Below are 57,671 nucleotides of genomic sequence, written 5' to 3' on the forward strand. Positions count from 1 at the left end.
CGATCTGCTCAAGGCCGACTGGGCCCTGCTGACCCAGCCGAACCGCCTGCACCGGCTGATCAACGTCTACAATTCCGAGCTGGCGCTCGCGCCGACCGAGACGACCCAGCTTGCGATGCCGAAGGAGCTGCCGATGCCGAAGGCGCGGCTGCCGCAACCCGAGACGACCATCGAGGACATCATCGCCGGCAAGAACAGCGAAGTCGCCGCCGCGCTGAAGGGCGTTGCGGCAGCCAAGGCCAAGCCCGCTGCAAAAATTCCCGTGCCGCTGCGGCGCGGTCCCATCGAAGTCATTTCCACAGGATCGGTGAAACGCTGATGTCCTTCCTGTCCCGCATCATGATCGTCAAGAGCCGCGCGCACTTCTCGTCCGGCAGCCGCGGCCGCGGTTCCGAGAAGGCGTCCTTCGAGGGGACCCGCAAGCGCAAGTCCGCCCAGGCGAAAAATCGCGTCGGCCTGCTGATCGCCGGTTTCGCCGTCTTCTATTGCGTCATCGGCGGCCGCCTGATGCAGTATGGCGTGGCGCAGCCCCTGACGACGTCGAGCATCCTGCCGGCGGACCGGCTGCTCGCCTCGCGTCCCGACCTCGTCGACCGCAACGGCGCGGTTCTGGCGACCGACATCCGCACCGTCTCGCTGTTTGCCGAACCCAACAAGATCATCGACGCCGACGAGGTGATCGAGAAGCTCTCGACGGTTCTGAACGACCTCGACGTCAAGGGGACCTATTCGAAGCTCACTTCGAACTCGCGTTTCCAGTGGCTTCGCCGCCAGCTGACCCCGAAACAGCAGAGCCAGATCCTGGCGCTCGGCATTCCGGGCATCGGGTTCCGTCCCGAGAAGCGCCGCTTCTATCCGGGCGGCCCGACGGCTGCGCATGTGGTCGGTTACGTCAATATCGACAATCGCGGCGTCGCCGGCATGGAACGCTACGTCGACAATCAGGGCCTTGCGGATCTGGCCGCCGTCGGCATGACCTCCAGCCAGCCGCTGGAACCGGTCAAGCTGTCCATCGACCTGCGTGTCCAGTCCATCGTTCGCGACGTGGTGACCGAGGCGATCAGCAAATACAGCTCGATCGGCGCCGGCGCCGTCGTCCTCGACGTGCATACCGGCGAGGTGCTCGCCATGGCGTCCGCGCCCGATTTCGATCCCAACAATCCGGCCGAAGGCGGCGAGGAGGGATGGTTCAACCGCGTGTCGAACGGCACGTTCGAAATGGGCTCCACCTTCAAGTCGTTCACCATCGCCATGGGTCTGGATTCGGGCAAGGTAAACCTTCAGAGCACGTTCGACGCGCGTTTCCCGATCCGGATCGGCGGTTTCACCATCAAGGATTTCCACGGCAAGGGCCGCATACTGAGCGTTCCGGAAATCTTTCAGTTTTCGTCGAATATCGGCACCGCCAAGATTGCCGATACGGTGGGCATCGAAGCCCACAAGGATTTCCTGACGAAACTCGGCCTGCTGACGAAAATGCACACCGAGCTTCCGGAAGTGGCCTATCCGAGCCAGCCGCGCGAGTGGAAGAAGATCAACTCGGTCACCATCTCCTTCGGCCACGGCGTGTCGACGACGCCGCTGCAGACGGCGGTTGCCGGCGCGGCGCTGGTCAACGGCGGCAAGCTTGTCGAACCGACCTTCCTGCCGCGCACGCGTGCGGAAGCCGACAAGGTGGCCACCCAGGTGATGAAGCCGACCTCCAGCAAGGACATGCGCTTCCTTTTCGAATGGAACGGCGTCAACGGATCGGGCAGGAACGCGCGCGTCGCAGGCTTCAACGTCGGCGGCAAGACGGGAACGGCGGACAAGGTCGTCAACGGGCGCTACGCCCATGACAAGAACTTCAACGCCTTCCTCGCCGCCTTCCCGATGGACAATCCCCAGTATGTGGTCCTGACGTTCTGCGACGAGCCCAAGACCGACAAGGGCAATGGCGCGGCTCTTGCCGCGACATCCGCTGCTCCGATGGTCAAGGAGATCATCACCCGGGCTGCTCCCATTCTCGGTGTAAAGCCGAAATTCGGCAATGACGGTTCTGCCCTGCTCGTGTCTTATTGAGCGATAACAACGTGAGCGGACGAATCGAGGGGACGACGCTCAGAATGGACAATCAGCTGATGAAATTGCGCGAACTCGCCGGAGGGGATTTCCCGGAAATAGCCGATCTGATGGCCGGGCCGGCAGGTGATCTCGATGTGACCGGTCTTACTTCAGACAGCCGCAAGGTGAGGCCCGGCATGCTGTTTGCAGCGCTCGCGGGCACCAAGGCGGACGGTTCCGGCTATATCGGCGATGCAGCCGCGCGCGGCGCGGTCGCGGCGATTGCGGGGCAGGCGGCCGAGGCGGGCATTCCCGTTCTTGCGGTTTCCAATCCGCGCCGGCTGCTGGCGCTCGCCGCCGCCCGTTTCTACCGCGCGCAGCCGCAAACGATGGTGGCGGTGACCGGCACGGCCGGCAAGACTTCCGTCGCCTCCTTCACCCGCCAGATCTGGGCGCATGCCGGCCATGCCGCAGCCCAGATCGGCACGACCGGCGTCGTCTCGCCCACCCGCAACGACTACGGAACGCTGACCACGCCGGATCCCATCGAACTGCAGCAGCTGCTGGCAGAACTGGCTGCCGAAGGCGTCACCCACGCCGCCATGGAGGCTTCCAGCCACGGCCTCGACCAGAGCCGGCTCGACGGCGTGCGCCTTTCCGCCGCCGGTTTCACCAATCTCGGCCGCGACCACATGGATTACCATCCGACGATCGAAAGCTACATGGCCGCCAAGATGCGGCTTTTCGATACGCTGATGCCCAAAGGCTCGCCGGCGGTGATCTTCGCCGATGACGCCTGGTCGGAGGAAGCGATGCGGGTGGCGACGGCTGCCGATCTCGACGTCCGCACGGTCGGGCGAAGGGGAGACTATCTTTGCCTGAAGCGGGTCGAGCATTTCCGCCACAAGCAGAAGGCCGAGATCCATATCGGCGACCAGATCTTCGAAGTCGATATTCCGCTTGCCGGTGATTTTCAGGTGGCTAACGCGCTGGTCGCGGCAGGGCTTGCCATGTCGACCGGTGTTCCGGCCGCCATCACCATGGCCGCGCTCGAAAAACTGGTCGGCGCCTCGGGTCGTCTCGAACTGATCGGCCAGACAAAGGACGGCGCGCTCGCCTATGTGGATTATGCCCACAAGCCGGACGCGCTGGAAAACGTGCTGATCTCCGTGCGTCCATTTACGACCGGCCGCGTCATCGTGGTGTTCGGCTGCGGCGGCGACCGCGACAAGGGCAAGCGGCCGATCATGGGCGATGTCGCGACGAGGCTTGCCGACATCGTCATCGTCACCGACGACAACCCGCGCTCCGAGGTCGCGGAAGTGATCCGCTCCGAGATCATGGCCGCGGCCCCGGGCGCGATCGAGATCGGCGACCGGGCAAAGGCGATCCGCGAGGCGGTAGGGATGCTCCAGTCGGGCGATACGTTGATCGTCGCGGGCAAGGGCCATGAGGAAGGCCAGACGATCGGCACCACGGTCCTGCCGTTTTCCGATCACGTCGAAGTCCGCAAAGCGCTGGAGGAACTGAAATCGTGAGCTGGTTATGGACCTCCGAGGATCTGACGTCCGCCATGGGCGGCCGGCCGATCGGCTCGCTTCCGGCGGGCATTACCGGCATCTCGATCGACAGCCGCTCCATCGGTCAGAACGAGGCTTTTTTCGCCATCAGGGGCGACCGCGTCGATGGTCATGATTTTGCGAGCCTGGCGGTCGCCAACGGCGCGACGCTGATCGTCGTCAACGAGGCGAAGCTGCCGGCGCTCGGCAAGCTGAGCGTGCCGATGATCGTCGTCGAGGACGTGCTGGCGGCGCTCGGAAGGCTGGCGCTTGCCGCGCGGGCGAGGAGCCGCGCGCGGATCGTCGCCGTCACCGGCTCGGTCGGCAAGACGACCACCAAGGAGATGCTGCGCCATGCGCTCGCGCCTTCCGGCCGGGTGCATGCCGCCGTCGCCTCCTTCAACAATCACTGGGGCGTGCCGCTGACGCTGGCGCGCATGCCGGCCGATACCGATTTCGGCGTTTTCGAGATCGGCATGAACCATCCCGACGAGATCCGTCCGCTGGTGAAGATGGTGCGCCCGCATGTGGCGATGATCACCACGATCGCCGCCGCCCATCTCGGCCATTTCAAGGACCTGGAAGAGATCGCGAGCGCCAAGGCGGAGATCTTCGAAGGCCTGGAGCCGGGCGGCTCTGCAATCCTCAACCGCGATATCAAGCAGTTCGACTTCCTCGAGCAAAAGGCGAAGGATGCCGGTGTTTCGCATATCCACACCTTCGGCCAGCACGCCAAGGCGGATTTCCGGCTGGCGGATTTCGAAGGCAATGCGGAAAACTCGGTCGTCTGGGCGGTGCTGAACGGCGAGACGTCGGAAGTCCATATCGGCGCACCCGGCCGGCATATCGCCGAAAACGCCATGGCGGTCCTCGGCGCCTGCCTGCTGGTCGGCGCGGACATGGCCGGCGCCATGGCGGCGCTCGCGGCGCTGAAGCCGGTCAAGGGCAGGGGCGAACGCCACCGCCTCGGCATCGGCGAGGGCCACCTGACGCTGATCGACGAAAGCTACAACGCCAATCCGGCCTCGATGCGCGCGGCGATCGCGCTGCTTGCCTCGGCGACGCCGGAACTGACCGGCCGGCGGATCGCGGTCCTCGGCGACATGCTGGAGATGGGGGAGTTTTCCGCCCAGGTGCATGAGGAACTGGCTGGCCCGCTGCTTGCCGCCGGCATCGAACATGTCTGGCTCGCAGGAAAAGAAATGGCGGCACTCAAGGAATCGCTGCCGGCAAACGTCCAAGTGACGTATTTCGACAAAACGGCGGATCTCGCCGATTACGCGGTGCGCTCGGTGATGCCGGGCGACGTGGTGATGGTGAAATCCTCGCTCGGGCTCGGTTTCGGCAAGATCGTCGCCGCGCTTATTGACAACTACCCGGCATTCTCCGACACGGAGCGCCACTAATGAGACGGGCTTCTGGAAAGGGCGCTGAATGCTGATCTGGCTTGTGGAACTGGCGGACAAAGTCCTGTTTTTCAACCTGTTCCGGTACATCACCTTCCGGACCGGCGCTGCTATGTTCACGTCCGCGCTGATCGTCTTCCTGTTCGGGCCGATGATCATCGCCTCGCTTCGACTGCGCCAGGGCAAGGGCCAGCCGATCCGCGCCGACGGGCCGCAGACCCATTTCAAGAAGGCCGGCACGCCGACCATGGGCGGCCTGATGATCCTCGCTGGCATCGTCGGTGGCTCGCTGCTCTGGGCGGATCTTTCGAATGTCTACGTGGTAGCCACTTTGCTCGTGACGCTCGGTTTCGGCGCGATCGGCTTTTATGACGACTATCTGAAAGTCACCAAGCAGACCGACAAGGGCTTTTCCGGCAAGGCGCGTCTCGGCATCGAGTTCGTGATCGCGGGGATCGCCGTCTTCTTCATGATGCGCGTGGCGCTCGCCACCGGCCAGTCGGGCAATCCGACGCTCGGCACCTCGATCGCCTTTCCCTTCTTCAAGGACCTGTTCGTCAATCTCGGCGTCTTCTTCGTCCTGTTCGGCGGTTTCGTCATCGTTGCCGCCGGCAATGCGGTAAACCTGACCGACGGGCTCGACGGGCTGGCGATCGTGCCGGTGATGATCGCCGCGGCCTCCTTCGGCGTTATCGCCTATCTCGCCGGCAATTCGGTGTTTGCGGGTTACCTGCAGATCAATTTCGTGCCCGGCACCGGCGAGCTTGCCGTGATCGTCGGCGCGGTGATCGGCGCCGGCCTCGGCTTCCTCTGGTTCAATGCGCCGCCGGCCGCGATCTTCATGGGCGATACCGGGTCGCTGGCGCTCGGTGGCCTGATCGGTTCGGTGGCGGTCGCCACCAAGCACGAGATCGTCATGGCGATCATCGGCGGCCTGTTCGTGATGGAGACGCTGTCCGTGATCATCCAGGTCGGCTTCTTCAAGATGACCGGCAAGCGTGTCTTCCTGATGGCGCCGATCCATCACCATTTCGAAAAGCTTGGCTGGACGGAAAGCCAGGTGGTGATCCGCTTCTGGATCATCGCCGTCGGCCTTGCGATGCTCGGCCTTTCGACGCTCAAGTTGCGGTGACGCCCTGATGATTGCGGTCACCACGTTCAAGGACAAACCCGTCGCGCTCTTCGGTCTCGGCGGCTCGGGGCTCGCGACCGCCAAGGCGCTGGTTGCGGGCGGCGCGCGGGTGGTTGCCTGGGACGACAATCCCGACAGCGTCGCCAAGGCCGCGGCGGAAGGGATCGCGACTGCCGATCTGCGGGGCATAGACTGGTCGGCACAGGTCGCCTTCGTCTTGTCGCCCGGCGTGCCGCTCACCCATCCGAAACCGCATTGGAGCGTCGATCTCGCGCGCGCCGCCGGCGTCGAGATCATCGGCGACGTGGAGCTTTTCGTGCGCGAGCGGCGGGCGCTTGCGCCCGATTGCCCGTTCATCGCCATTACCGGCACCAACGGCAAGTCGACGACCACCGCGCTGATCGCCCATATCCTGAAATCCAGCGGCCGCGACACGCAGCTCGGCGGCAATATCGGCACGGCGATTTTAACGCTCGATCCGCCCAAGGATCAGCGCTTCTTCGTCGTCGAATGTTCGTCATACCAGATCGATCTGGCCCCGACGCTCAATCCGACCGCAGGCATTCTGTTGAACCTCACGCCCGACCATCTCGACCGCCACGGCACGATGCAGCACTATGCTGACGTGAAGGAACGGCTCGTCGCCGGCAGCAAGACGGCGGTGATCGGCGTCGACGATTCGTTCTGCGCGCTGATTGCTGACCGCGTCGAGCGGGCCGGGGTCAAGGTGCGCCGGATCTCCAAGCGGGTTGTCGTTGCCGACGGACTTTATGCCGAGGGCAGCCGGATCATCGAGGCGCATGGCGGCGCGACGTCGCTGCTCGTCGATCTCGACGGCATCCAGACGCTCAAGGGCAGCCACAACGCCCAGAATGCGGCCGCGGCAATCGCCGCCTGCCTGGCGGTCGGTGTTTCGAAAGACGAAATCCGTGCAGGATTGAAATCTTTCCCGGGCCTGAAGCACCGGATGCAGCCGGTCGGCCGCAAGGTTCAGGTTGTGTTCGTCAACGATTCGAAGGCGACCAATGCGGATGCGGCAGCTCCGGCGCTTTCCAGCTACGACCGGATCTACTGGATTGCCGGCGGCCTGCCGAAAGAAGGCGGGATAGTCAGCCTCGCTCCACTCTTCCCGCGTATCGTCAAGGCCTATCTGATCGGAGAAGCAGCTCCGGCCTTTGCTGCGACGCTTGGCGAGGCGGTGCCCTACGAGATTTCGGGCACGCTCGAAAAGGCGGTTGCACATGCCGCGGCGGATGCCGGAGCCGATACCACACCGTCCGCGGTGATGTTGTCGCCGGCCTGCGCCAGCTTCGATCAGTTCAAGAATTTCGAGGTTCGCGGCGATGCCTTTGTCGGCCATGTCGCGGGCCTCGACGGCGTCACGATGTTGATAGACTTGGGTTGATCGAGTTTGGATTGATCGAGACGGAAAAGGGGAACGACAGATGGTAAGCCGCGCAGACCGTGGACCGCTTGCAGACTGGTTCTGGACGATCGACCGTTTCTTCCTCGTCGCCTTCGTGCTGTTGATGGGGGTCGGCTTCATGCTCTCCTTCGCCGCCTCGCCGGCGGTGGCCGAGCGCATCGGTCTCGACAGCTTCCATTTCGTCGAACGTCACGCGCTGTTCCTGCTTCCCTCGCTGATCGTGATGGTCGGCCTGTCCTTCCTGACGCCGCGGCAGGTGCGCCGGACGGCGATCGTCCTCTTGATCATCGCGCTGGCGCTGATGGTGCTGGCGCTGTTCTTCGGCGTCGAGGTCAAGGGATCGCGCCGCTGGATCGGCGTTGGGGTATTCTCCATCCAGCCCTCGGAATTCATGAAGCCGGCCTTCGTGGTCGTGTGTGCATGGCTGTTCGCCGAGCACGCGCGGCAGCCGGAAATCCCTGGCAACCTCTTCGCCATCATCCTGTTCGGCATCGTCGCCGCGCTGCTCGTCGCGCAGCCCGACCTTGGCCAGACCATTCTTACCAGCGTCGTCTGGGGCGGCATGTTCTTCATGGCCGGCATGCCGTGGCTGTGGATCGTCATGCTCGGCGGCGTTGGCGCCGGCGGCATCGTCACCGCCTATTACATGCTGCCGCACGTGACCGCCCGTTTCGACAAGTTCCTGACCGGCGAGGGCGACCGTTTCCAGATCGAGACGGCGCATGAGGCCATCCTGCAGGGCGGCTGGTTCGGGCAGGGGCCGGGCGAGGGCATCGTCAAGCGCATCCTGCCGGACAGTCACACCGACTTCGTGTTCTCGGTTGCAGCCGAGGAATTCGGCATTATCTTTTGTATGGCACTGGTGGCGATCTTCGCCTTCATCGTGCTGCGCGGCCTGAACCACGCCTTCAAGGAGCGCAACGACTTCAACCGGTTCGCGGTCGCTGGCCTCGTCCTGCAGATCGGTATGCAGTCGCTCATCAATATCGGCGTCAATCTCGAACTCATGCCAGCCAAGGGCATGACGCTCCCCTTGATCTCCTATGGCGGCTCCTCGATGATCGCGATCTGCATCACTGCAGGCTTCATCCTGGCGCTTACCCGCCATCGTCCGGAGAAGCGAGCGCAGGAGCGGAGCCTGTTCCGGGTCGCCCAGGGCGTACCCGCGGAGTAAAGTCGAATGAGCAAGGGCACTATCCTGCTTGCCGCCGGGGGAACCGGCGGCCATGTGTTTCCGGCGGAAGCGTTGGGACACGAACTGAGGGAACGCGGTTATTCCGTGCACCTCGTCACCGACAGTCGGGCCGAGCGCTATTCCGGCACCTTTCCGGCCGACGAGATCCATGTTGTTCCGTCCGGGACGTTCGGATCGAAGAACCCGATCGCGCTCGCCCGCACCGGCTGGAAGCTGTGGACGGGCCTGCGGGCGGCGCGCCGCTTGATTTCCCGGCTGAAGCCGCTCGCCGTCGTCGGTTTCGGGGGGTATCCGACCGTGCCGCCGCTGATGGCCTCGACCGCCATGGGCGTGCCGACGTTGATCCATGAGCAGAACGCCGTGATGGGCCGCGCCAACAAGGCGCTGGCCGCCAAGGTGCAGGCGATCGCCGGCGGTTTCCTGCCCGAAAGCGGCGGTCCCTATGCCGACAAGACGGTGACGACCGGCAATCCGGTGCGCCCTGCGGTGCTTGCGGCCTCCAATGTCCCGTACAGGCCGTCGCGCGGCGGCGATCCGTTCCGGCTGGTCGTGTTCGGCGGCAGTCAGGGCGCGCAGTTCTTCTCGTCTGTCGTGCCGACGGCGCTCAGCCTGCTCGACCAGGCCGAGCGCGATCGTGTCGTCGTCACCCAGCAGGCGCGTCCGGAAGACAAGGATCGGGTCAGCTCCTGTTTTGCGAAGCTGAAGGCGCCGGCCGACATTTCCTCGTTCTTCTCGGACATGGCCGAGCGGCTGGCGACGGCTAATCTCGTCATCTGCCGCTCCGGCGCCTCGACGGTGTCGGAAATCGCGGTGATCGGCCGGCCGGCCATTCTCGTGCCTTACCCGCATGCTCTGGATCATGATCAGGCAGCCAATGCGCAGGCGCTGGTGGCGACCGGCGGCGCCAAGGTGGTGCAGCAGTCGGATCTGTCTCCGGAAAAGCTTGCCGCGATCATTTCGGGTGCGATGAAGGATCCGGACAAGCTCGAGAGAATGGCGGCAGCCGCCAAGTCCGCCGGACGGCCCAACGCCACCGGCCTGCTTGCGGATCTGGTCGTCGCGATCGCCGAGCGGAAATCGATTTCGGAATTCAAGACACTGGCAGACAGGAGAGTGCATTCATGAAGATGCCGAAGGCCATCGGGCTCGTCCATTTCATCGGCATTGGCGGTATCGGCATGAGCGGTATCGCGGAAGTGCTGCATAATCTCGGCCACAAGGTGCAGGGATCAGACCAGGCCGACGGCGCCAATGTCCAGCGCCTGCGCGACAAGGGCATTCCGGTCTTCGTCGGCCATCAGGCCGAAAACATCGGCGATGCCGAAGTGGTGGTCGTCTCCACCGCGATCAAGAAGAACAACCCGGAACTGGTGGCGGCGCGCGAAAAATCGCTGCCGGTCGTCCGCCGCGCCGAAATGCTGGCCGAACTGATGCGCTTCCGCAATGCGATCGCCATCGGCGGCACGCATGGCAAGACCACGACGACTTCGATGGTCGCGACGTTGCTCGAGGCCGGCAATCTCGATCCGACCGTCATCAACGGCGGTATCATCAACGCCTATGGAACGAACGCCCGCATGGGCGAGGGCGAGTGGATGGTGGTCGAAGCCGACGAATCGGACGGCACTTTCCTCAAGCTGCCCGCCGACGTCGCCGTGGTCACCAATATCGATCCCGAACATCTCGACCATTACGGTAATTTCGATGCGGTCCGTGCCGCCTTCCGGCAGTTCGTCGAGAACGTGCCGTTCTACGGGTTCGGCGTGCTCTGCCTCGACCATCCGGAAGTGCAGGCGCTGGTCGGCCGCATCGAGGACCGCAAGATCGTGACCTACGGCGAAAACCCGCAGGCCGACGCCCGATTCTCGAATGTGCGGATGGAAGGCACCAAGTCGATCTTCGACGTGGAGATCCGCCGCCGTCGCACCGGAAGGGTCTTCCAGTTCAAGGACCTGGCGCTACCGATGCCGGGTCGCCACAATATTTCCAACGCCACGGCCGCGATCGCGGTCGCCAACCGGCTCGGCATTTCGGAAGAAGATATCCGCAAGGGGCTTGCCAATTTCAGCGGCGTCAAGCGTCGCTTCACGCTGACCGGCACCTGGAACGGCGTGTCGATCTTCGACGATTACGGCCACCATCCGGTGGAGATCAAGGCCGTGCTGAGGGCGGCGCGCGAATCGTGCCAGGGCCGCATCATCGCCGTCCACCAGCCGCATCGCTACACCCGCCTGGCGAGCCTGTTCGAGGATTTCGCCAACTGCTTCAACGATGCCGACAGCATTCTCCTCGCTCCGGTCTATGCCGCAGGCGAGGAACCGATCGAAGGCGCGAATTCGGAGGCCCTGGTTTCGCGTATCCGTTCGGGAGGCCATCGCGACGCGCGATACATGGCATCGCCGAGCGAACTCGCTTCGATTGTATCGGGCATTGCGAAACCGGGTGATTTCGTGGTTCTTCTGGGGGCAGGCAATATCACGCAGTGGGCGGCAGCATTGCCGAAGGAACTGGAAAGCATATCGGGACGATAGGAAATGAAACAGGTGAACGGGGAAAAGCTTCTGGCGTCGTTGGGGGATGACGTCAACAAATTGCGCGGCAGGCTGACGCCGGACGCGCCGATGGATCGTGTCACCTGGTTCCAGGCCGGCGGTCTCGCCGAACTGATGTTCCAGCCCCATGACGTCGACGACCTCGTGACCTTCCTGCAGATCCTGCCGGAAGAGGTGCCGCTGACCGTGGTCGGCGTCGGCTCCAACCTGCTGGTCCGCGACGGCGGCATTCCAGGCGTCGTTCTGCGCCTCTCGGCCAAAGGGTTCGGCGGGGTCGACCTCGTCGGCGAGAACCGCATCAAGGCCGGCGCCATCTGCCCCGACAAGCATATTGCCGCGATGGCGATGGACAACGGCATCGGCGGTTTTGCCTTCTACTACGGCATTCCCGGCTCGATCGGCGGGGCTCTGCGCATGAACGCGGGCGCCAATGGCGGCGAGACGGCGGCACGCGTCGTCGAAGTGCATGCCATCGACCGCAAGGGCATCAGCCATGTCTTCTCAGGCGCCGAGATGGGCTACAGCTACCGCCATTCATCGGTTCCGGCTGAGATGATCTTCACCCACGCGGTCTTCGAAGGTTATGCCGAGGAGCGGGCGAAGATCCGCGCCGAGATGGATGCGGTGCGCCAGCATCGCGAGACGGTGCAGCCGATCAAGGAAAAGACCGGCGGCTCGACCTTCAAGAACCCGGAAGGCCATTCCGCCTGGAAGCTGATCGACGAGGCCGGCTGCCGCGGACTGGTCAGCGGCGGCGCGCAGATGTCGTCGCTGCATTGCAATTTCATGATCAATATCGGCTATGCCAGCGGCTATGACCTCGAATATCTCGGCGAGACCATCCGCCAGCGGGTCTTCGAACATTCCGGCATAAAGCTCGAATGGGAAATCAAGCGGTTGGGCATCTTCATGCCCGGCCGTGAGGTAAGACCGTTCCAGGGCGTGACGACCGACTGACGGATCTGGCCGATGGCGAGGGAACAGCCTGCCATCGGCGAACCTTCAAAATCTAAAAAATGCTTTTAAAATAAAAGCTTGTGTCAATTCCCTCATGCGTTTGTTCGGCATGTTTATAGGTGTGCGACGTTTCGACGGAATGCGGCTGTTTCAGCGTTTTCTCATTCATTGAGCATTCATGAGCATCTGTTGCATAATGACCCTGTCTTGAATGAGAGTCGCGCCTGAGACCGGCGGGGTGCCGGGGCGCGATCAGGGGGATTACATGTTCAAAAAACTAGCGGCCGAATTTTTCGGCACTTTCTGGCTTGTCTTCGGCGGATGCGGCAGCGCGGTTCTGGCCGCTGCATTCCCGGATCTCGGCATCGGTTTCGTCGGCGTTGCGCTTGCCTTCGGCCTGACGGTGCTGACCATGGCTTACGCGGTCGGCGGCATTTCCGGTGGCCACTTCAATCCGGCGGTTTCGGTGGGGCTGACGGTGGCTGGCAGGTTCCCGGCATCGAGCCTCCTGGGTTATGTCATTGCCCAGGTGGTGGGGGCCATTGTCGCGGCTCTGGTTCTTTATCTCATCGCTTCCGGCAAGGCCGGTTTCCAGCTCGGCGGTTTTGCGTCCAACGGTTATGGCGAACATTCGCCGGGCGGTTATGCGCTGACCTCCGCGCTGCTGATCGAGCTGGTTCTCACCGGTTTCTTCATCTTCATCATCCTCGGCGCGACCGGACCGAAGGCGCCGGCAGGGTTTGCTCCGATCGCCATCGGCCTTGCGCTGACGCTCATCCACCTGATCTCGATCCCGGTGACCAATACCTCGGTCAATCCGGCCCGTTCGACCGGCGTGGCGCTGATCGTCGGGGACTGGGCGCTCGCACAGCTTTGGCTTTTCTGGGTGGCTCCGATCGTGGGCGCCGTTCTCGGTGCGCTGGCATGGAAGCTGGTGGACGATTCGGAAGGCCGGGCCTGATATAGGCGAAACGAAACGTTCCGCTGAGTTAAGAAAAGCCCGCGAAGCAGATTGCTTCGCGGGCTTTTTGTTGCCCTGATCTTCCCGGTGCGGGCGTGCCATGGGGTACGGGATCGGACGGGCTGAGATAGTGCCCGGCATCATTCGGAAGGCCCGAGGATCGCGGCGCCGAACTTCGCGAATTGTGTGTCGATTCGACCGACTCGCTCATTGCATTGTCGCCATCCCGAATGTCGCCTCAAACTCGGCGTTAATATCTGGCCGGTCGATTTTTCCTTTGTTTTCATGCTTTTGGCTGCCTGGGTTAATCAAGGTAAACGGTTTGTTAACTATATTCAGGCACTAATGCAGGCATGCCTAACGTCCGGCGGGAATCGTCCGGGAAGACAGGTTGGCGCAAGCGCCGCAGTTTAGAGTGAAGTCCTTTTGGCGGGAGTGATTGATGAGCGACAAGCACGTGGCTGTTTTGATGGGAGGGTTTTCCTCCGAGCGGCCTGTCAGCCTGTCCTCCGGCAATGCCTGCGCGGAGGCTCTCGAAGGTGAGGGCTATCGCGTCACCCGGGTCGATGTCGGCCGGGATGTGGCCGCCGTCCTCTCCGAGCTTCGGCCGGACGTTGCCTTCAATGCCTTGCACGGACCTTTCGGCGAGGACGGGACGATCCAGGGCATCCTCGAATATCTCGAAATCCCCTATACCCATTCCGGTGTGCTGGCCTCGGCGCTCGCGATGGACAAGCATCAGGCCAAGCATGTCGCCAAGGCGTCCGGCATTCCGGTCGCCGAAGCCAAGGCCATGAGCCGCTTCGATATCGGCAGCACTCACCCGATCAAGCCGCCATACGTGGTGAAGCCGGTGCGCGAGGGGTCGTCCTTCGGCGTGGTGATCGTCCAGGAAAATCAGTCGCATCCGCCGCAGATCATCGGTTCGTCCGAGTGGCGCTACGGTGATCGCGTTCTGGTCGAGCGTTATATCTACGGCCGCGAACTGACCTGTGGCGTGATGGGCGATGTGGCGCTTGGGGTTACCGAAGTGGTGCCGGTCAGCCACGCCTTTTACGATTACGACGCGAAATACGCGGAAGGTGGTTCGAAACACGTCATTCCGGCGCAAATTTCACCGAATGTTTACCAAAAGATTCAAACACTAGCGCTCAAGGCGCATCAGGCGATGGGCTGCCGTGGCGTCAGTCGCTCCGACTTTCGCTACGACGACCGGTTCTCCGAGAACGGCGAGGTTATCTGGCTGGAAATCAATACGCAGCCGGGCATGACCCCGACATCGCTGGTGCCCGAAATGGCCGCGCATGCCGGCCACTCGTTTGGTGAACTCGTCCGTTGGATGGTGGAGGACGCTACGTGTTTGCGTTGATCGGCAAAAAGGCGGGTGGACCGCGTGGCCGTTCTCAGGCTCATTATCTCGGTGTCGAAGAGCGCCGGGTACTTCCGCGCCCGCTTCGCCGGGTGTTCCGCTTCTGCGTCAGCCTCGCCACCGGCCGCATCCATATCCCGGCCCATACCGGAACGGTTTCCGCCGCCGGCTTCTTCGCCGCAGTCGGTCTCTATGGCATGTCGCTCGGGGGGCACGGCCAGGTCGTCGCCCAGGCGACCACGGCGGCAGTCGGCTTTGCGATCGAGGACGTGCGCGTTTCGGGCAATGACCAGACCTCCGAGATCGATATCCTGCAGCTCCTCGGCCTCGACGGCACGACCTCGCTCGTCGCCCTCGATATCGATTCGGCCCGCCGCAAGCTCTCGGCGCTTCCCTGGGTCCAGTATGCCGAAGTCCGCAAGATCTACCCGAGGACGATCGAGGTGATGCTGAAGGAGCGTCAGGCTTTCGGCATCTGGCAGCACGGTTCCGAGCTTTCGCTGATCGAAAAGAACGGCAGCGTGATCGCGCCGCTCCGCGACAACAAGTTCGCCTCGCTGCCGCTCTTCGTCGGCCGCGATGCCGAGACGGCTGCCGCCTCGTTTGACGGCGCGATGTCCGGCTGGCCCGAACTGAAGAATCGCGTGAAGGCTTATGTGCGCATCGCCGGCCGTCGCTGGGATCTGCATCTCGACAACGGGATCGTCCTGAAGCTGCCGGAAGACAATGTCGCCAAGGCGCTCACCGTGCTTGCAAAGCTTGAAAAGGATCAGGGTTTGCTGGAGCGGGATGTCGCAGCCGTTGACCTGCGGCTCGAGGACCGCACCACCATTCAGCTGACCCCCGGTGCGATCGATCGCCGCAAGGACGCGCTCGATGCGCGGACAAAGGCCCTGAAGAAACTGGGAGAGCAGTCTTGAGCGTATTCGGTTCCTCTCATTTCGGCCTGCCTCGCATGAAGCCTCTGTCATCCAAGCGCAGCCACGTCGTCTCGGTGCTGGATATCGGCTCCACCAAGGTGGTCTGCATGATCGCCCGGCTGACGCCGCGCCAGGAAAGCCAGGTTCTGCCTGGCCGTACCCACAATATCGAGATCATCGGCATTGGCCATCAGCGTTCGCGCGGCGTGAAGTCCGGCGTGATCGCAGACCTCGATGCCGCCGAAAGCGTTGTTCGCCTGGCGGTCGATGCTGCAGAGCGTATGGCAGGGCTTACCGTCGACAGTCTGATCGTCAATGTTTCCGCCGGCCGTATCACCAGCGACGTCTATACCGCGACGATCGATCTCGGTGGCCAGGAAGTGGAAGAGGCGGATCTCAAGAAGGTGCTCGTCGCGGCAAGCCAGCAGTCGCTGCGCCAGGATCGCGCCATCCTGCATTCGCTTCCGACCGGCTTCTCGCTCGACGGCGAGCGCGGCATCCGCGACCCGCTGGCGATGTTCGGCGATGCTCTGGGCGTTGACATGCATGTGGTGGCCGCCGAGCGCGCGACCCTGAAGAACCTCGAACTCTGCGTCAACCGTGCGCACCTCTCCGTCGAGGGCATGGTGGCGACCCCTTACGCCAGCGGCCTTGCAGCCCTCGTCGACGACGAGGTCGAACTGGGCTGTGCTGCGATCGATATGGGCGGCGGCACGACGACGATCTCGGTCTTTGCCGAAGGTAAGCTCGTGCACACGGACGCGATCAGCCTTGGCGGCCATCATGTGACGACCGACCTCGCGCGCGGCCTTTCGACCCGTATCGAGGATGCCGAGCGCATGAAGGTCGTGCACGGTTCGGCGCTCGCCAACGGTGCCGACGAACGCGACGTGATCTCCGTTCCGCCGATCGGCGAGGACGACCGCGACCAGCCGACCCAGGTGCCGCGTTCGCTGGTCACCCGCATCGTGCAGGCCCGCATCGAAGAAACGCTCGAACTCATTCGCGACCGCATCCAGAAATCGGGCTTCAGCCCGATCGTGGGAAAGCGCGTCGTGCTGACCGGTGGCGCCAGCCAGCTCACCGGTCTTTCGGAAACGGCGCGCCGCATCCTGGCGCGCAACGTCCGGATCGGCCGCCCGATGGGCGTCTCCGGCCTGCCGACGGCAGCCAAGGGACCGGCGTTTTCGACGGCGGTCGGCCTGATGATCTATCCGCAGGTCGCGGATCTCGAAACACACGCCTCGCAGAGCGGCCTGATGGCCTCGCTGGGAAGCGGCAATGGCCGGCTGGCCCGCGTCGGGCAGTGGCTGAAGGAAAGTTTTTGATGCGAGGGGCGTTCAGCCCGCGCGCATCGGAGAAGAGTTGCAATGAATTGGCCGGCGGCGATACGGCCAGCAAAAGAAGGAACTGGTGCAATGACCATCAAGCTGCAGAAGCCTGATATCACCGAATTGAAGCCGCGGATTACCGTGTTCGGCGTCGGTGGCGGCGGCGGTAACGCCGTCAACAACATGATCACCGCAGGCCTCGAAGGCGTCGACTTCGTCGTCGCCAATACCGATGCCCAGGCGCTGACCATGACCAAGGCCGAACGCATCATCCAGATGGGTGCCCGGGTCACCGAAGGTCTCGGCGCCGGTTCGCAGCCGGAAGTCGGCCGCGCTGCCGCCGAAGAGTGCCTCGACGAGATCGTCGATCACCTGCATGGCACGCATATGTGCTTCGTCACCGCCGGCATGGGCGGCGGCACCGGTACGGGCGCTGCCCCTGTCGTCGCGCAGGCCGCCCGCTCCAAGGGCATCCTGACCGTCGGCGTGGTCACCAAGCCGTTCCACTTCGAAGGCCAGCGCCGCATGCGCCTTGCCGAATCGGGTATCCAGGAACTGCAGAAGTCGGTCGACACGCTGATCGTCATCCCGAACCAGAACCTGTTCCGCATCGCCAACGACAAGACCACCTTCGCCGACGCGTTTGCGATGGCCGACCAGGTTCTCTATTCGGGCGTCGCCTGCATCACCGACCTCATGGTCAAGGAAGGCCTGATCAACCTCGACTTCGCCGACGTCCGCTCGGTGATGCGCGAAATGGGCCGCGCGATGATGGGTACCGGCGAAGCATCCGGCCCGGGCCGCGCCATGCAGGCCGCCGAAGCCGCGATCGCCAACCCGCTGCTCGACGAAACCTCGATGAAGGGCGCCCAGGGCCTCCTGATCTCGATCACCGGTGGCCGCGACCTGACGCTGTTCGAAGTCGACGAAGCCGCGACCCGCATCCGCGAGGAAGTCGATCCGGACGCCAACATCATCCTTGGCGCGACCTTCGACGAAGCGCTCGAAGGCCTGATCCGCGTGTCGGTCGTCGCAACCGGCATCGATCGTGCCGCCGGCGCCGTCGACATCCGTGCTGCTGAAATGCGCGCTGCCGCAAAGCCGATCATCCGTCCGTCGGCGGCGATCGCTCCGGCCCCGGTTGCCGTCCAGCCGGCTCCGGTCATGCAGGCAGCCCCGGCTCCGAAGCCGGTCGTCGATCCGATCGCCGAGACGATCCGCATGGCGGAAGCGGAGATGGAACGCGAGCTCGCAATCGTCGAACCGCAGCAGCAGTATGCGGCTCCGGCACCCCAGCCGGTCGCACCGCAGCCTGTCATGCAGCAGCAGGAAGAGTTCCGTCCGCAGAGCCGCATCTTCGGTGCAGCTCCGGTCGAAGCTCCGGCACCGGTCATGAGCCGTCCGGCTCCGGCTCCGCAGCCGGCTCCGGTTCAGCATCACCTGCAGCCACAGCCTGCTCCGATGATGAGCCAGCCGGCGCCGCGTCCGGCACAGCCGGTCTATCGCGAGCCGGTCGCGCCTTCGATGTCGCAGGTTGTCGAGCCGGTTCGCATGCCGAAGGTCGAGGATTTCCCGCCGGTCGTGAAGGCCGAGATGGATCATCGCGCCCAGCCGGTGAGCCACGTGCAGGAAGAGCGCGGCCCGATGGGCCTCCTGAAGCGGATCACCAATTCGCTCGGCCGCCGCGAAGAGGAAGAGCCCGCTCACGTCGAGCCGGCGGCACCCGCTCCGGCCCCGCAGCAGCGTCGTCCGCTGTCGGCGGAAGCGAGCCTCTATGCACCGCGCCGCGGCAATCTCGACGATCATGGACGTGCGGTTCCGCAGGCCCATCACGAGGAAGACCAGCTCGAAATCCCGGCCTTCCTGCGCCGTCAATCGAACTGATTTCGACTTGAATTAAAGACGGTCACGAAATGTGAAGAAGGCCCGGATCACGCATCCGGGCCTTCGCGCGTTTTGTCAATCAAGACGCAGAGTTAACAACGTAACAATCCGAAATGAACAGTGATTTGGATTGTGCCAAACGGCTGCGTATGAAGGATGCTAAGGGACGCCAACAGAGATCGACCGATTCAGGCGATCGGTCCGGATGGCGAGAAAGAATTTCGGATCCATTTTCTTTACGGATCCGGCGAAAAGAAGGCAGCAGGAATGACCATCGGACTGTTCGGTTTCCAGACCACCATCGCTTCCCCGGTAACCCTGAGGGGAATTGGTGTTCATTCGGGAGCCCCCGTCAGCCTCACTTTTCAGCCTGCCGAAGCCGGTACCGGCGTGATCTTCACGCGTCTTCTGGAAGACGGCAGTTCGGTCGAATACCGCGCCGTTTCCTCCCAGGTCGGCAATACCGATCTCTGCACCGTTCTCGGCACCTCGCTTTCCCGTTCCGTCGCGACCATCGAACATGTGATGGCCGCGCTTTACGCGCTCGGCGTCGATAACGTCATGGTCGAAGTCGACAGCGGCGAGATGCCGATCATGGACGGCAGCTCCTATCCGTTCATCGAGGCGATCGAGCAGGTCGGCATCGTCAATCTCGGCATCAAGCGTCGCTACATCCGCGTCCTGAAGCCCGTCCGTATCGATGCCGGTGCTTCCTGGTCGGAATTCCGGCCCTATGACGGCACGCGTTTCGAGGTGGAAATCGATTTCTCTTCGCCGCTGATCGGCCGCCAGAGCTGGAAGGGCGACCTGACCCCCGAAACCTTCAAGCAGGAACTTTCCCGCGCCCGCACCTTCGGTTTCATGCGCGACGTGGAACGTCTCTGGGCAGCCGGCTTCGCGCTCGGCTCCTCGCTCGAGAACTCGGTGGTCATCTCCGACGACGACACGATCGTCAATGTCGAGGGCCTTCGCTACAAGGATGAATTCGTCCGCCACAAGACGCTCGATGCTGTCGGCGACCTGGCGCTTGCCGGCGCCCAGTTCATCGGCTGCTACCGGTCCTATCGCGGCGGCCACAAGATGAATGCCAATGCGCTGAAGGCGCTGATGAGTGATCCGACGGCCTATGAGGTCGTCGAGGCTCCCTCGTCGCGGGTGGCGCGCGTGCGTGCACGGGAGTTCGTGCCGGTCAACGTGCCGGAACTGACGTCCTGGTTTGCCTGAGACAGTTGATCCAGTCGACTCGGCCGCTTCCTTGGAAGCGGCCTTTTTCTTTTGGAGACATGTTTCGATTTAACCTTGAATTGCCCTATTGCGGCGGCGTGCCACAAAAATGCATTAATGCCGCAGCATTGCGTTGCTCTCCCTTTGCTTTTATGGCTAGAACGGCCTGCTTGGGCAGCGGGCTTCTCAGGCGCGGGACGATCAGGAACTGTCGAATGAACCATGTAAGGTCTGTTGGAATGCGTAAGACGGCAAGAGTAGCGCTTGTGTCGCTGGTGCTGGCCGGCGCCGGCTTTGGCATGACCGCCTGCCAGTCGGATCCCGATATCGACATCACCAAGCTCGGTCTCGAAACGGATGCGCCGGAGACGCTCTACAACCAGGGTCTCGCCAACATGAAGGCCGGCAACCTTGCCGAAGCGGGCCGCAAGTTCGACGCGATCGACCGCCAGAACCCGTTTACCGAATGGGGCCGCAAGGCGCTCGTGATGAGCACATTCACCAAGTACCGGCTCGGCCGCAACGACGAGGCGGTCGCCACCGGCAACCGCTATATGAGCCAGTATCCGCAATCGCAGGATTCAGCCTATGTCCAGTATCTCGTCGGCCTCGCCTACTCCAAGCAAATCGCCGACGTGACCCAGGACCAGCGCGCCGCGGTGCGCACCATCGACGCGATGAACAAGGTCGTGACCAACTATCCGAGCTCGGAATATGTCGAGGACGCGCAGGCGAAGATCCGCTTCGCGCGCGACCAGCTGGCCGGCAAGGAAATGCAGATCGGCCGCTACTACCTGGAGCGCAAGGAATATCTTGCCGCGATCCAGCGCTTCCGCAACGTCGTCGAGCAATTCCCGAACACCAACCAGGTGGAAGAGGCGCTGGCGCGCCTGACCGAGGCCTATTATGCGATGGGCATCACGGAAGAGGCGCAGACCGCTGCCGCCGTCCTCGGGCGCAACTATCCCGACAGCCAGTGGTATGCCGATTCCTTCAAGCTGCTGAAGGGCAATGGCGTCGAGCCCCGCGAGAATCGCGGCTCGTGGATTTCCCGCGCCGGGGCCAAGCTGATCGGCGCATAAGGTCTCAAGACATGCTGATCCAGTTGTCGATCCGCGATATCGTTCTGATCGAGCGGCTGGATCTTGCCTTCGAGACCGGCCTTTCGGTGCTGACCGGCGAAACCGGCGCCGGCAAATCTATCCTTCTCGACAGCCTTTCGCTGGCATTGGGCGGTCGCGGTGACGGCGGCCTGGTGCGGCATGGCGAGGACAAGGGCCAGGTGACGGCCGTTTTCGACGTGTCCGGCAGCCACGGCGCCCGAAAACTTCTCCGCGACAACGGCATCGACGACGACGGCGACCTGATCTTCCGGCGCATCCAGTCGGCAGACGGGCGCACACGCGCCTCGATCAACGACCAGCCGGTCAGCGTGCAGCTGATGCGCCAGGCCGGCCAGCTGCTCGTCGAGATCCACGGACAGCACGACGACCGGGCGCTGATCGACACGGATGCGCACCGCACGCTGCTCGATGCCTTTGCCGGCCTCGGCGACGAGGTTCAGCAGCTTTCCGGCCTCTACCGCTCCTGGCGGGACGCCGAACGCGCCTTCAAGACCCATCGCGCCAAGGTGGAGGCTGCGGCCCGCGAGGCCGATTATATCCGCGCCTCGGTCGAGGAACTCGAGGCGCTGTCGCCGCGTGATGGCGAGGAGGACGAGCTTGCCGAGCAGCGCTCGCGGATGCAGAAATCCGAGCGCATCGTCGGCGACATTTCCGAGGCTTCCGAGTTCCTCAACGGCAATGCATCGCCCGTGCCGCTGATCGCCTCGATGGTGCGGCGGCTGGAGCGCAAGAGCCATGAGGCGCCCGGCCTGCTCGAAGAGACGGTCGAGCTTCTCGACCAGGCGCTCAACTACCTCTCCAATGCGCAGATGGAAGTCGAGGCGGCGCTGCGGCGCACCGAGTTCGACCCGCGCGAACTGGAACGGGTCGAGGAGCGGCTGTTTGCGCTGCGTGCCGCCGGCCGCAAATATTCGATCCCTGTCGCCGACCTGCCGGCGCTCGCCGAAAAGATGATATCGGACCTTGCCGATCTCGATGCCGGCGAAGAGAGGCTTGGCGAGCTGGAAAAGCTGACCACCGCCGCCAAGGCCGCCTATGATGAGGCAGCCGTGATCCTATCCGGGAAACGCCGGCATGGCGCCGAATCGCTGGCGGCGGCCGTGATGGCCGAGCTGCCGGCCTTGAAGCTCGAACGGGCCCGTTTCATGGTCGATGTGGCGAGCGATCCGCAGACCGCGGGCGCCGAGGGCATCGATACCATCGAATTCCACGTCCAGACCAATCCCGGCACGCGTCCAGGCCCGATCATGAAGGTGGCTTCCGGCGGCGAACTGTCGCGTTTCCTCTTGGCGCTCAAGGTGGCGCTTGCCGACCGCGGTTCGGCCCCGACGCTGGTCTTCGACGAAATCGACACCGGCGTCGGCGGCGCCGTCGCCGATGCGATCGGCCAACGCCTGAAGCGGCTCTCGGACAAGGTGCAGGTGCTTTCCGTCACCCACGCGCCGCAGGTGGCCGCGCGCGCCGCGACGCATCTTCTGATCTCCAAGGGACCGGCAGGCCAGGGCACCGACAAGATCGCCACCCGTGTCGCCACGATGGAGCCGGAGCATCGTACCGAAGAGATCGCCCGCATGCTCGCCGGCGCCTCCGTCACCGACGAGGCGAGGGCGGCAGCGAAGCGGCTTTTGGCGGGGAACGGCTGAGGCAAAAAGAAGGGGCGGGCACGGCACGCCCTCGCGGTTGGAACGCAGCGCGCACGACCATTCCTTCGCATACCCGCCCGGCGCGCTCGCTTCATACTTTCCAACGGCCGAATTTGCTCTAAAACGACTCCGCTATGCTGAGGAGTCCATGACCATGCCCGCCGAACAGACGCCCGTCGAAAACCTGACCGAAGAACAGGCCGCAGCCGAGCTCGCCTATCTGGCGGCCGAGATTGCCCGCAATGACGAGCTCTATCACGGCCATGACGCGCCGCAGATTTCGGATGCGGAATACGACGCGCTGAAGCGGCGCAACGATGCGATCGAGAAGCGGTTTCCGCAGCTGATCCGGGCCGACAGCCCGTCCATCCGGGTCGGCGCCGCACCCTTGCCGACCTTCGCGTCAATCACCCATTCGCGGCCGATGCTGTCGCTCGACAACACGTTTTCCGATGACGACGTGCGGGATTTCGTTTCCTCCGTCTACAGGTTTCTCGGCCAGCTTCCGGACGGATCCATCGCGTTTACGGCGGAGCCGAAGATCGACGGGCTTTCGATGTCCATTCGTTACGAGAACGGCCGGCTGGTGAATGCCGCCACCCGCGGCGACGGTACGACCGGCGAGAACGTCACCGAGAACATCAAGACCATCAAGGAAATCCCCAATCGCCTGCCGGCCGGCGTGCCTGACGTGGTGGAGGTGCGCGGCGAGGTCTACATGACCAAGAGCGACTTCCTGGCGCTCAACGAGAAGATGGCCGCGGAAGGCAAGCAGACCTATGTCAACCCGCGCAACACGGCCGCAGGCTCTCTGCGCCAGCTCGACGCCAAGGTGACCGCCAGCCGCAATCTCAAATTTTTCGCCTATGCCTGGGGAGAAATGTCGGAAATGCCGGCCGATACCCAGATGGGCATGGTGGAAAAATTCAGGGAATGGGGGTTTCCGGTCAATCCGCTGATGAAACGGCTGCACGCGGTCGAGGACATCATCGCCCATTACAAGGATATCGGCCTCAAGCGCCCGGACCTGGATTACGAAATCGACGGCGTCGTCTACAAGGTCGACCGCCTCGATCTTCAGGCGCGGCTCGGGTTCCGCTCGCGTTCGCCGCGCTGGGCGACGGCGCACAAGTTTCCGGCCGAGCAGGCCTTCACCCATGTGGAGAGGATCGACATCCAGGTCGGCCGCACCGGAGCGCTGACGCCGGTCGCACGCCTGACGCCGGTGACGGTGGGTGGCGTGGTGGTCACCAACGCCACGCTGCACAACGAGGACTACATCAAGGGGCTCGGCAATTCCGGCGAGCCGATCCGCGAGCCGGATCACGATATCCGCGTCGGGGATACCGTCATCGTGCAGCGGGCAGGGGATGTCATCCCGCAGGTGCTCGACGTGGTGATGGAAAAGCGCCCTCGGGAAGCCGTGCCTTACGAATTCCCGAAGAAGTGCCCGGTCTGCGACAGCCATGCGGTGCGCGAGCGCAACGAAAAGACCGGCAAGCTCGATTCGGTCACCCGCTGCACCGGCGGTTTCGTCTGCCGGGCGCAGGCGACCGAGCACCTGAAACATTTCGTCTCCCGCAACGCCTTCGATATCGAGGGCCTCGGATCCAAGCAGATCGACTTCTTCTTCGAGGCGGAGGACGAGACGCTGAGGATCCGCACGGCGCCGGACATCTTTACGCTGAAGCGGCGGCAGGAAGCGTCCGCGCTCACCAAGCTCGAGAATATCGAGGGTTTCGGCAAGGTGAGCGTCAAGAAGCTGTTCGACGCGATCGACGAGCGGCGCGGGATCGCGCTTCACCGCTTCATCTATGCGCTCGGCATCCGCCATGTGGGCGAGACCACCGCCAAGCTCCTGGCCCGCGCCTACGGGACCTACGAGGCGTTTGTGAAGGCCATGCAGGAGGCGGCCGAGCTTTCCGGCGATGCCTGGGATGATCTGAACAATATCGAGGGGATCGGCGAGGTCATGGCGCGCGCGATCGTCGAGTTCTTCAAGGAGCCGCGTAATGTCGAGGTCATCACCCGGCTTCTGGAAGAGGTAACGCCACAGGCCGCGGAACAGATCGCCGCCAGCAACAGCGTGGTCGCCGGCAAGACGGTCGTCTTCACCGGCTCGCTTGAAAAATTCACCCGCGACGAGGCCAAGGCGCGGGCGGAAAGTCTCGGCGCCAAAGTGGCCGGGTCGGTCTCAAAGAAGACCGACTACGTGGTTGCAGGCCCGGGCGCCGGCTCCAAGCTCGACAAGGCGAGAGAACTCGGCGTCCAGGTGATGGACGAGGATGAGTGGCTGGCGTTCATCGGCTGACGTCAGGCCCTGAAACGCGCCATCGAATAGGCATCGGCGAACTCCCCGTCGCGGAAGGCGAACTGCCTGAGATGCCCTTCCTTGACGAAGCCGTTGCGCTCATAGAGGCGGATGGCTTTTTCGTTGTCGGCATAGACCATAAGCTCGATGCGCTTCAGGTTCAGCCAGCGGTCGGCGATGGCCAGGGCTTCACCGATCAGTGCGCGGGCGATGCCTCGGCCCTGGTAGGCATCATGGACGCCCATGCCGATGCTGCCGGCGTGGGCGCGGCGGTTGAGATAGCGATTGAGGCCGGCATCGCCGACGATCATGTCGTCCATGACGGCGACAAGGCCCATGTTGTTGGCCGGAGGGCTCTCGATGTATTTGCGGATTTCCTCGACGGTGTGGTGTGGCGTGCGAAGGGTGCCGTAACGATAACCGGGCATGTTGTGCAGCGCGGCAATACCGACGGCATCGGACGGTGCGCGGGCGCGGATCGACAGGCCTTCAGGCCATCGGGCGTCGGGATCCAGCGGCGGGGCATCGAATTCACTCATCTTGCTCTCCTTGGGGCATTTGCCGAGGCAGAGCGGAAGAACCGAACCCTGCCATGTTTCGGCAGGGTTGGTGGACGGATGACCGATTAACGCGCCATACCCGCCACGCACCCTGCAGGGCGAATGGTCACGGTAAGATGCATGTGGGCGGCGAAACGGGTCATGGCGCGCAAGGTCTCAAACAACAGCCGTATCGTCAAGGGTCGATGAAACCCCGGCCTTCTTTGCCGAATCGGACTGCGGACTGTAGAAGTTCTGCGACATTCATCCGGGACGTGCTCTTGAAAACCATCGCCATCGATTTCGAAACCGCCAACGAGCAGCGCGGCAGCGCCTGTTCGGTCGGGCTTGCCTGGCTGGAGGGCGACGAGGTGGTGCGGGTGGAGGAACGGCTGATCCGTCCGAAGGATATGCGTTTCTCTTCCTTCAACATCGCCATCCACGGCATCCGGCCGGAACATGTCGAGGATGCGGGGGAGTTTCCCGAGGTGATGGACGAGTTCATCGACGATTTCCGGGGGGCGACGATGATCGCCCACAACGCGGCCTTCGATTTCAGCGTCTGGCGGGCCTGCCTCGATGCCTATCGGCAGAGCTATCCGGAACTCTCCTATCTCTGCAGCGTAAAAATGTCGCAGAAGGTCTGGCCGCATCTCGGTTCGCACAAGCTCAACGTCCTTGCCCAGCATCTCGGCCTCAGGTTCGCCCATCACAACGCGGCCGAAGATGCCGCCATTTGCGCGCGGGCGACGATCGCGATCGCCAAATCGCTTGCCGTGCCTGATATCCGCGACGTTCCGGGGGTGATCGGCATGAAGGTGGGGCGGCTGTTTTCCGGCGGTTACGCGCCCTGTACCTGCCGGATGAAATAGAAGTCCCGGGAGCGCCGGCTTGTTTCCGCGCCGGCAATCCTTATCTCAGATCACGGATCGTTTACCGGAGCCGTGCCCCCATGAAAGCCCCCATCCATCGCCTTGCCTGCCTCGCATCTGCCGCCGCGATTTCGCTTAGCGCGCTTGCCGTGCCCGCCTCCGCCCAGGTGGTCGGGGAAGTCGGTGTCGACTGGACCGGCAACGACATCATCGTCGAGGCGGTCGCCGATCCGCAGATCAAGGGCGTCACCTGCCACGTCACCTATTTCGAGCGCGGCATCATCGACCGGCTGAAGAACGGCAACTGGTTCGAGGACCCATCCAACAATTCGATCGCCTGCCGGCAGACGGGCCCGATCGAGATCGGCGAGATCGATCTCGGCAAGGGCGGCGAGGAAGTGTTCCGGCAGGGGCGCTCGCTGATCTGGAAGGACCTGCTCGTCAAGCGCATCTACGACAAGGCGAACGACACGCTGATCTATCTCGCCCACTCGCGCCAGGTGGTGGATGGTTCGGCCAAGATGGCGATCTCGACCATCCCGCTTTATAACCAGAACGTCACCTGGAAGAACGGCAAGCCCAAGCCGTAAATCACGATTCAGGCGAGCGCGCTTGCGGCCGCCCGACCGGCCGTGCGGCCGGAAAACAGGCAGCCGCCGAGAAACGTGCCTTCGAGCGCCCGGTAGCCGTGCATGCCGCCGCCGCCGAAGCCGGCGGCCTCGCCGACTGCGTAGAGCCCCGGAATGGCCTGCCCGTCCTCTGCAAGCACGCGGGCCGAGAGGTCGGTCTCGATCCCGCCGAGCGTCTTGCGCGTCAGGATATTCAGCCTCACCGCGATCAGCGGTCCATGCGCCGGATCGAGGATACGGTGCGGTTTTGCGGTCCGCACCAGCTTTTCGCCGAGCGAACGGCGCGCATTGTGGATGCCCATGATCTGCGGGTCCTTGGCGAAGGGATTAGCCACCTGGCCGTCGCGGGCAAGAATTTCATGTTCGATATCGGCAAGGTTCAGGAGATTGCCGCCGGAGAGCCGGTTCATGCCTGCCACCAGTTCGCCAAGGCTGTCGGCGATCACGAAATCCTCGCCATGTTCCTTGAAGGCCTCGACCGGCCCGGTCGCTTTCCTGCCGATCGCGCGGCGTGCCGTGAGCTTCCAGTCCCGGCCGGTCAGGTCCGGGTTCTGTTCCGAGCCCGAGAGGGCGAATTCCTTGCGGATGATGCTCTGGTTCAGCACGAACCAGCTGTAGTCGTAACCGGTCGCCATGATGTGCTGCAGCGTGCCGAGCGTATCGTAGCCGGGATAGAAGGGGGCGGGCAGGCGCTTGCCGGTCGCGTCGAACCACATGGAGGAGGGGCCGGGCAATATGCGGATGCCGTGGTCCTGCCAGATCGGGTTCCAGTTCCTGAGGCCCTCGGTATAGTGCCACATGCGATCGCGGTTGATCACCTGCCCGCCTGCCGCCCGCGTGATGCCGATCATCCGTCCGTCGACATGTTTCGGCACGCCCGAGACCATGAAGGCAGGCGGCTTGCCCAGCCTTGCCGGCCACATCTGCCGCACCAGGTCCTGGTTGCCGCCGACGCCGCCCGATGCGACGATGACGATCGGAGCCCGGAGTTCGAAATTCCCGACCGGTCTCCTTGAGGTCTCCTCGCCGCGTTCGGCCGCGCTGGCTTCGAGGATGGTGCCTACAACCCCTGTCACCGCCTTTCCGGTCTTCACCAGATTGTCGACGCGGTGCCGCCAGAGGAAGCGGATCTTTCCGGCCTTCTCCGCCTCGCGTGCCCGCCGCTCGAAAGGTTCGACGACGCCGGGGCCGGTGCCCCAGGTGGTGTGGAACCGCGGCACGGAATTGCCGTGTGCCGTCGCCGAGCCGCCGCCGCGCTCGGCCCAACCGACCACCGGGAAGATTCGATGGCCCATCCGCCTCAGCCAGGCGCGTTTCTCGCCCGCCGCAAAGGTGACATAGGCTTCCGCCCACAGGCGCGGCCAGTGGTCTTCCTCGCGGTCGAAACCGGCGGTGCCCAGCCAATCCTGCCAGGCAAGGTCGAGCGAATCACGGATGCCCATGCGCCGCTGTTCGGGGGAATCGACCAGGAACAGCCCGCCGAGCGACCAGAAGGCCTGGCCGCCGAGGTTCTGTTCCGGTTCCTGGTCGAGGATGATGACGGAGCGGCCGGCATCCGCAAGTTCGGTGGCGGTCACCAGGCCCGCCAGGCCCGCGCCCACCACGATGACGTCAACTCTGTCGCTCAATCACGCTTCTCCCCCAGCGTGGGATGCAAGTCATGTTGCATCCCGTCGACGAATACAGTCATGCGGTGCGGCCGAGGTCAACAGGATAGCCGCCAGAACGGCAAAACCGGGCCTGCCTGAGCGGGCCCGGTTTTGAAGCGCGAGGTGCAGACGGGGGGGCGAATCAGCGGACGTAGACGATCCGGCTGCCGTCGGCGGCGGTATCGATCCCGACGACATTGTTGAGTTCGACATTCTGGCTCAGAAGATTGGCGCGCAACGCGGGGTCGGCCTTGAGCTCGTCCTGGGCCTTCTGCACCATTTCCGGGGTCGGATGGATGACACTTTCGGGCACGTCGAGACGCTTGGCGCTGTTATCGATTTCCGGGTTGGTATAGACGATGTTGACGTCGCCGGCGGACTTGGTCGCCATGCTCTTATCCTGGGCATAGGCGGTTCCCATCGTGGCTGCGGACATCAGGACTGCGAGAGCAAAAGCCTTGTTCATGGTCGTTCTCCTAGTGTTGGTAACCAGCCGATGCGTTTGTTGCGGTTCGGTTGGGCGTTTTGCGACGAGAGAACGACACGGCCAGTATTTCAGTTCCGGCCGAAATTATTACAAATAAGCAATGATTACAACGCGTTAATCTTCCGTCACATTCGCGTGTGACGGAAGATCCGGACTTGATTTTGCACCTTTTTGGAGCCGCAGAATTACGCGGCTTCGCGGGCCAGTTCGTCGGCAATGACGGTGTCGAGGTTCAGGAAGCAGACCATGGTCTTTTCCAGCGCCACGATGCCGCGGCAGAAGGCGCGCTGCTCTTCCGGAATGATTTCCGGCGCCGGCTGCAGGTCTTCGCTGCGGATGGTCATCATGTCGGATACCTGTTCGACCAGAAGGCCGACCAGCTTGCCGGCGATGTCGGTGACGATGATCGCCGAACGCTCGGACGGTTCGGTCATCTTCATGCCGAGACGGCAGGCCATGTCGATGACCGGGATCACCGCGCCGCGCAGGTTGATGAGGCCGAGCACGTAGGGCGGCGTGTGGGGCATCGGGGTCACCGGCGCCCAGCCGCGGATTTCGCGGATCGCCATGATGTCGATGCAGAATTCCTGGTCTCCGAGGTGGAAGGAGACGATTTCCAGGTAGGCGCCGGACTGCTTGATGGCATTGCTCATGTCAGAACTCTTCCCATTTGTCTGAGGATCCCACGGCCTTCGGCTTGGCGGAGGCGGGACTGTTGCTGAAGGCTCCCGCGAGCTTGTTCATCAAGTTCAGGGCGGGGGAGGGTTTGGCTAGTGTGGAAGCGCTCGCTGCCTCGACGGCGCGCGGGCCATTGCCTCCACGGATTTGAAACTGGCTGATCAGCCGGTTGAGGTTTTCGGCGTCGCTGGCCAGCGAATGGCTGGCCGCAGTGCTCTGCTCCACCATCGCGGCATTCTGTTGCGTTGCTTGGTCCATCTGGCCGATCGAGGTGTTGATTTCTGTCAGTCCCGTTGATTGTTCGCGCGCAGAAGTGAAGATCGCGTGAACGTGGTCGTTGATTTTCAGCACGTCGTCGCCGATCCGGGTGAGGGCGTCGCCCGTTGCCCTTACCAGATCGACACCGGTCTTGACCTCCTGGTTGGAGCGGGTGACCAGAGCCTTGATATCCTTGGCCGCACCCGCCGCACGCCCGGCGAGTTCGCGCACTTCCTGGGCGACCACGGCAAAGCCCTTGCCGGCCTCGCCGGCGCGGGCCGCCTCGACGCCTGCATTGAGCGCCAGGAGATTGGTCTGGAAGGCGATCTCGTCGATGACGTTGATGATCTTGCCGATCTCGGCGGTGGCGTCTTCTATCCGCCCCATGGCGGCCGTGGCATCGCGGACGACGCCGGCAGACTGTTCCGTATAATCCTTGGCATGGCTCACCATCCGGGTCGCCTCTTCGGCGCGGCTGGTGGCATTGCGTACCGTCGAGGTGATTTCCTCAAGGGCTGCGGATGTTTCCTCGAGCGAGGCCGCCTGCTTCTCGGTGCGCTTGGCGAGATCGTCGGCAGCGGAGCGCATCTGGTTGGCGTTGGCGCCGATGGAGCTCGAGCTGGTGGCGACCTCGGTCATGATGTGGCGCAGACGTTCGACGACCCGGTTGAAGTCGGTGCGCAGGCGCTCCAGGTCGTCGCGGAAGGGGCGGTCGAGGGCGGCGGCAAGGTCGCCCTCGGAGAGGCGGTTCAGCGCGGCTGCGAGCGAATCGACGGCGAAGTGGAGCGCTTCGGCTTCGGCCTTCTGCTCGGATTCGCTCGTCCGCCGCCGGGTTTCGTTCTGGCGGCGTTCGTCTTCCAGGTTGACTTCGAGGGTCCGGCGTTCGACGGCGGAAAGCCGGAAGACGTCGGTGGCGCGCGCCATCTCGCCGATCTCGTCGCCACGGTCGATGCCGGGAACGGGTGTTTCGTAGTCACCGCCGATGATGCGCTGCATGCTGGCGCGAACGCCGTCGATACCGCGCCGGATGGCGCCGCCGTGAATGCTCTGCAGGATCGCCATGGCGACCAGTGCGATCAGGCCGCAGCCAAGCTGCACGTAAAGAGATGTCGAGGAACGGGCGTTCGCCTCCTGGACCCGGCTGCGGACCAGTTTTTCGCCGGCGCCGGCCGCCGATTCGAGCATTGCGCCAAGCCGTTCGCCGGCGCCGTCGATGACGTCGTCGATTCTGTCGTAAGCGTCGTCGGATGCGCCCGTTTCGACCATTTTTCTGAGATCGACCTGGATCGCCGTGGAAACGGCTGCAAGATCCGTTTCGAAGCTTGCCACGAGGCCGGGATTGCCGATTTCGGCCCCCAGTTTCTTCAGGTCGCTTGCGGAGCTTTTCAGCCTGTCGGACGAATCCGCCATCGCCTTCAGCCGGCTCGGATCGACGCGTTTGTCGTCGCGGTCGACGATCGTGTCCATCGCCGCCAGGACAAGTTCCAGATTGGCGATTCGCATCGCGTTGACGGTATCCACGTGTTCCTGAATTTCGGTGGCGCGCTGCAAAGCGTCGTCGACCTGGAGGCCCTGGTACCAGCCGACAAGCAGCATGGCGCCGATACCGGCAAAGGCGGAGCCCGCCAGCGTCCATAGCCGGTGGTTGACCGACAGCGACTTGCGGATGGGTTTTGCGGTCATGCCGTTGAAATTCCTCCCGGCGCCGGGCAGGCCCGGCAGGCTTCGGATAGAGATGGATACAGGAAGCGAACCGATGTCGGCGACGTCATGTCTGTGGGCGGATCGGACGATATCGCGGCCCCCAGTGCGATGCATGAAGCATCCCCACTCCCATTCGCCGCAACGATTCGTAAACCACCTTCGCCTTTATAAGGTCTCAGAGAGATATTAATCTTCCGCTAAGCTTGTTTGGAGCTGCCGGACCTTCCGGAAGGCCGGAAAAGGTTGTAGATTGAACGCCATGGACCGCATCTCCTCCGATGGCTACCGTCTGCCGCTGATCGCCGCCGCGAGCCTGCTCCTGTTCGGGCTGGCAGGCGTGACCTTTTACGGCTGGCTGGCCTTCGGCTCCTCCATCCTGCTGACGCTCGGCGAAAACGGCCTTTCCTGGTGTCTTTGACCGGTTCTCCGGTCGTTGAGACAAATCAGCGCGATACCTTTCGAAAACGACTTCTTGAATTGCGTGTCCGCCGCCTCGGGTTTATCGCTCCGTCAACGTAGCCCGAGCTGAAGAGATACCGATGAAGAGCTTTCGCACCATCCTGTGGATCGCCGTCGTGGCGCTTGCCGGCGTACTTGTCTGGCTGACGATGGAAGTGACGCGCTCGAAACAGCAGCTCGCGGAGGGGCCGTTCGGGGTTCCGTTCCAGCTCGTCGCCCAGAACGGCCAGCCGATCACCGAAAAAGCCTTTCAGGACAAGCCGACCGCGCTGTTCTTCGGTTTCACCCATTGCCCGGAAGTCTGCCCGACGACCCTGTTCGAGCTGAACGGCTGGCTGCACAAGGTCGATCCTGACGGCACCAAGCTGAACGGCTATTTCGTCAGCGTCGATCCGGAGCGCGACAGCCCGGAACTGCTCGGCCAGTACATTTCGAATGTCACCGACCGGGTGAAGGGCATTTCCGGCCCGCCGGAAAAGGTCAACGAGATGATCAAGGGCTTCAAGGTCTATGCCAAGAAGGTGCCGGTCGACGAGAAGGTGCCGAACGGCGACTACACGATGGATCATACCGCCTCGGTCTTCCTGCTCGACAACGGCGGACGTTTCGCCGGCACCATCGCTTACGGGGAAAATCCCGACGTCGCGGTCAAGAAGCTCGAAAATCTCATCAAGGGCTGATGCGTTTGCCGTTGAAGCCGACCCGGCTTCTGTGGCAATCCTCTCCGCCACCGTTTCGAACAGCTGAGAGACCCTTCCTTGAGCGAAATCCGCCTTTACGTCACGTCCACCGAAAAAGGTGCGACCGAGATCCTCGATATCCTGTCGGAGGTCTTCGGGGAGGAGGATTTCGCCATCGCCACCACCGAGGTGGATGAGAAAAAGGACATATGGGAAGCCTCGGTCTATATGATGGCGGAGGACGAGGAGGCGGTGCGCGAGCGTATCGCCGAAGGTCTCGCCCAGGCCTTTCCCACGCTTGAAATCCAGAGGGAGATCATCCCGGATATCGACTGGATCGCCAAGTCGCTGGAGGGCCTGAAGCCGGTCAGGGCCGGGCGGTTCATCGTCCATGGCTCGCATGACCGCGACAAGGTGAAGGTCAACGATATCGCCATCGAAATCGATGCCGGCCAGGCTTTCGGCACCGGCCATCACGGCACCACGGCCGGCTGCCTCGAAGTGATCGAGGAGGTGGTGCGCGCGCGGACCGTCCGCAACGCGCTCGACCTTGGAACCGGAAGCGGCGTGCTGGCGATTGCCGTGCGCAAGCTGCGCAACATCCCGGTGCTCGCGACCGACATCGATCCGGTCGCGGTGCGAGTGGCGCGCGAAAACGTCCGCCGCAACGGCATTGCCACCGGCATCCGGCTCGAGACCGCGCCGGGATTTCATTCGCCGTCGTTCGACCGGGAAGGGCCTTTCGACCTGATCATCGCCAATATCCTGGCGCGGCCATTGATGAAGATGGCGCCGCAGCTCGCGGCGCATCTGGCACCGGGCGGGTCGGTGATCCTCTCGGGTATTCTGGCCGCGCAGCGCTGGAAGGTGCTGGCCGCCTATAGCGGCATCCACCTCGCGCATGTGCGTACCATCTGGCGCAATGGCTGGGTGACGATCCATCTGCGCCGGAACTGATTCTATCTCGCAGTGCAGCATTGATATCCGCGCATGGCTGCCGGAGCCGGACAGCAAAAAGGCGGCACCAATGGTGCCGCCTTGCGATCAGGTTTGACGCTGATCGAACCCGCGAGCCTGAGGGAGGGAGACGCTCGAGCGGGGCCTCGTATTCTGGAAGCCGGGCGGGTGAGGGAGGAGATCCCGCGCCGGCCCTGTGATCAGAACACGTAGCTTTGCGCGCCCTTGCGGCGCAGTTCCTCGCGGCTGGTGCCGAGGCCCTTCAGCGTTTCCTCGTCAAGGTTCAGGAGCGCGCCGTTGACATAACGGGCAACCTGACGCTCGCGGGCTTCGACGATGCGGTTGAAGGCATTGCGGAAGAAAGAGTTGGCCATGATGGAAGCGATCCTTTTGACACGGGCCTTGTCCGGCGCCCGTTCGATGATGTGAATATAGCGATTGCTGCACTGCACAGTGAGAGGGCTTCTCTCATTGGTGATATGCGTTTGGTGCATAGGATGCCCAGATAAGCGCCGGGCCTCCGAGCGGATGCACAATCCTCGATCATCCGCCCTCGATCATCCGCGGGTCGGCTGGCATTGTCCGCCGAAGATCGGCTAACATGGCCCGAACCCGTTGGAATCAAGCAGCCCGGAAATTCAAGCCCATGTTCCAGTCCTTCGAAGTGAAGTCCGCCCCGCAGTTCGGCCGCGATCGCGTCAGCGCACTCCGGGCAAAATTCGCCGATCTCGGCATTGACGGTTTTCTCGTTCCCCGTGCCGACGAATATCAGGGGGAATATGTGCCGGCCTCGGCCGAACGCCTGTCCTGGCTCACCGGTTTTACCGGATCGGCCGGCATGGCGCTCATCACGCAGCGTGAGGCCGTGGTTTTCGTCGACGGACGTTACGTCACCCAGCTTGCCGAACAGGTGGACGGTTCGGTGTTCAGCCCCGGCGATCTCGTCAACGAGCCGCCGCATGTCTGGCTGCCGCGCCATGGTTCCAGGGGATTTCGGCTCGGCATCGATCCCTGGCTGCATGCGGGCGCGGAAGTGCGGCGGCTTGAAAAGGCGCTGGCCGAGATCGGCGGTTCGCTCGTGCTTCTCGACGCCAATCCGCTCGACGCGATCTGGGCCGACCGGCCGGCGGAGCCGCTCGGCGCCGTTTCTATCCAGAAGCAGGAACATGCCGGTACGCTGGCGAGCGAAAAGATCGCGGCGATCTCGGCACAGGTGAAAGAGAAGGGGGCTGCCGCAGTCGTCATAGCCGATCCGACATCGGTCGCCTGGATTTTCAACATTCGCGGCGATGACGTGCCGCACACGCCCTATCCTCTGTCGCGGGCGATCATTCCGGCCGAGGGCAAGGCCGAGATTTTTCTCGACCGGATGAAGACTGGCATCGAGCAAGCGGCCTATCTCGCCCAGATCGCGGTGCAGCGCCCGCCCTCCGAGTTTCTCGCACGGCTTGCGGCCCTGTCGGCGGATGGTGCGAAAATCCTGATCGATCCGGAGCTTACGCCGCTGGCACTCACCAAGGCGATCGCGACCGCCGGCGGCGAGGTGGTCGAGGCTTCCGACCCGGCAAAACTGCCGCGCGCCTGCAAGAATCGTGAAGAGCTCCAGGGCTCGGCCCAGGCGCATCTGCAGGATGGCGCCGCGATGGTCGAATATCTCTGCTGGCTCGACGCCCAGGCGCCCGGCACGATCACGGAGATCGATGCGGTGAAGGCGCTGGAGGTGGCGCGCGGCCGCGTCGGCCAGGCCATGCAGAACCCGCTGAAGGACATTTCCTTCGACACGATCTCGGGTGCCGGCGAGCACGGCGCGGTCATCCACTATAGGGTGACGACCGAAACCAATCGCCGGCTCGAAGCCGGCGAGCTTTTCCTGGTCGATTCGGGGGCGCAATATGTCAACGGCACGACCGATATCACCCGCACGGTGGCGGTCGGCTCCGTTCCGGACGAGCACAAGCGTTTTTTCACCCTGGTGCTGAAGGGCATGATCGGCATCAGCACGGCGCGTTTCCCGAAAGGCACCCGTGGCTGCGATCTCGATCCGCTCGCCCGCATCGCGCTGTGGAAGGCTGGCGGCGATTATGCGCATGGCACCGGCCACGGCGTCGGTTCTTACCTCTCCGTGCATGAAGGGCCGCAGCGGATCTCGCGGCTGGCGACGCAGGAACTGCTGCCCGGCATGATCCTCTCCAACGAACCCGGTTATTACCGTCCGGGCGCCTTCGGCATCCGTATCGAGAACCTGATCTATGTGAAGCCGGCGGAAGAGATCGACGGTGGCGACCAGCCGATGCTTGCCTTCGAGACGCTGACCTGGTGCCCGATCGACCGACGCCTCGTGCTGCCGGCGCTGATGACGGCCGAAGAACTGTCCTGGCTCAACGGCTACCACGCCGCGGTGCGCGAAAAACTGCTGCCGCTGATCGACGACGAAACGGTCAAGGCCTGGCTGGCGAAGGCAACCGAGCCGCTTTCCTGAGCCAAGGCTCTTTCTCGTATCGGGGAGCGCCTGAAATCAGAAGCCAAGCAGGTGGCGGCAGATCATCGCCGCCGCCCAGCCGGCGCCGAGCAGCAAGAGGCCCGGATACCGGATGCCGGCGACGAGGGCCACGAGCATGGCGATCTTGACGTCCCAGCCGCCGTTGAAGAAGGCCGGGGCGACGAGCGTCGTCAGCACCGCCGCCGGCACGGCGTTGAGCGCCTGTTCCATGCGCGGCGGGATCGTCTTCATCCGGGTGATCAGCACGTAACCGCCGATCCGGGTGAGGTAGGTCGCAACCGCCGCGGCAAGGATCAGAACAACCGTCTCCATGGAAAACAGATCGGCCATGTCAGCTCTCCGTTTCGCTGGCGGCCGTCACCGGCACTGATTCCGGTGGCAGGGGCAGGAGGGCGGCGACGATCACGCCCAGCGCAGCGCCGATGCTGACATGCCAGGGCGAGCCGACGAAATGATAACCGAGCACCGAACCGAGCGCGCTCGCCGCCACCACCGGATAGAAGCCCGGCTTGCGGCGGAAGCCGATGACCAGCCCGAGGAAATAGACCGGCAGCAGAACGTCGATGGCGAGCGTTCGCGGATCGCCCATCATCCGCCCGAAAAACGCGCCGACGACGCTGAAGAACAGCCAGGGAAAATAGACTGCGGCACCGAAGCCGATATACCAGGGAAAACTGATGCGCCCGCCGCTTTCGCCGTGCTTCACCGCCTCGGCGAACTGCGGGTCGGTCAGCACGAAGAAGGCGAAGAATTTCTGGACCGGCGAGAAGTGGGCGATGAACCGCGTCAGCGCCGCCGAATAGAGGATATGGCGAAAATTCACCGCGAAGACCGACAGCACGATCAGCCACGGCGCCACATGGTGGCCGAAGAGCTCGATGCCGACGAGCTGGCTTGCGCCGGCATAGACGGTGGCGCTCATCAAGCCTGCTTCCATGACCGTCAGGCCGTTATCGCTCGCCACGGCGCCGAACAGGACCGCGAAGGGAGCCGAGGAGAGGGCGATGACGAGGCCGCCCCTCAGTCCCTGATTGAATTCGCTGCGATTCATCGAAGAAGATCCTTTACGCACCGGCTTTAGAGCCCTGCGGGACCGCGCGCAATTCAATTGGGCTGATGTTATGATCGATTTCGCTGAACAGTCAGGTTCGACCGGTCCCGGCTTCAGTTACGAAGGATGTCCCTGCTCGAGACGATGCCGATGCCTTTCTCCTTCATCTCGGCGATGGCGTTCTTGACGCCCTGCGGATCGATGCCGCGGCTTGCATCCTTGATGAAGCGCACCTTCACGCCCGGCAGCATCTCCAGCGCATCCAGCGCGGAAAATTTCACGCAATAGTCGGTCGCAAGTCCGCAGAGGTCGAGTTCGGTTACCTGCTGGGCCCTCAGATAACCGGCGAGCCCGGTTATGGCGGCCTGGTCGTTATCGCGGAAGGCCGAATAGCTGTCGACCGCGGGGTTTTCGCCCTTCTGCTGGATATAGTCCACCGCATCGATATTGAGGTCGGGGTGGAATTCCGCGTCCGGCGTGCCCTGGACGCAATGGTCCGGCCACATGACCTGCGGCTGGCCGGACAGTTCCCCCATCTCGAACGGATTCTTGCCGGGATGCCGGGAGGCAAAACTGCCATGGTTCTCCGGGTGCCAGTCCTGCGAGGCGACGACGACGTCATATCCGCCGTCCTCGATCAGCCGGTTGGCGACCGGCACGATTTCGTCGCCATGGGCGACGGGCAGGTTACCGCCTGGACAAAAACCGTTCTGGATGTCGATCAGGAGCAGCGCTTTCATCGGTCATTCTCCGATTCCTGGATCGGCGGAGGATGCCAAGGGCGGAGGACAGGATCAAGGCCGTTATGTTTTGCAGTGCGGTCGTCGGCGCGGTCGGGTGTCGAATTCCTCGACAGAAGCCGCGCCGGAGAGAGCGATCCTTGTCTTCCGGAACGCCGGCGCTGCAACGCTGTCGAGTATTTACAGTTGATTGGGGAGAGGGTTGTCTGCGGACTTTGCGGCAGCCGGCGACGACCTGGTTTTGGTGCTTTTGAACCGCTCATGTTACCCGCCGCGAAGCTGTTTCCGATTACCCGTAAACGGCTTCGGTATACATCTAGGGGCCCCGCGATGACGGGCAATGGCGGGACGCTCGGGCGGCAACGCGCGACTCGAGGCATTCGGTGCCAGAGAAGGAATTGGTATAAAAATCGTATCAAGCCTTGAAAGAATAAGATTTTGTGGCTAAACAGCAACGGTCGCTGGCTTGACTAGCCTCAATTGGGCACCCGGGGGACACCCTGTTGCCGCAATTCGGTTAAACTTCCGACGGCATGCGCTTTTATGTGCACCACCGAAACCAAATCGGGGCGGCGTAAAGACATTGGTTACCATAATCGTTCATTCTCACATGCAGTCGATAGGCGGCGGTGGGCAGATTCTTCTTATGCTCAGTGCTCGCCGAGGTTGTGTTGGCAGTCTCGCGGAAGCGACGCCTGCCGGTGTGAGTAACGGTTCGGGTAACGAGTGATGGCGCGTTCGGTCCAGACGTCGGTGAATGGCAGGCATGCGGGCAAGGCGCCGCAGCGCCGCAAGAAATCCCGCTCTCTCCTTGTCAATGTCACGGTCGGTTTCGGTCTGACGGTCGCAGCCCTGATGGGTGCGTCGATGGTTACCATGGCGACCGCGGTGAAGTCGGCAGCCGACGTCAAGTTCGAAACGGCGCTGACGAAGCCGATCGCGCTTGCCGCTCCCGCTCCCGCGGCCGTATCGCGCGAACGCGAAATCGACGTCTCGAAATTCTCACGCCTGCCGGGCAGCGCGCCCGCCGGTCCGAAGGGCAAGCGCCTGGCCGGAGCCGAAGTGGCTGCGCTTGAAGCGCGCAAGCCGGATGTTTCAAGCGTCAGCCAGATGCTCAACGTGGCGATGTCCAAGGCTGCCCGCCACCAGGAACACGAACAGCAGTTCGCAGCACTCGAAAAGATCCGTCCGGACGCCAATGCCATCCGCGCCGTGCTCGCGCCGGCGATGGAAAACCTCGTCGTGGTGGCGCCCCGCACGCCTAGCGGCGCCCTGCCGGACATGATCCAGGACGTCCAGACGGTCGCCACCGTCGCCGGGCTCAAGGATATGAAGCCGGTCGAGATGGCCGCGCTTGAGGAAACCGCCCTCGAAGAGGACGCGGACGAGGGCACCGACGAAAGCGAAGTCGCGATGGTCGAGGAGGCCGTTCCCGCGGCGCCTTCCTATGCGCTGCCGAAGGCCGGCCCGCTGCCGGTCATCCGTCCGGGCTCTACCGCCGAAAAGCCCGCCAAGCCGGCAGCGCTTGCCGCGATTGCCGCGGTCGCGCCGCAGAAGCCCGCCAGGGCGGACGACCGCGACGAAAAGCCGACCGCGCTTGCCTTCGCCAAGCCCGACAATCCGATGCGCGAGGAGCCCACCCGTCCGTCGCAGTCGGCTCCGGCCTGGCCCGGCATTGGCACGAAGGTCGCGGTCTATGATATTTCCGGCGGCATGGTCTATATGCCGAACGGCTCGAAGCTCGAAGCGCATTCCGGCATCGGCAAGATGCGCGACAACCCGAACTTTACGCATGTGACGATGCGTGGCCCGACACCCCCCGGCACCTACAAGCTGTCGATGCGCGAAACGCTGTTCCACGGCGTCGCCGCGATCCGCCTGACGCCGGTCGACGGCAAGGCGCCGCAGGGCCGCACCGGCCTGCTCGCCCACAGCTTCCTGCTGCGGGTGCGCGGCGACTCGCACGGCTGCGTCGCGTTTGCCGATTATCCCGCGTTCCTGAAAGCCTTCCAGCGCGGCGACATCACCCATATGGTGATCGTGCCCAAGTGGGACGGCAAGCGTCCGGGCCGCGGCACCAATGGCGGCTTCATGGCCAAGCTGTTCGGCAATAACGACGCTTAGTCGGAGCCATGATGGTGACGCCGGATGACGGCGTCACAAACGGCGTTTCAGCCCAGAATATCTCTCGCCACGCGCATAAAAATCTTGGTGCCGATCGGGATCAGGTCGTCAGGGAAATCGTAATTCGGGTTGTGCAGGTTCGGCATGTTTTCGCCGGCCCCCAGAAAGAACATCGCCGATTTTGAGACGGTCGCGAAGCGGCCGAAATCCTCCGAGCCGCGCATCGTCTCGCCTGCATCGTGGGGAACGCCCTCGGTTTCCATCGCCGCCCGCAGCAGCTCGGTCGCCTGCGCATCGTTTTCGCACTGGCCGAAGATATCATGGTAATCCATTGCGTATTCGAGTCCGTCGGCGGCGGCGATCTTGCGGACGAGGGTTTCGGCCCTCGCCATCAATGCTTCCATCTGGCCGTCGGTCATGGTGCGCAATGTCACCCAGACCTCGGCACGGCCGGGCGCAATGCCGAAGGCCGGTTCGCCGACGGAGGCATGGGTGACCGTGGCCAGCAGCATGTCGCCGGTTTCGATCGAGCCCTCGCTGAGCGCCGTCAGCGCCGGCATCAGCGCTGCGACCGCAGGCACCGGCGAAATGCCGGTTTCCGGCATGGAGGCATGCGCCGTGCGCCCGGTGAGGACGACCTTGAGGCCGCGCGACGCGCAGTTGACGATCCCCTGCTTCAGCCAGACGCGCCCCAGCGGCAGGCCGGGCATGTTGTGCAGGGAAAAACTGTAATCCGGCACCAGGTCCCGGAATTTTTCGTCGGCGATGACTGCCGCAGCACCGGCGCCCGTCTCTTCGGCCGGCTGGAACATGAGGATGACGCGGCCGCGCTTCGGCTTTTCGCGACCGAACTGACGACCGAGCGCCGCCAGCATGGTCATGTGGCCGTCATGTCCGCACATATGGCCCTTGCCGGGAATTTTCGAGCGGTAATCCGGCGTACCGACCTCCTCGATCGGCAGCGCGTCCAGCTCGGCGCGAAAGAGCACGGTCGGGCCGGCAAGGCCGCTGTCATAAACGACCGCGACGCCCGTGCCGCCGAGGCCGGTCACGACCCGGTCCGGCTTGGTATCCGCGAGAAACCCCTGCACCTCGGCAGCGGTCGCGACCTCCTCGCCGGACACTTCCGGCATGGCATGCAGCTTGCGCCGCCATGCGGTGAGCTCGATGACGTCCTGGTTGGTGAGAAACATGGGGCCGCTCCCTGATCGCCGGGTTTGTCCCGAGGTAACCGGGGCAGGGGTTCTCCGCAAGAAAAACCTCTGCCCGACCAATCACCACTCGATGCCGATCTTGCCGAAATGGCTGCCGCTCATCTCGTAGCGGAAGGCATCGGCCAGGTTTTCGAGCGCAAACACCTTGTCGATTACCGGGCGGACGGTGCCCGTATCGAGCGCCCGCACGAAATCCTGCTGCTGGCGGCGGTTGCCGACCAGAATACCCGACAGAACCGCCTGCTTGCCCATCAAGGCTGCGGTCGGCACCTCGCCGCGCGGGCCGGTCAGGACGCCGATCATGGTGATATGGCCACCCATCTTCACAGCCTGGATGGATTGCCCAAGCGTCGCCGGGCCGCCGACTTCCACCACATGGTCGACGCCGCGGCCGCCGGTCCAGTCGAAGACCTGTTTGCCCCAGTCGGCTTGCTCCTTGTAGTTGATGGTGAACTCGGCCCCGAGTTTTCCGGCGCGCTCCAGCTTGTCGTTCGAGGACGAGGTGATCGCCACCCGTGCGCCCATCGCTCTTGCGATCTGCATCGCATAGATAGACACGCCGCCGGTGCCGAGCGCCAGCACCGTCTCGCCGGCCTTCAGCCGCCCAAGCTCCACCAGCGCCCGCCAGGCGGTCAGCCCCGCGGTGGTGATCGTCGCCGCTTCCACATGGCTGAACCCTTTCGGAGCGAGCGTAAAGGCCGCCGCCGGCCGCACCGCATATTCGGTCGCGAACCCGTCGATGCCGTCGCCGGGCGTGCGCGAAAAACCACCCGCCGGCGGCGGGCCGTCCTGCCAGTCGGGGAAGAAGCAGGAGACCACATGATCGCCCGCCTTGAACTCGCCCACGCCTTCCCCGACCTCCTCGACCACACCGGCGCCATCGGCCATCAGCACCCGCCCATCGGTCGGGGTGCGGCCGCTCGCGACGCTGAGGTCATGGAAATTGATCGAACTCGCATGCAGCTTCACCCGGATCTCGCCACGGCCGGGTCTGCCCGGGTCGGGCCGATCGACGAGTTTCAGGGCATCGAGGCCGCCCGGTGCAGTAACAATGGCTTTCATGAATTCCTCCCTCAATCCGCGAAAATTATCGGATTCACCTAGAAGGAATCAGGGAGACTGACAAGCGGGATGCTAGGGGCGGCGTTCTCCGTTCCGCGTGACGGAACCTGCTTCTCTGCGACTATTGATATCAGCTTGTGTCAAGCCTCTCTCACACCCGCTCCACAAACCCCTCGAGCACCCGCTTCTGCCCGGCCTTGTCGAACTCGATGGTCAGCTTGTTGCCTTCGATGGCCGAAATATTGCCGTTGCCGAACTTGACGTGGAATACCCGGTCGCCCACCGAAAACTGGGACGGCGTGTCGGCGACCGACTTGGCCACCAGTTCCCCATCGATGGTGCGCGTGCGCGGGCCGCTTTCGCCGTAGCCGATGCGTTCCACGGCGTGGCCGGAGCGGGTGCCCCAGTTGTCGCGGGTGGCGTCGGTCCTGTTGGCCTGGGCGCGTTTCCAGCCCGGCGTCGAATAGGTGTTGGCGAAGGGATCGGCCTTGTCGAAGCGCGACTGGCCGTAACCGCCGCGCCCGCCATAACCGCCGTAATTGCTGTCGGAGGCCGCCACGTCCACATGGGCGGCCGGCAGTTCGTCGAGGAAGCGTGACGGCATGGTCGATTGCCACAGGCCGTGGATGCGGCGGTTGGAGACGAACCAGATATGGCAACGGTGCTTTGCGCGCGTCAGGCCGACATAGGCGAGGCGGCGTTCCTCTTCGAGGCCGGAGCGGCCGCCCTCGTCGAGCGCCCGCTGGTGCGGAAACAGGCCTTCCTCCCAGCCGGGCAGGAAGACGGTGTCGAATTCCAGGCCCTTGGCCGAATGCAGCGTCATGATCGACACCGCGTCGAGGTTCTCGTTGGTCTCGGCATCCATGACGAGAGCCACGTGTTCGAGGAAACCGCGCATGCTCTCGAAGGCTTCCATGGAACGGACCAGTTCCTTGAGGTTTTCCAGGCGTCCCGGCGCTTCCGCCGTCTTGTCGTTCTGCCACTTGGCGGTATAGCCGCTTTCGTCGAGGATCTGCTCGGCGAGCGTGGTGTGAGCCGTGTTTTCGAGCAGGCCCTGCCAGCGGCGGAAATCGGTGACCACGTCGAACAGCGCTTTGCGAGGAGCAGGCTTCAGTTCGTCCGTCTCTACTAGTTCGGCTATAGCCTGCAGCTTCGGAATATCGCGGGTACGGGCATAATTATTCAGATAGCGCAAGGTAATGTCGCCGAGGCCGCGCTTCGGCGTGTTTACGATGCGGTCGAAGGCAAGGTCATCGGCCGGCTGGCAGACGAGCCGGAAATAGGCCATGGCGTCGCGGATCTCGAGCCGCTCGTAGAAGCGCGGGCCGCCGATGACGCGGTAGTTGAGGCCTAGCGTCACGAACCGGTCTTCGAACTCGCGCATCTGGAACGAGGCGCGCACCAGGATCGCCATGTCGTTGAGCTTGTGTTTGCCGCGCTGGAGGGTTTCGATCTCCTCGCCGATGGCACGCGCTTCCTCCTCCGAATCCCAGGCGGCATGCACCACCACCTTCTCGTCGTCGGGGTCGGCGCGGTCGGTGAACAGGGTCTTGCCGAGCCGGCCCTCGTTATGGGCGATCAGGTGGCCGGCGGCGCCGAGGATGTGTTCGGTGGAGCGGTAGTTGCGCTCGAGCTTGATCACCTTGGCGCCCGGAAAATCCTTTTCGAAGCGCAGGATGTTGTCCACTTCGGCGCCGCGCCAGCCATAGATCGACTGGTCGTCGTCGCCGACGCAGCAGACGTTCTGGGGCGTGCCCTGCGGTCTCTGGGCGAGCAGCCGCAGCCACATGTATTGGGCAGTATTGGTGTCCTGGTACTCGTCGACGAGGATATAGCGGAACCTTGCGTGATATTCCTTGAGGAGATCCGGGTTCTTGCGGAAGATCGCGATCGGGTGCAGCAGGAGATCGCCGAAATCGCAGGCGTTGAGCGTCCTCAGCCGGGCCTGATAGGCGGCGTAGAGTTCGCGGCCCTTGCCATTGGCAAATGCGCGGGCATCGCCTTCCGGGATGTCGGCCGGCAGCAGGCCCTTGTTCTTCCAGGTGTCGATCATGCCGGCGAACTGTTTTGCCGGCCAGCGCTTGTCGTCCAGACCTTCGGCCTGGATCAGCTGCTTGATCAGCCGCACCACGTCGTCGGTGTCGAGAATGGTGAAATCGGAGCGCAGGCCCGCCAGCTCCGCGTGACGGCGCAGCAGTTTGACGCCGATCGAATGGAAGGTGCCGAGCCAGGGCATGCCCTCGACCGCGCCGCCGACCAGGACGCCGATGCGTTCCTTCATCTCGCGCGCCGCCTTGTTGGTGAAGGTCACCGCGAGGATCTGCGAGGGGAAGGCGCGGCCGCTCGCGAGGATATGGGCGATACGGGTGGTCAGCACGCGCGTCTTGCCGGTGCCGGCGCCGGCAAGCACGAGGACGGGGCCGTCCAGGGTCTCGACCGCCTGGCGCTGTTCGGGATTGAGGCCGGAAAGATAGTCGGGCGCACGGTGCTGGTCGCGGGCCGCCATGGCGCGGGCGGCGATGCCGAGGCCGCCCTGGCCCGCGGCCGGTGCCGGGGCGGGGGCCTTGCGTGGCGCCTGCTGGGGTTCTTCGTCGAAGAACGGAATGTCGTCGAAACTGTTCGTCATGCGGCCAATGTAGTGATTCGGACCTGAAAGACCAGAAAATGTTCTGCTTTCATTCCAAGTCTCCACACAAGGCAAGGCTAAAGTATGGAGAGGCCGGCGGTTGCTCTCTGCCAAAACGACAATTTTAGGAGTATATGTATGCTTGCCGTCTAACATATCCGTGAAATTTCGTGAGGTTACATTTCCGTAAGGTTGGCGTTGCCCCATTGCGTGAGCACCGGCAAACAAGGATACTCCGGGGCAATATGGCCTTTTGCTGCCCCGTCGGAGAATTGAATGCGGATTTGGAAACAGCTTCTGCTCTGTCTTGTTGTCCTTGCAGGAGCACTGGCTCTGTGGGTCTATCTTGTGCCGAGCGCCGGGGAAACGCTTGCCAGGATGGGCGTGCCCGGTGAGGTGATCGCCGCCATCCGTCCGAAGCCGGCAAGTTCCTCCGCACCTGCCGCAAACGGCAATGGCGCGGCGCGGCCGCAGGGCCAGGGCGGCGCGCAGGGCAATGCCCAGGCGCAGAACGGCCAGCGCGGAGCAGGCGGACAAGGTGGAGGCCAGGGCGGCGGCAATCGGGCCACGCTCGTCGTCGCCCAGCCGGTGGCGATCGGCACGGTCAACGACCGCCTTTCGGCGATCGGCAGCGGCGAGGCCATCCAGTCCGTCGTCGTCATGCCGCAGTCCTCCGGCACGGTCGACGAGATCATGGTCACATCCGGCCAGAAGGTCACCAAGGGCCAGGTGCTTGCCCGTCTCGATGACGAGGAGCAGATCATCGAGCGCGAAAAGGCGCAGGTCGCGCTGCAGAGCGCCCAGGAAAAATCCGCCTCCTACAGGAACCTGCAGTCGTTCTCGCGGCTCGACGTGCTCAATGCCCAGATCGCCGAACAGGCGGCGAAGCTTGCGCTCTCCACCGCCGAACTCAATCTCAGGCGCCGCGACATCGTCGCGCCCATCGACGGCGTCGCCGGCATCGTTGCGGTCAATATCGGCGACAATGTCACCACCCAGACCAATGTCGTGACGATCGACGACCGGACGGCCATTCTGGTCGATTTCTGGGCGCCGGAACGTTTCGCCGTCGCGATCGAACCGGGCGCGCCCGTCGAGGCGAGCTCGATCGCCCGTCCGGGCCAGGTGTTTTCCGGCAAGGTCGAGGCGATCGACAACCGCATCGATCCGGCAAGCCGCACGATGCGCATCCGCGCCAGGGTCGAAAATCCAGGTGACGTGCTGCGCGCCGGCATGGCCTTCAATGTCGGCATGCGTTTTGCCGGCGAACGTTATCCGGCGGTCGATCCGCTCGCCATCCAGTGGGACGGCGAGGGGTCCTATGTCTGGCAGGTCCGGGACAACAAATCGGTCAAGACCCGGGTCCGCGTCGTCCAGCGCAATCCCGACGCGGTCCTCGTGGGCGCCGAACTCAAGGAAGGCGACCGGATCGTCACCGAAGGCCTGCAACGGGTGAGGGAAGGGGCGTCGGTCCGGATCTTCGGGGCGCCGGAAACGGCTGAGGTGGCGCGCCAATGAAGATCGAACTTCCGGGACATGGGCCGGCCCACGGCCATGACGACGACGGCAAGGCCTTAGCGGAGAAATCCGGCCAGAGCTTCACGGCTCTCTTCGTGCGCCGTCCCGTGCTCGCGGCGGTCCTGAACACGCTGCTCGTCGTCGCCGGTCTTGCAGCCCTTGCGGGCGTCGAAGTGCGCGAACTTCCCGACGTCGACCAGCCGGTCATCACCGTGCGCACCAATTACGACGGCGCGTCGCCGCAGACCATGGACCAGGAAGTCACGCAGGTCATCGAAGGCGCGGTCGCCCGCGTTTCCGGCCTCAAGGCGCTATCCTCGCAGTCGCAGTTCGGCTCCAGCCGTGTGACGATGGAGTTTTCCGACAGCGTCGATCTTTCCGAAGCCGCCAACGACGTGCGCGACGCGGTCGGCCGGGTCGTCAACAAGCTGCCCGACGATGCCGACGAACCCCGCATCGTCAAGGCGGATGCCGATTCCGACGCCATCATGCGTCTTGCGGTCACGTCGTCGAAGATGTCGATGGAAGACCTCACCCAGCTCGTCAACAACGAGATCGTCGACCGGCTCGCCGCCGTCGAAGGCGTGGCCGACGTCGAACTTTACGGCGACCAGGACAAGGTGTTTCGCGTCGATATCAACCAGGCGGCATTGGCCGGCCGCGGTCTGACGGTCGCCGACGTCTCCAAGGCGCTGTCGAGCGCCGCGCTTGACGTTCCCGCCGGCTCGCTGAAAAGCACGACGCAGGATATCGTCGTTCGCGCCACCGCCAGCCTCACCAAGCCGCAGGATTTCGAAAACGTCCTGATCGGCCCGAATATTCGCATCCGCGATGTGGCGACGGTCGCGCTCGGCCCTGACGACGGCACGACCGTGCTGCGCGCCAACGGCGTGCAGGGCGTCGGCCTCGGCATCATCCGCCAGGCGCAGTCGAACACGCTCAACATTTCCCAGGGCGTCAAGGCCGCCGTCGCGGAGATGCAGAAGACCCTGCCGGAAGGCACCCGCATCGCCATTACCGGCGACGACGCGATCTTCATCCAGGGCGCGCTGCACGAAGTCGAGACCGCGCTGATGCTGTCGGCGGCGGTCGTCGTCGTGGTCATCTACCTCTTCCTGCGCGACTGGCGCGCGACGCTGATCCCTGCGATCACCATGCCGGTGGCGCTGATCGGCACGCTGGTGGCGATCTATCTGGTCGGCTTCTCGATCAACATCCTGACGCTGCTCGCCATCGTGCTCGCGACCGGCCTCGTGGTCGACGACGCGATCGTCGTGCTCGAAAACATCGTGCGACGGCGAGCGGAGGGCATGGGACCGCGCGCCGCCGCCGTGCTCGGCACCCAGGAAGTGTTCTTCGCCGTCATTGCGACGACCGCGACGCTTGCGGCCGTCTTCATTCCGCTCTCCTTCCTGCCCGGCCAGATCGGCGGCCTGTTCAAGGAATTCGGCTTCGTGCTCGCCTTCTCGGTCGGCCTGTCGTCGATTACCGCCCTGACGCTTTGCCCGATGCTCGCCTCGCGCATGCTGACCAAGCCGATGAAGGAGGATCACGGTCTGCTCGGCGCCTTCGGCAACGCGTTTGCCAGCGTCTATGCCGCCGCCTTGCGGTTCTGCCTCAATGCGCCGCTCGTCGTCATCGTCGTCTCGGTGGTTTTCTCGATCGCAGCCTACAACGTCTTCGGCCTCGTCAAGAGCGAGCTGACGCCGCGCGAAGACCGCGCGACGATCATGCTGCGCGTCACCAGCCCGCAGGGCGTCAGCCTCGATTATACCCGCGACCAGATGCAGCGTCTCGAAGAGAACCTGAAGCCGCTGCGGGATTCGGGCGAGATCGCCAACATCTTCTCGATCTCCGGTTTCGGTGCCAACACCAATAGCGGCTTCATGGTCCTGACCCTGGCGCCCTGGGAGGAACGCTCCCGGACCCAGGACCAGATCGCCGCCGACGTCAATGCCGCGGCCCTGCGCGTGCCGGCCCTGCGCGGTTTCACCATGCAGGCCAACAGCCTGAAGATCCGCGGCGCCGGCAACGGCCTGCAGATGGCGCTGGTCGGCAACGACTACGACGTGCTGACCGCGACGGCCCTCAAGCTCGTGTCGCATATGGAAAGCGAAGGCGGCCGGTTCTTCGATACGCCGCGGCTCACCAACGAGCCGACCCAGGCGCAGCTTTCGGTGGCGATCGACCGCGAGCGGGCTTCCGATCTCGGCATCGACATCACCGGCCTGTCGACCGCGATGCAGTCGCTGCTCGAGGGCCGCTCGATCGTCGACGTCTTCGTCAACGGCGACGCGCTGCCGGTCAAGCTCACCTCGACCACGAGGCCGATCGACGATCCGACCGACCTCGAAAACATCTTCCTGAAGACCGGCGACGGCAAGATCGTGCCGATGTCGACGATCGCGACCCTCAGGGAAGGCGCCGTGGCGCCACAGCTCAACCGCGAACAGCAGCTCGCCTCGGTCGCCATCTCGTCGAACCTGCGCGATGGCGTGGCGCTCGGCGATGCGGTCAAGCAGGTGACGGCGATCGCCCAGCCGCTGCTGCCGCCCGGCGTCCGGCTGGTGCCGATGGCGGAAGCCAAGACGCTCGGCGAAAACTCCAACGCCATGCTGATGACCTTCGGTTTTGCGATCGCGATCATCTTCCTGGTGCTGGCCGCGCAGTTCGAAAGCGTATTGTCGTCGATCATCATCATGTCGACCGTGCCGCTCGGGCTTGCCTGCGCGGCGATCGCCCTGGTGCTGACCGGATCGAGCCTCAACGTCTACAGCCAGATCGGCCTCGTGCTGCTCGTCGGCGTCATGGCGAAAAACGGCATCCTGATCGTCGAGTTCGCCAACCAGCTGCGCGACCGCGGCTCCAGCGTGCGCGAGGCGATCGAAACCGCCTGCGCGATCCGCCTGCGTCCGGTGATGATGACGATGATCGCCACCGTCATCGGCGGCGTGCCGCTGCTGCTCGCCCAGGGCGCCGGCGCGGAAGCGCGCATCGCGCTCGGCTGGGTCATCGTCGGCGGCCTCGGCTTCGCGGTTCTGGTGACGCTGTTCATCACCCCCGTCGCCTATCTTCTGATCGCCGGCTTCGCCAAGCCGCATGTGCACGAGGAAGCCCGGTTCCATCAGGAACTGGCGCATGCCACGCGCCGCAGGCAAGAAAAGCAGGACAACGACGAAGAGGATGGCAAGGAACAGCTGCTCGCCGCCGAGTGAGCCTGTCCGGAAGCGCCGGCGTAAGCCGTCGCTCCCCGCTGCACCGGCGCCAATCCCTTCGAAAAACGCGAAGGGCCTGCCGGGCTTACCGGCCGAGCAGTGCGTTCAACTGGCCGGCAAGCTCGCCGCCGTCCGTCCGGTCGTCGGCCATCTTCCGAAACAACCCGGCCATTCCTTTGAAGATCAGCGAGGCCGGATCGTCTTCGCCGAGGAACGCGGCGATCTCCTCCATCTCCGCCACCCAGCGATAGGCCTTCGCATACATGTCGGGAATGGCGCTCGAGAGCTTCCGGTCGAGGTCGGGTATGCTTTCGGCCATCTCCCGTTTGAGGCTTTCGTCCGCACCCGACCTGATGGCCGCCAGCAGCATGGCGGTGCCGAGGCCGGTCATGCCCTTGTTGATGCCGGCATAACACATCTTCAGCGCCGAGGCCGCTCCGACCGCGCCTTCGATCCGGCGGACCTCGAGCCCGTGCGCCGCGAGAACGGCGCTTCTGCCCGCGCCGTCACCGCTGACATAGAGCTTGGGGCCCGCCTTTCCCGGCTGCGGCGGCAGGCCGATGATCGAGCCGTCCAGCACGTTCGCCTGGCCGGGCCTGAAAGCGGCGGCGACCTCGCTCATCGTGTCCGGCGAGATCGCGTTGCAATCGACGAATGTTACCGGGCTCGGGCGATCACCGATTGCCTCGGACAGGAGACCGGCGACACCGACCGCTTCGGCGGGCGGAACGATCGACAGAACGATCTCCGCGTCGATGATCTCCTGCAGGGGAGCGGGCTGCATTCCCGCGGCCCGCGCCCGCGCATGGGTCTCGGACGAGCGGCCTTCCAGGTAGGTCAGCACCTGGGCGCCTCCTTCCGCCAGCTGCCGGCCGATCCCGCTTCCCATCGCGCCCGCTCCAATGATTGCAATCGTCGGCATGGTCGATCCTCCTGAGAAAAAAAGTAGAACCCGACTTAGAGCACCAATCGGTGACCTGCGGGTGAACTATTTGCCCTGCGATCACGTTCGGCGCGGCGCCTGGTTCAGGAATTGCCGCCACGCCCCTCGCGGCCGTCGCAGGCAGGTCCCGTGATTCGCGTCGGCTCTTCGATCCGTCGCCACGCCGGGCGGTGAGGGCTTACCCTCGCGCGAGGTGCGCCGAGGGTATCTCCCTGTGGTGGTCGGTTTTGAGACTTCTTGTCATGATGACGGCCGCGACACGGGGCTGTTAAACTTGCGGCAACCTTGGGCATGGCATGGCATATCTCGCCACGCAGCAGAAGGAGAGACGTATGGCGCTGATCGGCTTCAAGAACACCCACAACCAGGCCGTCTATATCAATCCCGCACAGGTGCTTTACGTCACGACCTTTGAAGAGGAAGTCACGATCATCGCTCTTGCACTCGCCAGCAGCGGCGGCAAGCCCACGGCTGTTTATGTCCGCGGCAATGTCGATCAGGTGCAGCAGAGACTGAACGTCGCCATACCCGCATAGTTGGGCATCAGGTTCCGCGTCCGTCATCCCCATTTTCGGGTTCGTCGGGCAGTACAGTCGCGGGGATGTCCCAAGCGTTACCCGCCTGTCCGCTCAATGACTTAACCCAAATCTCCATCCTCTTTCATCCCCGCATTCCCGACCCATGCCTACAATCTCCCCGTTCCGTCGCGGATACACCGCAAGGCGTTGCGGCGAGGCGGGACCGGCGCGGGTCATGGGGAAACGACGTAAGTCCTCATGATCCGGGTTCGCGGAAAATGGTCTCCCTCCGGCGACACGGGGAGAGATGGAGGCACACGGACCGGGCCTTCGTCTCTTGATGCCCGAAACAGCGCGCCGGGCGTGCCTGTGCGGCACACATGGTGGTCGACCCGGATGGTTTCGCCGGATTCCTGAAGTCCGACCGATCCCATCGGAGCAACCGGCGGCGACATTCCGTCCGGGAAAGCCACGGCAGAGGGACCGCAGTCGCGGGCATAAACCGCCGAACGGGGCGCTGAGAGGTGTCACCTATAAACTAACTTACGAGGCAGCTTTCAGCGCCCCGTCCGACCTTCAAACCGAAATCGCCAAGGCCGGACTCCGTCCGGTCGATCCTTCATCGTTGCGGCTGGACAAAACCCGACCCGTCGCCTAACCAATCCCTTGAAAAGACAAGGAGGAGACGGATCATGGCGGTCAAGGACGTGAAGGCGGGGCTTCGCAACGAAGAGGGCATCGCGACCGTCCTCGGCATCCTCAAGCAATCCTTCGGCGAGCGCTTCCAGACAGGCCAGTCGTTCCGCGAGCAGCACGCTCACACGACCACCTATCTGCCCGCCCAGCTTCCGGACGGGGTCGTCTTCGTCGAGAGCGCCGACGACGTGAAAACCGTGGTCAGGGCCTGCGCCGAGCATCGCGTTCCGGTCGTCCCCTTTGGGGTCGGCTCCTCGCTCGAAGGCCAGGTGAATGCGCCGTCGGGCGGAATCTCGATCGACTTCAGCCGCATGAACAGGGTGCTTCGCGTCAGCCCCGCCGATCTCGACGTCACCGTGGAGCCCGGCATCACCCGCGAGGAGTTGAACCGCGAGCTTCGCGACACCGGCCTGTTCTTCCCGATCGATCCCGGCGCCAATGCCTCGATCGGCGGCATGACCGCGACCCGCGCCTCCGGCACCAATGCGGTGCGCTACGGCACGATGAAAGACAACGTCCTGTCGCTCACCGTCGTCACGGCTGATGGCGAGGAGATCCGCACGGCGCAGCGCGCCAAGAAGTCTTCGGCGGGCTACGACCTGACCCGTCTCTTCGTCGGCTCGGAAGGCACGCTCGGCGTAATCACCTCGGTGACTTTGAGGCTACAGGGCATTCCGGAAAAGATCGGCGGCGGCGTCTGCGCCTTCCCGAGCGTGAAGGCCGCCTGCGACGCTGTGATCATGACCATCCAAATGGGCATTCCGGTCGCCCGCATCGAACTGCTCGACGACGTGCAGATGCGCGCCTGCAATGCCTATTCGAAACTTTCCTATCCGGAAAAACCGACCTTGTTTCTGGAATTCCACGGCACGGAGGAGACGGTGGCGTTGCAATCGGCGCAGTTTGCGGAGATTGCCGCCGAGTGCGGCGGCGACGATTTTCTCTGGACCGCCAATGCCGAGGAGCGCGCGAAGCTCTGGAATGCGCGGCACAACGCCTATTGGGCAAGCCGGGCGCTGGCGCCGGAACTCGACGGCCTGTCGACGGATGTCTGCGTGCCGATCTCGCGGCTTGCCGAATGCGTCGCCGAAACGCAGGCCGATATTGCCGAACAGGGATTGCTGGCGCCGATCGTCGGCCATGCGGGCGATGGAAATTTCCACGTCCTGGTGCTTTTCGACGGCAAGGATCCGGCCTCGGTCGACAAGGTCGAGGCGTTCATCGGGCGCCTCAACCACCGGGCGCTCGGCATGGATGGAACCTGCACCGGCGAACACGGCATCGGCCAGGGCAAGATGGCGTTTCTGGAAGAGGAGCTCGGCGGTGCGGTCGGCCTGATGCGGACGATCAAGCAGGGGTTCGATCCGAAGAATATCTTCAATCCGGGCAAGATCTTCAGGAATGCCGAATGAGATGCTCCCGCAAGCTTGACTTGCCGGCGAACCCAATAGAACTAGTCTCCTAGCAAGATCAGGGAAACGGATACCGTGCTCGGACGCATCCTGTTGGCATTCGGCGGATTGGTGGTGGTGGCGCTGTTCACAGCGCTGATCGCGCCTTTCTTTGTCGACTGGTCGAGCCTCCGGGTCGGGTTCGAGGAACAGGCAAGCCGGATCCTCGGCAAAAAGGTCACCGTCCACGGCAGCGTCGATGCGCGCATACTGCCATTTCCCTCCGTCACCCTTCACGACGTGAGGGTGGGGGCCGACACGGACGGCCAGCCTTTGATCCAGGTGGCGCAGTTTTCGATGGATATGGAGCTTGCGCCTTTCCTCTCGGGCGAGGCGCGCATCTTCGACATGCGCGTCGAGCAGCCGAAGGCACGGGTCCGGGTGCTGAAGGACGGCACGCTCGATTGGATGCGCGGCAGCCGCGCCGCCATTCCCGCCCGCACCGTGGTCATCGAAGACGTGCATGTCACAGGCGGCGAGATCGACCTGATCGACGAACAGTCCGGCCGGTCGCGGAAGATCACAGGCCTTGCGGGCGATTTTTCCGCCGGTTCGCTGCGCGGCCCCTGGCGGGGCGAGGGCAATGCGACGCTCGACGGTTACGAGACGCGCTTCAATCTGGCGAGCGGCACGGCGGATACCGAGGGCAAGCGCTTGCCGATGCGGCTCAGGCTCTGGCCGGATGCGCAACCCGTCGAACTCAATCTCGACGGCGAGCTCACCGTGGCCGAGAACAAGCCGGCCTACAAGGGCAATTTCACGCTCGACTTCCTGCAGGAGGAAGACGAGACCGAACCGGTAGCGCCACCGCCGCCCGGACCGCGGCTGAAGGGCGGGTTCGAGGTCACCAACGAACGGATCCGCATCCCGCAATACAGGCTGGAAGTGGGGGCGACGGACAATCCCTACGTGGTGACCGGCGAGGCGACGCTCGACACCGGCGGCAAGCCGGAATTCCTGCTGACCGCCGATGGCCAGCAGATCGACGTCAACCGGCTGGGCGACGGGGCACGGGCAAAAACCGGTCGTGACGCTGCCGCATCCGCGCAGCGCCGCATCAACAATTTCATCCGTCTGGCTGCTTCGATCCCCATTCCGCAGGTGCCCGGCCGTGCCAGCCTCAAGCTGCCTGCGATCGTCGCCAACGACACCACCATCCGCGATATCAGGCTCGACATACGGCCCGCGGGGCGCGGCTGGACGGTGGACAACGTGGTCGCCACCCTGCCGGGCCGCACGCAGCTGGAGGCGAAGGGCAGCCTCGTGCTTCAGGGCCGGACGTCTTTCGTCGGCGACATGCTGGTCGCATCCAGCCAGCCATCCGGCCTTTCCGACTGGCTTTCGGGCCGGGTCGCGCCGGAGCTGCGCCAGCTGCGGTCCGCCGGCTTTTCGGCGAAGGTCAACCTGACGCCGGACCTGCAGCGGTTCGAGAACCTCGAAATGGCGATCGGCCCGGCGACGCTCAAGGGACGCGTCGAGCGCCAGTCGGGCCAGGGGCAGACGCCCAACCTCTCGATGAGCCTTGCCGGCAACGAGATCGACATCGACGCGATGCGGGCGCTCGCCTCGCTGATGACCGGCGACGACGCGGGCCAGGACGTCCTCGACCATCGGGTGGCGGCAACGCTGAAAGCCGACCGGTTCACCGCCTTCGGGGTTGCGGCCAACAACGTCGATACCGCCTTCACGGTCACCGGCGGCACGCTGTCGCTGGAACGGCTGACGATCGGCAATATCGAAGGCGCCACTGTTTCGGCGAGGGGCCGGATCGAGGGTTCGCTGCTCGCCTATTCGGGCAATGGCAGCCTCACCTTCCGCTCCGCCGATCCGACGGCCTTCCTGACCATGCTGCGCGACCGGCTGCCGCCGCACCCGGCGCTTGCCCGCCTTGCCGCCAACGGTGCCTGGTTCGCCAATACCGATCTCGGAGCCAACCTCACCGTCGGCGGAAACCTGAACGGCGCGGAGGTCATCCTCAAGGGCAAGACCAACGGCAGCGTGGTCAACGCCGACCTGAAGCTGCCCGGTCTCCTGGACCTGACGAGCGACACCGACATGACGCTGCTTGCATCGCTGGAGAACGGCGATCCGATGGTTCTCCTGGGACAGTCTGGCCTCGACCCGCTTCCGTTCAAGGGGGACGGCGCGGGGGAACTGCTGGTCAACGTCCATCAGGCCGCGGGTGCCGCGGCAAAGACCGCGCTGACGTTCACGACCGAAAAGACCTCCCTTAACATCAACGGCGATATCCGGATCGACAGCGAGGGCTTTGGCGAGGGCACAGGTCACGTCACGCTGAGAAGCGCCGACCTGGAACCCTATCTGCTGATGAACGGAATAAGCCTGCCGCAATTCGGAACGGGCCTGCCGGTCACGCTCGACGCCGATATCAGCATGACACCGGAGGCCGTTAAGATCGCCGCCTTCAAAGGTGCCGCGGACGGCAACGCGATCAGCGGCGACATCACCGTCGACCGCGAGGCGCCGGGCCTGCCCGCGACTGGCTCGGTCAATGTCGACGCTCTCGATCTCGCCTGGCTCGGGGAGGCGATCTACGGGCCGGTCGGCGATCCGCAGAGCGGTGCGTTTTCCTCAAAACCGTTCGCCCGGCCGCTGTTTGCCGGTGCGGATGTCGCGCTCGACGTCAAGGCGCGGACGTTCCATGCGGGCGCGTTCGGCAATGTCGGGGATTTCGCGGCGCGCGTCACTCATCGCAGCGGCGGCATCACCATCGAAAACGGCGTCGGCAACTGGCAGGGCGGCAGGCTTGCCGGCCGGCTCATGATGTCGAACGGGGACGGGACGGGCCTCCTGCAGGCGAGGCTTTCGGCGGAAAACGCCGATCTCGCGCCACTCGTGTGGACGGCGGGCGGCAAACCGGTTGCCCAGGGCAAGCTGGATTTCAACATGTCGGCGGAATCGACCGGCCGGAACCTTGCCGAGCTTCTGGGGGCCGCGAGCGGTTCGGCGGAATTGCGGCTGAAGGGGGTAACTGTGGCGGGCCTCAATCCCGACGCGTTGAAGCCTCTGATGGCCGGGGTCGACAAGCTTGGCGGCGAGGTGACGGAAGCGCGGGTGCGGCCGATCGTTGCCGGCCTGCTGCATCAGGGAAATGCGGCGATCGGCAACGTGACCGTTCCCGTGACGATCACGGCGGGCGAGGCGCGGGCGCAGAATATCGCAGCCTCGGTCGGGACGACGAAACTGTCGGGTGAGGGGCGTTTCGATGTTCTCGACGACAGTATGAGCGCCAATCTGGCGGTTACCTACGATGCCGGCGAGGAGGCGCTTGCCGGCGGCGATCCGACCGTCCGGCTCGACTATTCGGGGAAGTTGGCGGCTCCCATTAAACGGATCGATATCGCCGCAATGACCAATTTCCTGTCGCAGCGTGCCTTCGAGCAGCAGCGGCGGCGCGTCGAAACCCTGCAGGCGAGCGTCCTTGAGAAACAGCGGCTTCGCCGCGAGGTGGCGCTCTATAATTTCCAGGCTGTCGAGCGGCAGGCCGCCCGCGACAAGGCGGCCGCCGAGGAACGGGCCCGCCAGCAGGCCGCCGAGGCGGAACGTCAGCGGCAGGAGGCGGCGGCGCGTGCGGCGGAAGAGGCGCGACAGCGCCAGATCACCCAGCCGCCGCAGCTCATCGTGCCGCCGACCGACGGCGCGATCCGCCAGAATTTTCCGACCCTTCCGCCGGCCATCAGCCCCAGCATACCGAGCCTGCCGGGGGTACAGCGATAGCCGGTCGCCTTGCGGGCGACGGCGGCTCTTGAATTCAGGTGGATTTGAGCCAGTTCAGGACATGAACGCGCAACGCCGACGAGAGATTGCTGTCGGCGCCTCGTTGATCGTCGATCTCGGCAATGAGGGTGGCGAGGCTGATGTCGCGTTTGATGGCGATCGCTTTCAGCTCGACCCAGAATTCGTCTTCGAGCGAGAAGCTGGTGCGATGACCGTGAAGGGTCGCGGAATGTTTGCGGATCACGAAACTCTCCGGACCTTCGGAACAAGTCCGCTTATTCAGACCGCGGCACCTGCGGCGTCAAGCCGACCGGCGCAAGCTTGGT

General features: G+C 63.9%; 45 protein-coding genes (1 of these 45 running past the window's edge). 31 read left to right on the forward strand and 14 right to left on the reverse strand.

The window, feature by feature from the left end; translation table 11 throughout:
* The 19 genes from J2X76_RS17480 to ligA form a co-directional block, all read left to right on the forward strand.
* On the forward strand, positions 1–319 hold the 3' portion of the coding sequence (locus tag J2X76_RS17480; RefSeq protein WP_113127062.1) for a hypothetical protein. The gene continues 143 nt to the left of window position 1, outside the view; only the last 319 of its 462 coding nucleotides appear in the window; its start codon lies off the left edge, out of view; it ends in the stop codon at positions 317–319.
* Positions 319–2,061 (forward strand): penicillin-binding protein 2, encoded by a 1,743-nt coding sequence (locus J2X76_RS17485; RefSeq protein WP_113127061.1) that lies wholly within the window; start codon positions 319–321, stop codon positions 2,059–2,061. Before J2X76_RS17480 ends, J2X76_RS17485 begins: the two co-directional genes overlap by 1 nt.
* Before the next feature lie 59 nt (positions 2,062–2,120).
* Positions 2,121–3,581: a UDP-N-acetylmuramoyl-L-alanyl-D-glutamate--2,6-diaminopimelate ligase gene (locus J2X76_RS17490; protein ID WP_310218888.1), complete on the forward strand. Its 1,461-nt coding sequence runs from the start codon at positions 2,121–2,123 to the stop codon at positions 3,579–3,581.
* On the forward strand, positions 3,578–5,008 hold the full coding sequence (locus J2X76_RS17495; protein ID WP_310218489.1) for a UDP-N-acetylmuramoylalanyl-D-glutamyl-2,6-diaminopimelate--D-alanyl-D-alanine ligase: 1,431 nt from the start codon (positions 3,578–3,580) through the stop codon (positions 5,006–5,008). The genes J2X76_RS17490 and J2X76_RS17495 overlap by 4 nt, the downstream gene beginning before the upstream one ends.
* 28 nt (positions 5,009–5,036) lie before the next feature.
* Entirely contained in the window at positions 5,037–6,140 is a 1,104-nt protein-coding gene (gene mraY, locus J2X76_RS17500) for a phospho-N-acetylmuramoyl-pentapeptide-transferase (protein ID WP_113127059.1), read from the forward strand.
* 7 nt (positions 6,141–6,147) lie between these two features.
* Positions 6,148–7,545: a UDP-N-acetylmuramoyl-L-alanine--D-glutamate ligase gene (murD, locus tag J2X76_RS17505; RefSeq protein WP_310218492.1), complete on the forward strand. Its 1,398-nt coding sequence runs from the start codon at positions 6,148–6,150 to the stop codon at positions 7,543–7,545.
* Between the two features lie 40 nt (positions 7,546–7,585).
* Positions 7,586–8,740 (forward strand): putative lipid II flippase FtsW, encoded by a 1,155-nt coding sequence (gene ftsW, locus J2X76_RS17510; RefSeq protein ID WP_113127057.1) that lies wholly within the window; start codon positions 7,586–7,588, stop codon positions 8,738–8,740.
* Positions 8,741–8,746: 6 nt separating this feature from the next.
* The gene (gene murG, locus J2X76_RS17515; RefSeq protein ID WP_310218494.1) at positions 8,747–9,886 is read left to right on the forward strand and encodes an undecaprenyldiphospho-muramoylpentapeptide beta-N-acetylglucosaminyltransferase; all 1,140 of its coding nucleotides are present in this window, start codon (positions 8,747–8,749) and stop codon (positions 9,884–9,886) included.
* Entirely contained in the window at positions 9,883–11,292 is a 1,410-nt protein-coding gene (gene murC, locus J2X76_RS17520) for a UDP-N-acetylmuramate--L-alanine ligase (RefSeq protein WP_113127055.1), read from the forward strand. The genes murG and murC overlap by 4 nt, the downstream gene beginning before the upstream one ends.
* A gap of 3 nt (positions 11,293–11,295) precedes the next feature.
* Positions 11,296–12,270 (forward strand): UDP-N-acetylmuramate dehydrogenase, encoded by a 975-nt coding sequence (murB, locus tag J2X76_RS17525; protein WP_310218497.1) that lies wholly within the window; start codon positions 11,296–11,298, stop codon positions 12,268–12,270.
* A 265-nt stretch (positions 12,271–12,535) separates the two neighbouring features.
* Positions 12,536–13,231: an aquaporin Z gene (gene aqpZ / locus J2X76_RS17530; protein ID WP_113127053.1), complete on the forward strand. Its 696-nt coding sequence runs from the start codon at positions 12,536–12,538 to the stop codon at positions 13,229–13,231.
* 442 nt (positions 13,232–13,673) lie between these two features.
* On the forward strand, positions 13,674–14,600 hold the full coding sequence (locus tag J2X76_RS17535) for a D-alanine--D-alanine ligase (RefSeq protein WP_310218499.1): 927 nt from the start codon (positions 13,674–13,676) through the stop codon (positions 14,598–14,600).
* Complete coding sequence (locus J2X76_RS17540) at positions 14,588–15,520, forward strand: cell division protein FtsQ/DivIB (protein WP_113127051.1); 933 nt, start codon at positions 14,588–14,590, stop codon at positions 15,518–15,520. The genes J2X76_RS17535 and J2X76_RS17540 overlap by 13 nt, the downstream gene beginning before the upstream one ends.
* Positions 15,517–16,848, forward strand: a complete 1,332-nt coding sequence (gene ftsA, locus J2X76_RS17545; RefSeq protein WP_113127050.1) for a cell division protein FtsA — start codon at positions 15,517–15,519, stop codon at positions 16,846–16,848. Before J2X76_RS17540 ends, ftsA begins: the two co-directional genes overlap by 4 nt.
* Before the next feature lie 90 nt (positions 16,849–16,938).
* Positions 16,939–18,735 carry a cell division protein FtsZ gene (gene ftsZ / locus J2X76_RS17550; protein ID WP_310218504.1) on the forward strand — a complete coding sequence of 599 codons (1,797 nt, stop codon included), beginning with the start codon at positions 16,939–16,941 and terminating at the stop codon, positions 18,733–18,735.
* A 267-nt stretch (positions 18,736–19,002) separates the two neighbouring features.
* Entirely contained in the window at positions 19,003–19,959 is a 957-nt protein-coding gene (gene lpxC / locus J2X76_RS17555; RefSeq protein WP_310218506.1) for a UDP-3-O-acyl-N-acetylglucosamine deacetylase, read from the forward strand.
* A gap of 239 nt (positions 19,960–20,198) precedes the next feature.
* On the forward strand, positions 20,199–21,041 hold the full coding sequence (locus J2X76_RS17560) for an outer membrane protein assembly factor BamD (protein ID WP_405030059.1): 843 nt from the start codon (positions 20,199–20,201) through the stop codon (positions 21,039–21,041).
* An 11-nt stretch (positions 21,042–21,052) separates the two neighbouring features.
* Complete coding sequence (gene recN / locus J2X76_RS17565; RefSeq protein ID WP_310218510.1) at positions 21,053–22,726, forward strand: DNA repair protein RecN; 1,674 nt, start codon at positions 21,053–21,055, stop codon at positions 22,724–22,726.
* A gap of 154 nt (positions 22,727–22,880) precedes the next feature.
* Positions 22,881–25,037 carry an NAD-dependent DNA ligase LigA gene (gene ligA / locus J2X76_RS17570; RefSeq protein WP_310218513.1) on the forward strand — a complete coding sequence of 719 codons (2,157 nt, stop codon included), beginning with the start codon at positions 22,881–22,883 and terminating at the stop codon, positions 25,035–25,037.
* 2 nt (positions 25,038–25,039) lie between these two features.
* Here the strand turns inward: ligA and J2X76_RS17575 are convergent, their stop codons facing one another.
* Positions 25,040–25,576 (reverse strand): GNAT family N-acetyltransferase, encoded by a 537-nt coding sequence (locus J2X76_RS17575; RefSeq protein ID WP_310218515.1) that lies wholly within the window; start codon positions 25,574–25,576, stop codon positions 25,040–25,042.
* A gap of 281 nt (positions 25,577–25,857) precedes the next feature.
* Here J2X76_RS17575 and J2X76_RS17580 point away from each other — a divergent pair, with 281 nt between their 5' ends.
* Together J2X76_RS17580 and J2X76_RS17585 are read left to right on the forward strand one after the other, a co-directional pair.
* Positions 25,858–26,448, forward strand: a complete 591-nt coding sequence (locus tag J2X76_RS17580) for a 3'-5' exonuclease (RefSeq protein WP_310218517.1) — start codon at positions 25,858–25,860, stop codon at positions 26,446–26,448.
* Between the two features lie 80 nt (positions 26,449–26,528).
* Entirely contained in the window at positions 26,529–27,038 is a 510-nt protein-coding gene (locus tag J2X76_RS17585) for a CreA family protein (protein WP_113127042.1), read from the forward strand.
* Between the two features lie 8 nt (positions 27,039–27,046).
* On the opposite strand, the gene J2X76_RS17590 is transcribed toward J2X76_RS17585, so the two are convergent.
* The 4 genes from J2X76_RS17590 to J2X76_RS17605 form a co-directional block, all read right to left on the reverse strand.
* On the reverse strand, positions 27,047–28,705 hold the full coding sequence (locus J2X76_RS17590; RefSeq protein ID WP_310218520.1) for an FAD-binding dehydrogenase: 1,659 nt from the start codon (positions 28,703–28,705) through the stop codon (positions 27,047–27,049).
* A 163-nt stretch (positions 28,706–28,868) separates the two neighbouring features.
* Positions 28,869–29,192 (reverse strand): hypothetical protein, encoded by a 324-nt coding sequence (locus J2X76_RS17595; RefSeq protein ID WP_310218522.1) that lies wholly within the window; start codon positions 29,190–29,192, stop codon positions 28,869–28,871.
* A gap of 206 nt (positions 29,193–29,398) precedes the next feature.
* On the reverse strand, positions 29,399–29,866 hold the full coding sequence (locus tag J2X76_RS17600; protein WP_113127039.1) for a chemotaxis protein CheW: 468 nt from the start codon (positions 29,864–29,866) through the stop codon (positions 29,399–29,401).
* A 1-nt stretch (position 29,867) separates the two neighbouring features.
* Positions 29,868–31,832: a methyl-accepting chemotaxis protein gene (locus tag J2X76_RS17605; RefSeq protein ID WP_310218526.1), complete on the reverse strand. Its 1,965-nt coding sequence runs from the start codon at positions 31,830–31,832 to the stop codon at positions 29,868–29,870.
* Positions 31,833–32,103: 271 nt separating this feature from the next.
* Between J2X76_RS17605 and J2X76_RS17610 the strand changes: the two genes are divergently transcribed.
* The 3 genes from J2X76_RS17610 to J2X76_RS17620 all read left to right on the forward strand — a co-directional run bounded on the left by J2X76_RS17610 (position 32,104) and on the right by J2X76_RS17620 (position 33,949).
* Positions 32,104–32,271 carry a hypothetical protein gene (locus tag J2X76_RS17610; RefSeq protein WP_162732168.1) on the forward strand — a complete coding sequence of 56 codons (168 nt, stop codon included), beginning with the start codon at positions 32,104–32,106 and terminating at the stop codon, positions 32,269–32,271.
* 121 nt (positions 32,272–32,392) lie between these two features.
* Positions 32,393–32,992 carry an SCO family protein gene (locus J2X76_RS17615; RefSeq protein ID WP_113127038.1) on the forward strand — a complete coding sequence of 200 codons (600 nt, stop codon included), beginning with the start codon at positions 32,393–32,395 and terminating at the stop codon, positions 32,990–32,992.
* A gap of 78 nt (positions 32,993–33,070) precedes the next feature.
* Entirely contained in the window at positions 33,071–33,949 is an 879-nt protein-coding gene (locus J2X76_RS17620) for a 50S ribosomal protein L11 methyltransferase (protein ID WP_310218530.1), read from the forward strand.
* A 200-nt stretch (positions 33,950–34,149) separates the two neighbouring features.
* Here J2X76_RS17620 and J2X76_RS17625 read toward each other — a convergent pair whose 3' ends face one another.
* Entirely contained in the window at positions 34,150–34,323 is a 174-nt protein-coding gene (locus tag J2X76_RS17625) for a hypothetical protein (protein WP_310218533.1), read from the reverse strand.
* Between the two features lie 272 nt (positions 34,324–34,595).
* Here J2X76_RS17625 and J2X76_RS17630 point away from each other — a divergent pair, with 272 nt between their 5' ends.
* Positions 34,596–36,428, forward strand: a complete 1,833-nt coding sequence (locus J2X76_RS17630) for an aminopeptidase P family protein (protein WP_310218536.1) — start codon at positions 34,596–34,598, stop codon at positions 36,426–36,428.
* Positions 36,429–36,464: 36 nt separating this feature from the next.
* On the opposite strand, the gene J2X76_RS17635 is transcribed toward J2X76_RS17630, so the two are convergent.
* From J2X76_RS17635 to pncA, 3 genes are all read right to left on the reverse strand, one after another.
* Positions 36,465–36,779, reverse strand: a complete 315-nt coding sequence (locus tag J2X76_RS17635; protein WP_113284776.1) for an AzlD family protein — start codon at positions 36,777–36,779, stop codon at positions 36,465–36,467.
* A 1-nt stretch (position 36,780) separates the two neighbouring features.
* Positions 36,781–37,500, reverse strand: coding sequence for an AzlC family ABC transporter permease (locus tag J2X76_RS17640; RefSeq protein ID WP_310218539.1), 720 nt, complete (start codon positions 37,498–37,500; stop codon positions 36,781–36,783).
* A 113-nt stretch (positions 37,501–37,613) separates the two neighbouring features.
* Entirely contained in the window at positions 37,614–38,240 is a 627-nt protein-coding gene (gene pncA, locus J2X76_RS17645) for a bifunctional nicotinamidase/pyrazinamidase (RefSeq protein WP_310218541.1), read from the reverse strand.
* A gap of 729 nt (positions 38,241–38,969) precedes the next feature.
* Between pncA and J2X76_RS17650 the strand changes: the two genes are divergently transcribed.
* Positions 38,970–40,364 carry a DUF2778 domain-containing protein gene (locus tag J2X76_RS17650; protein ID WP_310218542.1) on the forward strand — a complete coding sequence of 465 codons (1,395 nt, stop codon included), beginning with the start codon at positions 38,970–38,972 and terminating at the stop codon, positions 40,362–40,364.
* A gap of 47 nt (positions 40,365–40,411) precedes the next feature.
* Here the strand turns inward: J2X76_RS17650 and J2X76_RS17655 are convergent, their stop codons facing one another.
* The 3 genes from J2X76_RS17655 to J2X76_RS17665 form a co-directional block, all read right to left on the reverse strand.
* Positions 40,412–41,557 (reverse strand): amidohydrolase, encoded by a 1,146-nt coding sequence (locus J2X76_RS17655; RefSeq protein WP_310218543.1) that lies wholly within the window; start codon positions 41,555–41,557, stop codon positions 40,412–40,414.
* Positions 41,558–41,638: 81 nt separating this feature from the next.
* Positions 41,639–42,640: an NAD(P)-dependent alcohol dehydrogenase gene (locus tag J2X76_RS17660; RefSeq protein WP_310218544.1), complete on the reverse strand. Its 1,002-nt coding sequence runs from the start codon at positions 42,638–42,640 to the stop codon at positions 41,639–41,641.
* A 151-nt stretch (positions 42,641–42,791) separates the two neighbouring features.
* Positions 42,792–45,266, reverse strand: a complete 2,475-nt coding sequence (locus tag J2X76_RS17665; RefSeq protein WP_310218545.1) for a UvrD-helicase domain-containing protein — start codon at positions 45,264–45,266, stop codon at positions 42,792–42,794.
* A gap of 276 nt (positions 45,267–45,542) precedes the next feature.
* Here J2X76_RS17665 and J2X76_RS17670 point away from each other — a divergent pair, with 276 nt between their 5' ends.
* Complete coding sequence (locus tag J2X76_RS17670; RefSeq protein WP_113127027.1) at positions 45,543–46,784, forward strand: efflux RND transporter periplasmic adaptor subunit; 1,242 nt, start codon at positions 45,543–45,545, stop codon at positions 46,782–46,784.
* Positions 46,781–49,999 carry an efflux RND transporter permease subunit gene (locus J2X76_RS17675; protein ID WP_310218546.1) on the forward strand — a complete coding sequence of 1,073 codons (3,219 nt, stop codon included), beginning with the start codon at positions 46,781–46,783 and terminating at the stop codon, positions 49,997–49,999. Before J2X76_RS17670 ends, J2X76_RS17675 begins: the two co-directional genes overlap by 4 nt.
* Positions 50,000–50,084: 85 nt before the next feature.
* Here J2X76_RS17675 and J2X76_RS17680 read toward each other — a convergent pair whose 3' ends face one another.
* A complete protein-coding gene (locus tag J2X76_RS17680; protein WP_113127026.1) occupies positions 50,085–50,921 on the reverse strand; it encodes an NAD(P)-dependent oxidoreductase in 837 nt (278 codons plus the stop codon).
* 317 nt (positions 50,922–51,238) lie between these two features.
* Here J2X76_RS17680 and J2X76_RS17685 point away from each other — a divergent pair, with 317 nt between their 5' ends.
* The 3 genes from J2X76_RS17685 (at position 51,239) to J2X76_RS17695 (ending at position 57,345) form a co-directional block, all read left to right on the forward strand.
* Positions 51,239–51,478 carry a hypothetical protein gene (locus J2X76_RS17685; RefSeq protein WP_310218548.1) on the forward strand — a complete coding sequence of 80 codons (240 nt, stop codon included), beginning with the start codon at positions 51,239–51,241 and terminating at the stop codon, positions 51,476–51,478.
* A 674-nt stretch (positions 51,479–52,152) separates the two neighbouring features.
* Positions 52,153–53,568, forward strand: coding sequence for an FAD-binding oxidoreductase (locus J2X76_RS17690; protein WP_113131113.1), 1,416 nt, complete (start codon positions 52,153–52,155; stop codon positions 53,566–53,568).
* A 75-nt stretch (positions 53,569–53,643) separates the two neighbouring features.
* Positions 53,644–57,345, forward strand: coding sequence for an AsmA family protein (locus tag J2X76_RS17695; protein ID WP_310218550.1), 3,702 nt, complete (start codon positions 53,644–53,646; stop codon positions 57,343–57,345).
* A 34-nt stretch (positions 57,346–57,379) separates the two neighbouring features.
* On the opposite strand, the gene J2X76_RS17700 is transcribed toward J2X76_RS17695, so the two are convergent.
* Positions 57,380–57,589, reverse strand: a complete 210-nt coding sequence (locus J2X76_RS17700) for a ribbon-helix-helix domain-containing protein (protein ID WP_113284785.1) — start codon at positions 57,587–57,589, stop codon at positions 57,380–57,382.
* Positions 57,590–57,671 lie beyond the last annotated feature (82 nt).

It is taken from the genome of Neorhizobium sp. 2083 (genome assembly GCF_031455615.1).
Taxonomy (GTDB): Bacteria; Pseudomonadota; Alphaproteobacteria; order Rhizobiales; family Rhizobiaceae; genus Neorhizobium.

Excerpts from the sequence above, each read along its gene's own strand:
- J2X76_RS17485 (WP_113127061.1), top strand. The coding sequence starts at position 319 with ATGTCCTTCCTGTCCCGCATCATGATCGTCAAGAGCCGCGCGCACTTC.
- J2X76_RS17490 (WP_310218888.1), top strand. The coding sequence starts at position 2,121 with ATGAAATTGCGCGAACTCGCCGGAGGGGATTTCCCGGAAATAGCCGAT.
- mraY (WP_113127059.1), top strand. The coding sequence starts at position 5,037 with ATGCTGATCTGGCTTGTGGAACTGGCGGACAAAGTCCTGTTTTTCAAC.
- murD (WP_310218492.1), top strand. The coding sequence starts at position 6,148 with ATGATTGCGGTCACCACGTTCAAGGACAAACCCGTCGCGCTCTTCGGT.
- ftsW (WP_113127057.1), top strand. The coding sequence starts at position 7,586 with ATGGTAAGCCGCGCAGACCGTGGACCGCTTGCAGACTGGTTCTGGACG.
- murG (WP_310218494.1), top strand. The coding sequence starts at position 8,747 with ATGAGCAAGGGCACTATCCTGCTTGCCGCCGGGGGAACCGGCGGCCAT.
- murC (WP_113127055.1), top strand. The coding sequence starts at position 9,883 with ATGAAGATGCCGAAGGCCATCGGGCTCGTCCATTTCATCGGCATTGGC.
- murB (WP_310218497.1), top strand. The coding sequence starts at position 11,296 with ATGAAACAGGTGAACGGGGAAAAGCTTCTGGCGTCGTTGGGGGATGAC.
- aqpZ (WP_113127053.1), top strand. The coding sequence starts at position 12,536 with ATGTTCAAAAAACTAGCGGCCGAATTTTTCGGCACTTTCTGGCTTGTC.
- J2X76_RS17535 (WP_310218499.1), top strand. The coding sequence starts at position 13,674 with ATGAGCGACAAGCACGTGGCTGTTTTGATGGGAGGGTTTTCCTCCGAG.
- ftsZ (WP_310218504.1), top strand. The coding sequence starts at position 16,939 with ATGACCATCAAGCTGCAGAAGCCTGATATCACCGAATTGAAGCCGCGG.
- lpxC (WP_310218506.1), top strand. The coding sequence starts at position 19,003 with ATGACCATCGGACTGTTCGGTTTCCAGACCACCATCGCTTCCCCGGTA.
- J2X76_RS17560 (WP_405030059.1), top strand. The coding sequence starts at position 20,199 with ATGCGTAAGACGGCAAGAGTAGCGCTTGTGTCGCTGGTGCTGGCCGGC.
- recN (WP_310218510.1), top strand. The coding sequence starts at position 21,053 with ATGCTGATCCAGTTGTCGATCCGCGATATCGTTCTGATCGAGCGGCTG.
- ligA (WP_310218513.1), top strand. The coding sequence starts at position 22,881 with ATGCCCGCCGAACAGACGCCCGTCGAAAACCTGACCGAAGAACAGGCC.
- J2X76_RS17575 (WP_310218515.1), bottom strand. The coding sequence starts at position 25,576 with ATGAGTGAATTCGATGCCCCGCCGCTGGATCCCGACGCCCGATGGCCT.
- J2X76_RS17585 (WP_113127042.1), top strand. The coding sequence starts at position 26,529 with ATGAAAGCCCCCATCCATCGCCTTGCCTGCCTCGCATCTGCCGCCGCG.
- J2X76_RS17595 (WP_310218522.1), bottom strand. The coding sequence starts at position 29,192 with ATGAACAAGGCTTTTGCTCTCGCAGTCCTGATGTCCGCAGCCACGATG.
- J2X76_RS17600 (WP_113127039.1), bottom strand. The coding sequence starts at position 29,866 with ATGAGCAATGCCATCAAGCAGTCCGGCGCCTACCTGGAAATCGTCTCC.
- J2X76_RS17605 (WP_310218526.1), bottom strand. The coding sequence starts at position 31,832 with ATGACCGCAAAACCCATCCGCAAGTCGCTGTCGGTCAACCACCGGCTA.
- J2X76_RS17615 (WP_113127038.1), top strand. The coding sequence starts at position 32,393 with ATGAAGAGCTTTCGCACCATCCTGTGGATCGCCGTCGTGGCGCTTGCC.
- J2X76_RS17625 (WP_310218533.1), bottom strand. The coding sequence starts at position 34,323 with ATGGCCAACTCTTTCTTCCGCAATGCCTTCAACCGCATCGTCGAAGCC.
- J2X76_RS17630 (WP_310218536.1), top strand. The coding sequence starts at position 34,596 with ATGTTCCAGTCCTTCGAAGTGAAGTCCGCCCCGCAGTTCGGCCGCGAT.
- J2X76_RS17635 (WP_113284776.1), bottom strand. The coding sequence starts at position 36,779 with ATGGCCGATCTGTTTTCCATGGAGACGGTTGTTCTGATCCTTGCCGCG.
- J2X76_RS17640 (WP_310218539.1), bottom strand. The coding sequence starts at position 37,500 with ATGAATCGCAGCGAATTCAATCAGGGACTGAGGGGCGGCCTCGTCATC.
- pncA (WP_310218541.1), bottom strand. The coding sequence starts at position 38,240 with ATGAAAGCGCTGCTCCTGATCGACATCCAGAACGGTTTTTGTCCAGGC.
- J2X76_RS17650 (WP_310218542.1), top strand. The coding sequence starts at position 38,970 with ATGGCGCGTTCGGTCCAGACGTCGGTGAATGGCAGGCATGCGGGCAAG.
- J2X76_RS17655 (WP_310218543.1), bottom strand. The coding sequence starts at position 41,557 with ATGTTTCTCACCAACCAGGACGTCATCGAGCTCACCGCATGGCGGCGC.
- J2X76_RS17660 (WP_310218544.1), bottom strand. The coding sequence starts at position 42,640 with ATGAAAGCCATTGTTACTGCACCGGGCGGCCTCGATGCCCTGAAACTC.
- J2X76_RS17665 (WP_310218545.1), bottom strand. The coding sequence starts at position 45,266 with ATGACGAACAGTTTCGACGACATTCCGTTCTTCGACGAAGAACCCCAG.
- J2X76_RS17670 (WP_113127027.1), top strand. The coding sequence starts at position 45,543 with ATGCGGATTTGGAAACAGCTTCTGCTCTGTCTTGTTGTCCTTGCAGGA.
- J2X76_RS17675 (WP_310218546.1), top strand. The coding sequence starts at position 46,781 with ATGAAGATCGAACTTCCGGGACATGGGCCGGCCCACGGCCATGACGAC.
- J2X76_RS17680 (WP_113127026.1), bottom strand. The coding sequence starts at position 50,921 with ATGCCGACGATTGCAATCATTGGAGCGGGCGCGATGGGAAGCGGGATC.
- J2X76_RS17685 (WP_310218548.1), top strand. The coding sequence starts at position 51,239 with ATGGCATATCTCGCCACGCAGCAGAAGGAGAGACGTATGGCGCTGATC.
- J2X76_RS17690 (WP_113131113.1), top strand. The coding sequence starts at position 52,153 with ATGGCGGTCAAGGACGTGAAGGCGGGGCTTCGCAACGAAGAGGGCATC.